The organism is Halomonas sp. PBN3, from assembly GCF_000475415.1.
Classification (GTDB): Bacteria; Pseudomonadota; Gammaproteobacteria; order Pseudomonadales; family Halomonadaceae; genus Halomonas; species Halomonas shengliensis.
The window spans coordinates 1-48,627 of record NZ_AXCA01000025.1; the positions used below are offsets into that span (position 1 = coordinate 1).

42 protein-coding genes are annotated in these 48,627 nt (G+C 69.7%); 32 read left to right on the forward strand and 10 right to left on the reverse strand.

Features of this window, described 5'->3' with window-relative positions; translation table 11 throughout:
* Positions 1–93: 93 nt before the first annotated feature.
* Together Q673_RS20995 and Q673_RS21000 are read left to right on the forward strand one after the other, a co-directional pair.
* Positions 94–1,302: a YeeE/YedE family protein gene (locus tag Q673_RS20995; RefSeq protein ID WP_023004594.1), complete on the forward strand. Its 1,209-nt coding sequence runs from the start codon at positions 94–96 to the stop codon at positions 1,300–1,302.
* Between the two features lie 142 nt (positions 1,303–1,444).
* Positions 1,445–3,124 carry an NAD-dependent malic enzyme gene (locus tag Q673_RS21000; RefSeq protein WP_023004595.1) on the forward strand — a complete coding sequence of 560 codons (1,680 nt, stop codon included), beginning with the start codon at positions 1,445–1,447 and terminating at the stop codon, positions 3,122–3,124.
* A 76-nt stretch (positions 3,125–3,200) separates the two neighbouring features.
* Here Q673_RS21000 and acnA read toward each other — a convergent pair whose 3' ends face one another.
* Positions 3,201–5,942 (reverse strand): aconitate hydratase AcnA, encoded by a 2,742-nt coding sequence (gene acnA, locus Q673_RS21005; protein ID WP_023004596.1) that lies wholly within the window; start codon positions 5,940–5,942, stop codon positions 3,201–3,203.
* Between the two features lie 204 nt (positions 5,943–6,146).
* Between acnA and Q673_RS21010 the strand changes: the two genes are divergently transcribed.
* Positions 6,147–6,356: a CPXCG motif-containing cysteine-rich protein gene (locus Q673_RS21010; RefSeq protein WP_023004597.1), complete on the forward strand. Its 210-nt coding sequence runs from the start codon at positions 6,147–6,149 to the stop codon at positions 6,354–6,356.
* A gap of 119 nt (positions 6,357–6,475) precedes the next feature.
* Positions 6,476–7,426 carry a thioredoxin-disulfide reductase gene (trxB, locus tag Q673_RS21015; protein ID WP_023004598.1) on the forward strand — a complete coding sequence of 317 codons (951 nt, stop codon included), beginning with the start codon at positions 6,476–6,478 and terminating at the stop codon, positions 7,424–7,426.
* 146 nt (positions 7,427–7,572) lie between these two features.
* On the opposite strand, the gene Q673_RS21020 is transcribed toward trxB, so the two are convergent.
* Positions 7,573–7,818 (reverse strand): SlyX family protein, encoded by a 246-nt coding sequence (locus Q673_RS21020; RefSeq protein ID WP_023004599.1) that lies wholly within the window; start codon positions 7,816–7,818, stop codon positions 7,573–7,575.
* Positions 7,819–7,913: 95 nt separating this feature from the next.
* Here Q673_RS21020 and Q673_RS37150 point away from each other — a divergent pair, with 95 nt between their 5' ends.
* Positions 7,914–8,378: a cold-shock protein gene (locus Q673_RS37150; protein ID WP_023004600.1), complete on the forward strand. Its 465-nt coding sequence runs from the start codon at positions 7,914–7,916 to the stop codon at positions 8,376–8,378.
* Positions 8,379–8,441: 63 nt separating this feature from the next.
* Here Q673_RS37150 and Q673_RS21030 read toward each other — a convergent pair whose 3' ends face one another.
* From Q673_RS21030 to map, 7 genes are all read right to left on the reverse strand, one after another.
* Positions 8,442–8,837: a hypothetical protein gene (locus tag Q673_RS21030; protein ID WP_023004601.1), complete on the reverse strand. Its 396-nt coding sequence runs from the start codon at positions 8,835–8,837 to the stop codon at positions 8,442–8,444.
* Positions 8,838–8,845: 8 nt separating this feature from the next.
* Positions 8,846–10,015, reverse strand: a complete 1,170-nt coding sequence (gene dapE, locus Q673_RS21035; RefSeq protein WP_023004602.1) for a succinyl-diaminopimelate desuccinylase — start codon at positions 10,013–10,015, stop codon at positions 8,846–8,848.
* On the reverse strand, positions 10,002–11,027 hold the full coding sequence (gene dapD, locus Q673_RS21040) for a 2,3,4,5-tetrahydropyridine-2,6-dicarboxylate N-succinyltransferase (protein WP_023004603.1): 1,026 nt from the start codon (positions 11,025–11,027) through the stop codon (positions 10,002–10,004). The genes dapE and dapD overlap by 14 nt, the downstream gene beginning before the upstream one ends.
* A gap of 50 nt (positions 11,028–11,077) precedes the next feature.
* Positions 11,078–11,422 carry an arsenate reductase gene (locus Q673_RS21045; protein WP_023004604.1) on the reverse strand — a complete coding sequence of 115 codons (345 nt, stop codon included), beginning with the start codon at positions 11,420–11,422 and terminating at the stop codon, positions 11,078–11,080.
* Positions 11,422–12,618: a succinyldiaminopimelate transaminase gene (dapC, locus tag Q673_RS21050; protein ID WP_023004605.1), complete on the reverse strand. Its 1,197-nt coding sequence runs from the start codon at positions 12,616–12,618 to the stop codon at positions 11,422–11,424. Before dapC ends, Q673_RS21045 begins: the two co-directional genes overlap by 1 nt.
* 106 nt (positions 12,619–12,724) lie before the next feature.
* Entirely contained in the window at positions 12,725–15,403 is a 2,679-nt protein-coding gene (locus Q673_RS21055) for a [protein-PII] uridylyltransferase (protein WP_023004606.1), read from the reverse strand.
* A 4-nt stretch (positions 15,404–15,407) separates the two neighbouring features.
* Positions 15,408–16,199, reverse strand: coding sequence for a type I methionyl aminopeptidase (gene map / locus Q673_RS21060; RefSeq protein ID WP_031217528.1), 792 nt, complete (start codon positions 16,197–16,199; stop codon positions 15,408–15,410).
* A 281-nt stretch (positions 16,200–16,480) separates the two neighbouring features.
* Here map and rpsB point away from each other — a divergent pair, with 281 nt between their 5' ends.
* The 18 genes from rpsB to tilS all read left to right on the forward strand — a co-directional run bounded on the left by rpsB (position 16,481) and on the right by tilS (position 37,446).
* On the forward strand, positions 16,481–17,227 hold the full coding sequence (rpsB, locus tag Q673_RS21065; protein ID WP_023004608.1) for a 30S ribosomal protein S2: 747 nt from the start codon (positions 16,481–16,483) through the stop codon (positions 17,225–17,227).
* A 144-nt stretch (positions 17,228–17,371) separates the two neighbouring features.
* On the forward strand, positions 17,372–18,241 hold the full coding sequence (tsf, locus tag Q673_RS21070) for a translation elongation factor Ts (protein ID WP_023004609.1): 870 nt from the start codon (positions 17,372–17,374) through the stop codon (positions 18,239–18,241).
* Positions 18,242–18,347: 106 nt separating this feature from the next.
* Complete coding sequence (gene pyrH / locus Q673_RS21075) at positions 18,348–19,109, forward strand: UMP kinase (protein WP_023004610.1); 762 nt, start codon at positions 18,348–18,350, stop codon at positions 19,107–19,109.
* Positions 19,110–19,113: 4 nt separating this feature from the next.
* A complete protein-coding gene (gene frr / locus Q673_RS21080; RefSeq protein WP_023004611.1) occupies positions 19,114–19,671 on the forward strand; it encodes a ribosome recycling factor in 558 nt (185 codons plus the stop codon).
* Positions 19,672–19,732: 61 nt separating this feature from the next.
* Positions 19,733–20,515, forward strand: a complete 783-nt coding sequence (uppS, locus tag Q673_RS21085; protein ID WP_023004612.1) for a polyprenyl diphosphate synthase — start codon at positions 19,733–19,735, stop codon at positions 20,513–20,515.
* Positions 20,508–21,308, forward strand: a complete 801-nt coding sequence (locus Q673_RS21090) for a phosphatidate cytidylyltransferase (RefSeq protein WP_031217529.1) — start codon at positions 20,508–20,510, stop codon at positions 21,306–21,308. The genes uppS and Q673_RS21090 overlap by 8 nt, the downstream gene beginning before the upstream one ends.
* Positions 21,309–22,508 (forward strand): 1-deoxy-D-xylulose-5-phosphate reductoisomerase, encoded by a 1,200-nt coding sequence (gene ispC, locus Q673_RS21095; protein WP_023004614.1) that lies wholly within the window; start codon positions 21,309–21,311, stop codon positions 22,506–22,508. It abuts the gene before it with no gap.
* A gap of 42 nt (positions 22,509–22,550) precedes the next feature.
* Positions 22,551–23,909, forward strand: coding sequence for an RIP metalloprotease RseP (gene rseP / locus Q673_RS21100; protein WP_023004615.1), 1,359 nt, complete (start codon positions 22,551–22,553; stop codon positions 23,907–23,909).
* A 139-nt stretch (positions 23,910–24,048) separates the two neighbouring features.
* Positions 24,049–26,391, forward strand: a complete 2,343-nt coding sequence (bamA, locus tag Q673_RS21105) for an outer membrane protein assembly factor BamA (RefSeq protein WP_023004616.1) — start codon at positions 24,049–24,051, stop codon at positions 26,389–26,391.
* A 64-nt stretch (positions 26,392–26,455) separates the two neighbouring features.
* Complete coding sequence (locus tag Q673_RS21110) at positions 26,456–26,938, forward strand: OmpH family outer membrane protein (RefSeq protein WP_023004617.1); 483 nt, start codon at positions 26,456–26,458, stop codon at positions 26,936–26,938.
* Between the two features lie 17 nt (positions 26,939–26,955).
* Positions 26,956–27,993, forward strand: coding sequence for a UDP-3-O-(3-hydroxymyristoyl)glucosamine N-acyltransferase (gene lpxD, locus Q673_RS21115; protein ID WP_023004618.1), 1,038 nt, complete (start codon positions 26,956–26,958; stop codon positions 27,991–27,993).
* Between the two features lie 98 nt (positions 27,994–28,091).
* A complete protein-coding gene (gene fabZ / locus Q673_RS21120; protein WP_031217530.1) occupies positions 28,092–28,535 on the forward strand; it encodes a 3-hydroxyacyl-ACP dehydratase FabZ in 444 nt (147 codons plus the stop codon).
* Complete coding sequence (gene lpxA, locus Q673_RS21125) at positions 28,532–29,299, forward strand: acyl-ACP--UDP-N-acetylglucosamine O-acyltransferase (protein WP_023004620.1); 768 nt, start codon at positions 28,532–28,534, stop codon at positions 29,297–29,299. Before fabZ ends, lpxA begins: the two co-directional genes overlap by 4 nt.
* An 8-nt stretch (positions 29,300–29,307) precedes the next feature.
* The gene (gene lpxB, locus Q673_RS21130; protein WP_023004621.1) at positions 29,308–30,498 is read left to right on the forward strand and encodes a lipid-A-disaccharide synthase; all 1,191 of its coding nucleotides are present in this window, start codon (positions 29,308–29,310) and stop codon (positions 30,496–30,498) included.
* Positions 30,495–31,115, forward strand: a complete 621-nt coding sequence (gene rnhB / locus Q673_RS21135; RefSeq protein ID WP_023004622.1) for a ribonuclease HII — start codon at positions 30,495–30,497, stop codon at positions 31,113–31,115. The genes lpxB and rnhB overlap by 4 nt, the downstream gene beginning before the upstream one ends.
* A gap of 202 nt (positions 31,116–31,317) precedes the next feature.
* Positions 31,318–34,830, forward strand: a complete 3,513-nt coding sequence (gene dnaE / locus Q673_RS21140; RefSeq protein WP_023004623.1) for a DNA polymerase III subunit alpha — start codon at positions 31,318–31,320, stop codon at positions 34,828–34,830.
* A 380-nt stretch (positions 34,831–35,210) separates the two neighbouring features.
* Entirely contained in the window at positions 35,211–36,164 is a 954-nt protein-coding gene (gene accA / locus Q673_RS21145) for an acetyl-CoA carboxylase carboxyl transferase subunit alpha (protein ID WP_023004624.1), read from the forward strand.
* A 4-nt stretch (positions 36,165–36,168) separates the two neighbouring features.
* Complete coding sequence (gene tilS / locus Q673_RS21150) at positions 36,169–37,446, forward strand: tRNA lysidine(34) synthetase TilS (protein ID WP_023004625.1); 1,278 nt, start codon at positions 36,169–36,171, stop codon at positions 37,444–37,446.
* Here tilS and ppx read toward each other — a convergent pair.
* Positions 37,435–38,964, reverse strand: coding sequence for an exopolyphosphatase (gene ppx, locus Q673_RS21155; RefSeq protein WP_023004626.1), 1,530 nt, complete (start codon positions 38,962–38,964; stop codon positions 37,435–37,437). The genes tilS and ppx overlap by 12 nt on opposite strands.
* 436 nt (positions 38,965–39,400) lie before the next feature.
* On the opposite strand from ppx, the gene rho reads away from it, so the two are divergent.
* The 9 genes from rho (at position 39,401) to Q673_RS21190 (ending at position 48,512) form a co-directional block, all read left to right on the forward strand.
* Positions 39,401–40,660: a transcription termination factor Rho gene (rho, locus tag Q673_RS21160; protein WP_023004627.1), complete on the forward strand. Its 1,260-nt coding sequence runs from the start codon at positions 39,401–39,403 to the stop codon at positions 40,658–40,660.
* A 186-nt stretch (positions 40,661–40,846) separates the two neighbouring features.
* On the forward strand, positions 40,847–42,334 hold the full coding sequence (ubiD, locus tag Q673_RS21165) for a 4-hydroxy-3-polyprenylbenzoate decarboxylase (protein ID WP_023004628.1): 1,488 nt from the start codon (positions 40,847–40,849) through the stop codon (positions 42,332–42,334).
* Positions 42,335–42,351: 17 nt separating this feature from the next.
* A complete protein-coding gene (locus Q673_RS21170; protein WP_023004629.1) occupies positions 42,352–43,131 on the forward strand; it encodes an NAD(P)H-flavin reductase in 780 nt (259 codons plus the stop codon).
* Positions 43,128–43,841 carry a dihydromonapterin reductase gene (gene folM / locus Q673_RS21175; RefSeq protein WP_023004630.1) on the forward strand — a complete coding sequence of 238 codons (714 nt, stop codon included), beginning with the start codon at positions 43,128–43,130 and terminating at the stop codon, positions 43,839–43,841. Before Q673_RS21170 ends, folM begins: the two co-directional genes overlap by 4 nt.
* A 100-nt stretch (positions 43,842–43,941) precedes the next feature.
* Entirely contained in the window at positions 43,942–44,070 is a 129-nt protein-coding gene (locus tag Q673_RS37060) for a hypothetical protein (protein WP_023004631.1), read from the forward strand.
* Between the two features lie 62 nt (positions 44,071–44,132).
* Positions 44,133–44,261: a hypothetical protein gene (locus tag Q673_RS37065; RefSeq protein WP_268744273.1), complete on the forward strand. Its 129-nt coding sequence runs from the start codon at positions 44,133–44,135 to the stop codon at positions 44,259–44,261.
* A 309-nt stretch (positions 44,262–44,570) separates the two neighbouring features.
* Entirely contained in the window at positions 44,571–45,653 is a 1,083-nt protein-coding gene (locus Q673_RS21180) for a 3-deoxy-7-phosphoheptulonate synthase (RefSeq protein WP_023004632.1), read from the forward strand.
* A 118-nt stretch (positions 45,654–45,771) separates the two neighbouring features.
* Positions 45,772–46,284, forward strand: coding sequence for a DUF3087 family protein (locus Q673_RS21185; protein WP_023004633.1), 513 nt, complete (start codon positions 45,772–45,774; stop codon positions 46,282–46,284).
* A 113-nt stretch (positions 46,285–46,397) separates the two neighbouring features.
* Entirely contained in the window at positions 46,398–48,512 is a 2,115-nt protein-coding gene (locus Q673_RS21190) for a PhoX family protein (protein WP_023004634.1), read from the forward strand.
* The last annotated feature ends 115 nt before the right edge of the window (positions 48,513–48,627 follow it).

Below are 48,627 nucleotides of genomic sequence, written 5' to 3' on the forward strand. Positions count from 1 at the left end.
TTGCCGGGGGATACTTACTTCTTTTTCATCTTGAGGCGAGGGCGATACCATGCCGGGTTACCCCTGACCCCGACGACTTCGTGGGAGCCTTCCATGAGTGAACTCGCCCTTTCCCGCCCCGCGCGGGTCTCCGTGCCGGCCATCGCCGCCGGCGCCCTGCTGCTGGGTGCCCTGGCCGTGGGCACCGCCTTCGGCGCGCGTCTCGGCGCCCTGATGGTGGTCGGTGGCCTGCTCGGCATGGTGCTCTACCATGCCGCCTTCGGGTTCACCGCCGCCTGGCGGGTGTTCATCACCGAGCGCCGCGGCCGCGGCCTGCGCGCCCAGATGGTGATGCTGACCATCGCCGTGCTGCTGTTCTTCCCGGCGCTGGGCGCCGGCAGCCTGTTCGGCCAGTCGGTCTATGGGTTCGTGTCGCCCATCGGCGTCTCGGTGATCGTCGGCGCCTTCCTCTTCGGCATCGGCATGCAGCTGGGCGGCGGCTGTGCCTCCGGCACCCTGTTCACCGCCGGCGGCGGCAACGCCCGCATGCTGATCACCCTGCTGTTCTTCATCGTCGGTTCGCTGATCGGTACCGCCCACTTCACCTGGTGGCAGAGCCTGCCCGCCTTCCAGCCGGTCTCCCTGGTGCGGGAGTTCGGCGTCGGCGGCGGCCTGGTGGTCAGCCTGGGACTCTTCGCCGCCATCGCCGCCTTCACCGTGGTCATGGAGAGGCGTCGCCACGGCGGCCTGGAGCGCGCCCCAGTGATCGATGCCGGCAACCGCCGCTGGCTCACCGGCCCCTGGCCGCTGCTGTTCGGCGCCGTGGCCCTGGCGCTGCTCAACTTCGCCACCCTGGCCCTGGCTGGCCGCCCCTGGGGCATCACCTCGGCCTTCGCCCTGTGGGGCGCCAAGGGCTTCGAGGCGCTCGGCGGCGACGTCAGCCAGTGGGGCTACTGGCAGGCCTCCTGGAACGCCGCGGCGCTGGAGGCGACGATCTGGCGCGACATCACCAGCGTGATGAATATCGGCATCCTGGTCGGCGCCCTGATCGCCGCCTCCCTGGCCGGCAAGTTCGCCCCCAGCTTCCGCATCCCGGCCCGGTCGATCGCGGCGGCGGTGATCGGCGGCCTGCTGCTCGGCTACGGCGCGCGCCTGGCCTTCGGCTGCAACATCGGTGCCTACTTCAGCGGCATCGCCTCCGGCAGCCTGCATGGCTGGGTGTGGCTGGTGGCGGCCTTCGCCGGCAACCTGATCGGCGTGCGCCTGCGGCCGTTGTTCTTCACCGGCGAGGCGGCGCGCAAGCCCGCTGCCAAGGGCTGCTGATCGCCGTCGGCGTAGCGTGACCCCCGCCTGCCCCGCGCCCGGCCCTGCCGGGGCGTGGTGATTTCGGGCGTGGTAGAGTGTTCCGAAAAGGCGCCGGCAGAGCGCCCGCGGCCCGTTCCTGTCCACCCGACCGAGAGCAGAGATGACCACCGAGACCAAGCGCCCCCTGTATATTCCCTACGCCGGCCCGCCGCTGCTGGAGATGCCGCTGCTCAACAAGGGCAGTGCCTTCAGCCAAGAGGAGCGCATCGAGTTCAATCTGATCGGCCTGCTGCCCCAATGCGTCGAGACTATCGAGGAGCAGGTGGAGCGGGCCTATCGCCAGTATCAGCAGTGCCAGACCGACCTGGACAAGCACATCTACCTGCGTGCCATCCAGGACGACAACGAGACCCTCTACTACCGGCTGGTCTCGGAACATCTCGAGGAGATGCTGCCGATCATCTACACCCCCACGGTGGGCAAGGCGTGCCAGGAGTTCTCCAACATCTACCGCAACCATCGCGGGCTGTTCATCAACTACGGCGACCGCGACCGCATGGATGACATCCTGCGTTCCTCCACTAAGGACAAGGTGAAGGTGATCGTGGTCACCGACGGCGAGCGCATCCTGGGGCTTGGCGACCAGGGCATCGGCGGCATGGGGATCCCCATCGGCAAGCTCTCCCTCTACACCGCCTGTGGCGGCATCAGTCCCGCCTACACCCAGCCGATCATGCTGGACGTGGGCACCAACAACCAGGCGCTGCTGGACGACCCCATGTACATGGGCTGGCGGCATCCGCGCATCTCCCAGGAGGAGTACGACGCCTTCCTCGCGGAGTTCATCGCCGCGGTGAAGCGCCGCTGGCCCGGCGTGCTGCTGCAGTTCGAGGACTTCGCCCAGGCCAACGCGGTGCCGCTGCTGTCGCGTTACCGCAACGAGCTGTGCTGCTTCAACGACGACGTTCAGGGCACCGCCGCGGTGGTGGTGGGCACCCTGATGGCGGCCTGCCAGGCCCGTGGCGAGGGCATCGCCCAGCAGCGGGTGGTGTTCGTGGGGGCGGGCTCCGCCGGCTGCGGCATCGCCGAGATGGTGGTGGTGGCCATGCAGGCCGAGGGGCTCTCGGAGCAGGAGGCCCGCGCGCGCATCTACATGGTCGACCGCGAGGGCCTGGTCACCGATGACCAGGACTGGCTGCGTGACTTCCAGCGTCGCCTGGCCCACGAGGCCGCGTCGACCGACGGCTGGGACGGCCAGGAGCTGGTGGAGACGATCCGCCAGGTCAAGCCCACGGTGCTGATCGGGGTGTGCGGGCGACCGGGGATCTTCACCGAGGAGGTGGTGCGCACCATGCATGCCGGCTGCGAGATGCCGGTGATCATGCCGCTCTCCAACCCCACCTCCCAGGCCGAGGCGCTGCCCGCGGACGTGATCCGCTGGACCGATGGGGCCGCCCTGGTGGCCACCGGCAGCCCCTTCCCGCCGGTGGAGCACGAGGGACGCTCGATCCCCATCGCCCAGTGCAACAACGCCTACATCTTCCCGGGCATCGGCCTCGGGGTGGTGGCCTCGGGGGCCAGCCGGGTGACCGACGACATGCTGATGGCGGCCTCCCGGGCGCTGGCCCGCGAGGCGCCCATCGTCAAGGAGGGAAAGGGGGCGCTGCTGCCGCCGCTCTCCTGGATCCGCGAGCTCTCCAAGGCGATTGCCTTCGATGTCGCCGGCCAGGCCCAGGGGGAGGGCGTGGCGCTGAAGACCAACGGCATCAAGCTGCGCGAGGCGATCGAGCGCAACAGCTGGACGCCGGAGTATCGGCGCTATCGTCGACGGTCGTTCTGACCCCTACCAAGCTCCGACAAGAAGGCCCTGCCGGGTAACCCGGCAGGGCCTTTTGCTGCGGTACCGAGCGCGGGGCTTAGGCGGCGCCGATCATCTTGCGCAGCACGTAGTGCAGGATGCCGCCGTGGCGGTAGTAGGCTAGCTCGTTGGCGGTGTCGATGCGGCACAGCGCCTCGATCCGCTTCTCGCCCTTGTCGCTCTTGATGGTCACGGTGACCTTGCCGCCCGGGGTGAGCTCGGACAGCCCCTCGATGGAGATCGTCTCGTCACCGGTCAGGCCCAGGGTCTGGCGGCTCTCGCCCTCCGGGAACTGCAGCGGCACCACGCCCATGCCGATCAGGTTGGAGCGGTGGATGCGCTCGTAGGACTCGGCCAGCACCGCGCGCACGCCGAGCAGCCGGGTGCCCTTGGCGGCCCAGTCGCGGGAGGAGCCGGTGCCGTACTCCTTGCCGGCCACCACCACCAGCGGCGTCCCCTCCTGCTGGTAGCGCATGGCGGCGTCGTAGATCGCCATCTGCTCGCCCGAGGGCACGTGGCGGGTCTCGCCGCCGACCACGCCGTCTAGCATCTCGTTCTTGATGCGCACGTTGGCGAAGGTGCCGCGCATCATGATCTCGTGGTTGCCGCGCCGCGAGCCGTAGGAGTTGAAGTCCACCGGCTTGACGCCGTGCTCCTGCAGGTAGCGCCCGGCGGGGCTGTCGGGCTTGATGGCGCCGGCGGGCGAGATATGGTCGGTGGTCACCGAGTCGCCCAGCATGGCCAGGATGCGGGCCTCCTTGACGTCCTCGATGGCGTCGGGCTCGCGGCCCATCCCCTCGAAGAAGGGCGGGTGCTGGATGTAGGTGGACTCGGGCCACTCGTAGACCTGGCTCTCGGGCACCTTGATGGCCTTCCACACCTCGTCGCCGTCGAACACCTCGGCGTACTCCTTGGAGAACATCGCGGTGTTGACCTGGGCCACCGCCTCGGCGATCTCCGCCTGGCTGGGCCAGATGTCCTTGAGGTAGACCGGCTCGCCGTCGCTGCCGGTACCGAGGGGATCCCGGGTCAGGTCGCAGCGCACGTTGCCGGCCAGGGCGTAGGCCACCACCAGGGGCGGTGAGGCCAGCCAGTTGGTCTTGACCAGCGGGTGCACCCGGCCCTCGAAGTTGCGGTTGCCGGAGAGCACCGAGGCCACGGTGAGGTCGCCCTCGTCGATGGCCCTCTCGATGGCCTCGGGGAGCGGGCCGGAGTTGCCGATGCAGGTGGTGCAGCCGTAGCCCACCAGGTTGAAGCCCAGCGCGTCCAGGTCCTCGTTGAAGCCGCCGGCGGCCAGGTAGTCGGTCACCACCTTGGAGCCGGGGGCCAGCGAGGTCTTGACCCAGGGCCGGGTGGCGAGCCCCTTCTCACGGGCCTTGCGGGCCAGCAGGCCGGCGGCCATCATCACGCTGGGGTTGGAGGTGTTGGTGCAGGAGGTGATGGCGGCGATCACCACATCGCCCGGGTCGAGCTTGAAGCGCTCGCCGTCGAGGTCGACGTCCTGGCTGTCGGCGTGCTCATAGCTGCGCTCGACGCCCACCGCGGTCTGGCCGCCCTCGGACATCAGCTTGCCCTCCTCGGTGGAGGAGAGCGGCTTGCCGTCGTCCTCCATCACCTTCTCGAAGGCGGTCTGCATGTCCTTCAGCGCGACGCGGTCCTGGGGCCGCTTGGGGCCGGCCAGGCTGGCTTCCACCTCGCCCATGTCCAGCGCCAGGGTGTCGCTGAAGACCGGCTCGTCGCCGGGCTCGCGCCACAGCCCCTGGGCCTTGCTGTAGGCCTCCACCAGGGCGATCTGGGCGTCGTCGCGGCCGGTCAGACGCAGGTAGTTGAGGGTCTCGTCATCGACCGGGAAGAAGCCGCAGGTGGCGCCGTACTCGGGGGCCATGTTGGCGATGGTGGCACGGTCGGCCAGCGGCAGGTCCTTGAGGCCGTCGCCGTAGAACTCCACGAACTTGCCCACCACGCCACGCTTGCGCAGCATCTCGGTGACGGTGAGCACCAGGTCGGTGGCGGTGATGCCTTCACGCAGCTTGCCGGTGAGCTTGAAGCCCACCACCTCGGGGATCAGCATGGAGACCGGCTGGCCGAGCATGGCGGCCTCGGCCTCGATGCCGCCCACGCCCCAGCCGAGCACGCCCAGGCCGTTGATCATGGTGGTGTGGGAGTCGGTGCCCACCAGGGTGTCGGGGTAGGCGAGGGTCCTGCCGTCCTCCTCCTTGGTCCACACCGTCTTGCCCAGGTACTCCAGGTTGACCTGGTGGCAGATGCCGGTGCCCGGCGGCACCACGCGGAAGTTGTCGAACGCCTGCTGACCCCAGCGCAGGAACTCGTAGCGCTCGCGGTTGCGCTCCATCTCCAGGGCGACGTTGTCCTTGAAGGCGGTGGGGGTGCCGAACTTGTCCACCATCACCGAGTGGTCGATGACCAGGTCCACCGGCGAGAGGGGGTTGATGCGGGCCGGGTCCTCGCCCAGGCGCTGCACGGCGGCGCGCATGGAGGCCAGGTCGACCACCCCGGGCACCCCGGTGAAGTCCTGCATCAGCACCCGCGCCGGGCGGTAGCCGATCTCGCGGTCGGAACGCCCCTCGCGCTGCCAGTCGACCAGCGCCTGCATGTCCTCGCGGGCGACGCTCTCGTCATCGGCGAAGCGCAGCTGGTTCTCCAGCAGGATCTTCAGGGTCTTGGGCAGCCGCTCGATGTTGCCCAGCGCCTCGGCGGCCTTGCCCAGGCTGTGGTAGTGGTAGGTGTGGCCACCGGCCTCGAGGGTCTGCAGGGTATCGGGGGTGGAGTCGGTACTCATCGAAGTCCTCCTCATCGCGGAGTGTGAACGAACCTTCCTGGTCGTGTGAGTGTATATGGTCATGATAGGCGCCCTTTTCAATGGTTGCCTGACCCTGGCGACCACTCCGGCAGGCAGTGCTTGAAACCTCGGGCACCCGCCGCCATGTCACCGAGTCAGTGTCCACCCATTCGATGACGGGCCGACGACGCCCGGGGAGCCAGGATGCATGAGCAGGAACTGATCCCGCGGCGGGTGCGCTGCCCCTACTGCGACGCCCCCTTCGACCTGCTGCTGGACCCCTCCCAGGGCAGCCAGCTGACCTGGGAGGATTGCCATGTGTGCTGCGCGCCGATCCAGGTGCGCATCGAGGCCGACCCTGCCGATCCCGAGGCGCTGGCGGTCAGCCTGGGCCGCGACGACGAGGTGCTGTAGAGCGTCCTGCTGGCGCGTGACGACGCCTCACGCCTGACGGGCCGCGGGGGCCGCGGGGGCCACCTGCGGCTGCTACAATGGCGCCACTTTCCAGAATGCGACAGTCACGAGGATTCTCCATGAGCGATGCGCGTCACGAACGCCTGATCATTCTCGGCTCCGGCCCGGCGGGCTACACCGCCGCGGTCTACGCCGCCCGTGCCAACCTCAAGCCGCTGCTGATCACCGGCATGCAGGCCGGCGGCCAGCTCACCACCACCACCGATGTGGACAACTGGCCCGGCGACGACACCGGTGTCCAGGGGCCGGAGCTGATGGAGCGCATGAAGCGCCATGCCGAGCGCTTCGATACCGAGGTGCTCTTCGACCATATCCATGAGGTCGAGCTGCGCAGCCGGCCCTTCACCCTCAAGGGCGACGCCGGAACCTACACCTGCGACGCCCTGGTCATCGCCACCGGGGCGAGCGCCCGCTACCTGGGGCTGCCGTCGGAGCAGCAGTTCATGGGGCAGGGGGTCTCGGCCTGCGCCACCTGTGACGGTTTCTTCTACCGCAACCAGGAGGTGGTCGTGGTGGGCGGCGGCAATACCGCCGTGGAGGAGGCGCTCTATCTCGCCAACATCGCCTCGAAGGTGACCCTGGTGCACCGTCGCGACAGCCTGCGGGCCGAGAAGATCCTCCAGGACAAGCTCTTCCAGAAGGCGGAGGAGGGCAAGGTGGTACTGGAGTGGAACCATACCCTGGATGAGGTGCTGGGCGACAACACCGGGGTGACCGGCGTGCGCCTGAAGTCCACCGACACCGGCGAGACCAAGGAGCTCCAGGTGCCGGGCGTGTTCATCGCCATCGGCCACAGCCCCAACACCGGCATCTTCGAGGGGCAACTTGATATGGCCGGCGGCTATATCAAGGTGAAGTCCGGCCTCGACGGCAATGCCACCGCCACCAGCGTGCCGGGCGTGTTCGCCGCCGGCGACGTCATGGACCATGTCTACCGCCAGGCCATCACCTCCGCCGGCAGCGGCTGCATGGCCGCCCTGGACGCCGAGCGCTACCTGGACGAGCTGTAAGCGCCCAGTGACGAGCGACAAGCACCAAGCCGCTCAGTGACGGGCGGCCGGTGTCGAGGCAACAGACAAGAAACCCCGCCGGGTAGTCGATTCGGCGGGGTTTCTTGTTGTCGCCGGCCACGACGGGGGCACCATCTCGCTCGGCGCTAGTAATGCGGCGGCAGCTCGTCCTCGGGGCGAGGTTGTGCCGCATCTCCCTCCTGCAGCGCCTGCTGCTGCTCGCGGAGCTTCTGCTGCATCAGGTCGTTGATGCGCTCCAGCCGGGCGAGCCGCCGTTCCTGGGTGGCGACGGCCTCGTCAAGGGTGTCGAGCCAGTGCTCCTGGTAGGCGATCCGGCTCTCCAGAGCCTCCAGGCGTGCCTCCAGCGCCTCGGGCGCCGTCGCCGTGCTCATGCTAGAATCCTGCCGCTGCGTGTCACCGTTCACCGTGGCACCTTCCCGTGATTGCTGTTGTCGTTCATCACCCAACAAGAGAGTCATTCGAGTCCATGAATCGCAAGGTCATGTTTCGTTGCACCCTGGTCAGCCTGCTGCTCGCCGCCCCGGCGCCGCTGCTGATCGCCCTGTTCATCCACCTGGCCGGCGGCGCCCTCTCCGAGGCACTGTTCGAGAGCCTCGCCATCGGCGGCGTCGCCGTGGTCTATGCCGCCGCAGCCGTGGCGGTCTTCCTGCTGCTGCTGCTCGGCACCCTGGCGGTCAATGTCCTCACCCCGCAGCTGGTCAACCTGGCCGAGGTCGAGAGCGACGACCGTGAGTTCGGCGAGGTGAAGTGGTTCAACGTCAATAAGGGCTACGGCTTCATCACCCGCGACAGCGGGGAAGATGTCTTCGTCCACTTCCGTGCCATCCGCGGGCGCGGCCATCGCACCCTGGCCGAGGGGCAGAAGGTGCGCTACCACATCATCGAGAACGAGCGGGGGCTGCAGGCCGACGATGTCACGGTGATCACCTGACGTTCGCCAGCTCCTGCCGTCCCTGACCAGCGCCCCGCCTCGTGCGGGGCGCTGTCGTTGTGGCTACCGGCCGGAGTCGGGCCAGTCGATCTCTGCCTCGCTGCCGTCCGGCAGCACCCGCAGGAAGCGGTCGGGGTCGTCGCCGGGCTGCCAGCCGCCCAGCGAGCAGCGCACCTCGCAGGCCAGCCGGGCCGCCGCGGCCCGGGCACAGGCGGCGTCGCTCTCCCAGGGGGTGTGGGGGCTGTCGAACCACAGGCTGGCGTAGCCGTCGGCGGCGCGCTCCACCAGCAGCACCGGGATCTCGTGGTCGCCCAGGCGGCCGCGGGTACGCCACTTGCCCTTGCCGGCAGGCGCCAGGGGGGCGGCGGCGAGGGTGTCGCCGAGCCAGTCGTTAAGCGCGTCCTGCGGCGCCTGGGCCAGGTAGACCTCGATGTCGGGATAGCGGGCTTCGCTTGCCATGGGGCTCCTCAGGGGCGGGCGCCGTCGATGAACAGGTGCGTCATGATCGCCTCGTAGACCCGGCTCAGGGTGTCGAGGTCGGCGGCAGGCACGCGCTCGTTGACCTGGTGGATGGTGGCGTTGAGGGGGCCCAGCTCCACCACCTGGCTGCCCAGGGTGGCGATGAAGCGGCCGTCCGAGGTGCCGCCCGAGGTGGAGAGCTCCGGGGTGTGGCCGGTGACCTGCTCGACCCCGCGCAGCGCCGCCTCCACCAGCTCGCCCTCGGCGGTGAGGAAGGGCTCGCCGTTGAGCGTCCAGTCCAGCTCGTAGTCCAGGCCGTGGGCGTCGAGGATCGCCTCGGTGCGCGAGCGGAGCTCCTCGTCGGTCACCTCGGTGGAGAAGCGGAAGTTGAACACCACCTCCACCTCACCGGGGATGACGTTGGTGGCGCCGGTGCCGGCACGCACGTTGGAGACCTGGAAGCTGGTGGCCGGGAAGAAGGCGTTGCCAGCGTCCCAGTGCTCCCGCGCCAGGGCGTCGAGCGCCGGCAGCGCCTGGTGGATGGGGTTGCGCGCCAGGTGGGGGTAGGCCACGTGGCCCTGGATGCCGCGGATGTGCAGTACCCCGCCCAGGGAGCCGCGCCGGCCGTTCTTGATCACGTCGCCGAGGCGCGCGGTGGAGGAGGGCTCGCCGACGATGCAGTAGTCGAGCCGCTCATGGCGCTCGCGCAGCTGCTCGACCACGGCGCGGGTGCCGTCCACCGCGGGGCCCTCCTCGTCGGAGGTGATCAGGAAGCCGAGCCGCCCGTGGTGGTCGGGGTGGGCGGCGAGGAAGCGCTCCACCGCCGTGATCATGGCCGCCAGGCTGCCCTTCATGTCGGCGGCGCCGCGGCCGCGCAGCATGCCCTCGTCGTCGATGCAGGGCGCGAAGGGCGGGAAGTCCCAGCGGGTGTGGGGGCCGCTCGGCACCACGTCGGTGTGCCCGGCGAAGGCCAGCAGCGGGCCGTGGTGGCCGCGGGTGGCCCAGAAGTTCTCGACGTCGCCGAAGGGCAGGCGCTCGACGTGGAAGCCGAGCGCCTCGAGGCGCTCGATCATCAAGGCCTGGCAGCCCAGGTCGTCCGGCGTCACCGAGGGGCGTGCCAGCAGGTCGAAGGCGAGCCGCAGGGTGGGCGAGAGGTCGCCGGGATCAGTTGTGGGCATGCAGCGCCTCGTTGAGCGCGATGGCGCTCTTGTTGGTGAGGCACTCGATGCGGCCGTTCTGGGAGTTGCGGCGCAGCAGCAGGTCGTCCTGGTTGGCCAGCTCGCGGGCGGCCACGGTCTTGACCTCCTGGCCCTGGTCGTCGAGCAGGGTGACCTTGGCGCCGGCGGTGATATAGAGGCCCGCCTCCACGGTGCAGCGGTCGCCCAGCGGGATGCCGATGCCGGCGTTGGCGCCGATCAGGCAGCCCTCACCCACCTTGATCACGATGTTGCCGCCGCCGGAGAGGGTGCCCATGGTGGAGCAGCCGCCGCCGAGGTCCGAGCCCTTGCCCACCATCACGCCGGCGGAGATGCGGCCCTCGATCATGCCGGGGCCCTCGGTGCCGGCGTTGAAGTTGACGAAGCCCTCATGCATCACCGTGGTGCCCTCGCCCAGGTAGGCGCCCAGGCGCACCCGGGCGGTGTCGCCGATGCGTACGCCGCCAGGCACCACGTAGTCGGTCATCTTGGGGAACTTGTCGACGCAGTCCACCGAGAGGTGGCGGCCGGCCAGGCGCGCCTTGAGGCGGCGGGCGGGCAGCTCCTGGACATCGATGGCGCCCTCGTTGGTCCAGGCGACGTTGCGCAGCAGGCCGAACATGCCGGTGAGGTCGAGGCCATGGGGCTTGACCAGGCGGTGGGAAAGCAGGTGCAGCTTGAGGTAGACCTCGGGCGCGCTCTGCGGCGGCAGGTCCTCGGCCAGGAACATCGCCACCAGCGGGCGCTGGGCACCGGCGAAGGCCTCGGCCAGCTCGGCCTGTTCGGCGTGGCCCGCGGCCTTCAGCGCCCCGGCCAATTCGGCGCACTGCTCGGGCAGGAAGCTTACCGCGGCGTTGCCTTCGGGCACGTCCAGCACCTGCTTGACCGCCGCGATCAGGCCGTCGTCGGGGTTAAGCAGCGGTGCCGGGTAGTAGATCTCCAGCCAGTCGCCCTGGGTGTTCTGGGTGCCGGTTCCGAGTGCAAAGCTCAGCATGTCGAGGGTCCTCGTGCGTCGAGTGGGAAGAGGGGGAGTCGGGAAGGGCGTCAGCCCTTGATGTCGTCGTAGTCGCCGTCGCGGAAGCCCACGCGGATCTCGTCACCGGTGTCCAGCAGCGGGCGCTTGAGCAGGGTGGGGTGGGCCAGCAGCAGCTCGCGGGCCCGGTTGGCGTCCATCGCCTGCTTCTCCTCCTCGGGGAGGTTGCGCCAGGTGGTGCTGCGCTTGTTGAGCGCGGTGAGCACCGGCACCTTCTCCAGGATGTGCTCGAGCAGTGCCGCGGAGAGGCCATCCTCGCGCAGGTCGTGGTACTGGTAGGGGATGCCGGAGTGGTCCAGCGCCTTGCGGGCGCGGCGACAGGTGTCGCAGTTCTTGATGCCGTACAGGGTGATCATCACAGCCTCCTCTCGATGACGTCGCGGATGCGGCGGGCCGCCTCGACGGTGGCCTCGACCTCGGCCACCAGCGCCAGGCGCACCCGGCCGCGGCCGGGGTTGGCGCCGCTGGCGGCTCGGCCCATGTAGCTGCCAGGGAGCACGCTGACATGGGCCTGGGTGAAGAGCTCGCGGGCGAAGGCCTCGTCGTCGCCCCCCGGGACCGCCGGCCACAGGTAGAAGCTCGCCTCGGGGGTGGGGAAGTCCAGCACCGGGGCGAGGATCTCGGTCACCGCGGCGAACTTCGCGCGGTAGGCCTCGCGGTTGGTACGCACGTGGGCCTCGTCGTTCCAGGCGGCGATGGCGGCGTGCTGTACGGGGAGCGCCATGGCACAGCCGTGGTAGGTGCGGTAGCGCCGGAAGGGGGCGATCAGCGCGGCGTCGCCGGCCACGAAACCGGAGCGCAGCCCCGGCAGGTTGGAGCGCTTGGAGAGCGAGTGGAACACCAGGCAGCGGCGGTAGTCGTGGCGGCCGAGCGCCGCGCAGGCCTGAAGCAGCCCCGGCGGCGGGGCGGCCTCGTCCAGGTAGAGCTCCGAGTAGCACTCGTCCGAGGCGATGATGAAGTCATGCTCATCCGCCAGGGCGATGAGTCGCTTGAAGTCATCGAGCGGCGTCACCGCGCCGGTGGGGTTGCCCGGCGAGCAGAGGAACAGGACCTGCACCTCGCGCCAGGTGGCGGCGGGCACGGCGTCGAGGTCGGGACGGAAGCCGTTCTCGGCTCGGCAGTCCAGGAAGAGCGGCTCGCCGCCGGCCAGCAGGGTGGCGCCCTCGTAGATCTGGTAGAAGGGGTTGGGCATCGCCACCTGGGCCGGGCGCGTGCGGTCCAGCGCCGCCTGCACGAAGGCGAAGATCGCCTCGCGGGTGCCGTTGACCGGCAGCACCTGGGTCTCGGGATCCAGCCCGGCGAGCCCGAAGCGCCGCGTGGCCCAGCCACCGATCGCCTCGCGCAGCGCGGGAAGCCCGGCGGTGGCCGGGTAGCGGGCGAAGTCGGTCTGGTGGGCGTGCAGCGCCTCGAGCGCCGCGGGGTAGGGCGCGTGCTGCGGCTCGCCGATGGTCAGCGGGATGTGCGCGAGCCCCGCGGGGGGCGTGAGGCCCGCCTTGAGGGCGGCGAGCCGCTCGAAGGGGTAGGGCTTGAGGGCGTCGAGGTCGGGATTCATGGGCGTCCAGGCGCGCCGCGTCGGCCGTGGCCTCGGGCGTCGTCGTTATCAGGGTGGTGAGCCGTTGTCGGAAGGGGCTCGATTATAGGGAAGCCCGGGAGAGGCCTCAAACGTCGAGCTCCTCCACCAGGCGCTTGCGCAGGCGCGCCTGGCGCTCGGGGTCGGTGAGAGGGTGGCCGGCCTTGTCGGTGATGAAGAAGACGTCCTCCACCTTCTCGCCGAGGGTGGCGATCTTGGCCGCGGAGAGGGCGATGTCCTGCTCCATGAAGATGCGTCCGACCCGGGCCAGCAGGCCGGGGCGGTCCGGGGCGATCAGTTCCAGCAGGGTGCGCTCGTTGGCCGGGTCCTGCTCGATGATCACCTCGGTGGGCACCTTGAAGTGCCTGAGCTGGCGCGGCGTGTGGCGGGTGACGATCTGCGGGTAGTCGTCGGGGTCGTCGAGCTCCTCCACCAGGTGGGCGCGGATCTCCTCCAGGCGCTCGGGGTCGCGGATGGCGCGGCCCTGGTCGTCGAGCACGATGAAGGTGTTGAGCGTCCAGTCGTTGCTGGAGGTGGCGATGCGGGCGTCGTGGATGGAGAGGCCGAGCTGGTCCAGGGCGGCGGCGGTGGCGGCGAAGAGGTCATCCACCGAGCGGGTGTGGATGAACACCTTGGTACCGCCTTCGGCCATGTCCTCGGCCGGGGCGCCGAGCAGGATCAGCGGCAGCTGGCTGTCGCCATGGGCGAGGATGCCCTGGGTCTGCCAGGCGATCTCGCTGGGGGCGTACTGCAGGAAGTAGTCCTCGCCCAGCGACTCCCACAGCTGCTGGACCCGGGACATCTCGGCGCCCACCGCGGCGAGCAGAGAGAGCGCCTCGTCACGGGTCTCGTTGACCCAGTCGTTGCGCTCCAGCGGGTTCTCCAGGCCACGGCGCAGGGCGCGCTTGGTCTCGGCGTGCAGCTGGCGCAGCAGCGAGGCGCGCCAGCCGTTCCACAGCGTTGGGTTGGTGGCGTTGATGTCGGCTACGGTGAGCACGTAGAGGTAGTCCAGCCGCGTCTCGTCCCCCACCAGGCGGGCGAACTCGGCGATCACGTCGGGGTCGGTGATGTCGCGCTTCTGGGCCACCATGGACATGGTCAGGTGGTGCTCCACCAGCCAGCTCACCAGGCGGGTGTCCCGGGGCGAGAGGCCGTGACGCTCGGCGAAGGCCTCGACGTCCCGGGCGCCGAGCAGCGAGTGGTCGCCGCCGCGCCCCTTGCCGATGTCATGGTAGAGGCCGGCGATCCACAGCAGCTCGAGCTTGGGCAGCTGGTGGATGACGTTGGCGGCCACCGGGAAGGTCTCCCGGGCCTCGGGCTTGCGGAAGCCGTGGATGAACTTCAGCAGGTGCAGGGTGTGGGCGTCCACCGTGTAGATGTGGAAGAGGTCGTGCTGCATCAGCCCCACGGCGCGGCCGAACTCGGGCAGGTACTTGCCCAGCACTCCGTAGCGGTTCATGCGCCGCAGCTGGCGGGCCACGTTGCCGCCGGAGCGCAGCAGCTCCATGAACAGGCTCTGGTGGCGCACGTCGTCGCGGTAGAGGTCGTCGATCAGGTGGCGGTGGTCGCGGATCAAGCGGATGGTGTCGGCGCGCACCCCCTCGATCTCCGGGTGCTCGGCCATCAGCAGGAAGAGCTCCAGCAGCGCCGAGGGACGGTCGCGGAAGACGGTGCGCGAGCGCGCCTGGATATAGCCGTCCTTGATCTCGAAGCGCTCGTTGAGGGGCGCCACCGGCAGGGTCTCGCCGGCGTGGAGGATCGCCTCATCGAAGTGCTGCAGCAGCATGTCGTTGAGTCCCGCCAGCGCCGTGACGTGGCGGTAGTAGCGCTTCATGAACTGCTCGACAGCGAGGCGCTCGGGGGTGTCGCGGAAGCCGAACAGCTCGGCGATGGTGCGCTGGTGGTCGAACAGCAGGCGGTCCTCGGCGCGGCCGGTGAGCATGTGCAGGGCGTAGCGCACCTGCCACAGGAAGGCCTGGCCCTGGCTGAGGATGCGCAGCTCCGGGTCGTTCATGAAGCCGGCGGCCACTAGGTCTTCGTAGCGCTCGCTGCCGAAGTGGCGTTTGGCCACCCAGCCGATCATCTGGATGTCACGCAGCCCGCCGGGGGCGCTCTTGATGTTGGGCTCGAGGAGGTACTCGGAGTTGTTGTGGCGATAGTGGCGGCTGATCTGCTCCTGCCACTTGGCCTCGAAGAAGCGGTCGGCGGGCCACAGCCGCTCCGGCGCCAGGCGCGCCTTCATCGCCTCGCGCAGCCGCTCGGGACCCGCCACGGTGCGGCTCTCCAGCAGATTGGTGATCACCGTGACGTCGGCCTCGGCCTCGCGCTCGCAGTCGGCCAGCGAGCGCACGCTGTGGCCGATCTCCAGGCCGATGTCCCACAGGAAGGTGATGAAGGCGGTCAGCGACTCCCGGTAGGGGGCGTCGTCGTCCTCCTCGAGCAGCAGCAGCAGGTCGACGTCGGAGTGGGGGTGCAGCTCGCCGCGGCCGTAGCCGCCCACGGCGAGCAGGGCGAGGCCGTCGCCTTCGGGCCAGGCCTGCTGCTCCCAGGCCACCGCCAGCAGCCGGTCGAGGCACCAGGCGCGCCCGTGGACCAGGTCGCGGATGTCGGCGCCGTCGCGGAAGCGCGCGTCGAGCCTGGCCTGGAGCTCGCCCAGTGCCGCCTTGAAGGGGGCGATGGGCGAGCGGCTGCCGGCGAGCTCCTCGCGGAAGGCCGCCACGTCGAACAGCGTCTCGTCCGGCGTGAAGCGGTAGTGGTGGAGCAGCATGGGCTCAGCGCTCGAGGAAGGAGAGGTCTTCGTCGCGGCGGGCGGTCAGCACCTCGACCCCCGTCTCGGTGACCAGCAGGGTGTGTTCCCACTGGGCGGAGAGGCTGCGGTCGCGGGTCACCGCGGTCCAGCCGTCGCGCAGCACCTTGGTGCGATAGCCGCCGACGTTGATCATCGGCTCGATGGTCAGGCACATGCCCGGGGCGAGCGCGATATCGGCCTCGGGGGCGTAGCCATCGTAGTGCAGCACCTGCGGGTCCTCGTGGAAGCTGGCGCCGATCCCGTGGCCGCAGAAGTCGCGTACCACCGAGTAGCCGCTGGCCTCGGCGTGCTGCTGGATGACGCGGGCCAGTTCCGAGAGGTGAACCCCCGGGCGCACCAGGGCGATGCTCTTGTAGAGACACTCCTGGGTGACGCGGCACAGGCGCTCGCCCTGGATGGTCTCGCCGATCACGAACATCACGCTGGAGTCGCCGTGGTAGCCGTCGGCGGTCTTCACGGTGATGTCCAGGTTCATGATGTCGCCGTTCTTGAGCTTCTTGGCATCATCCGGGATGCCGTGGCACACCACGTGGTTGATGGAGGTGCACACCGACTTGGGGAAGCCGTGGTAGTCCAGCGGGGCGGGGGTGGAGCCCAGCTCGTCGACGATGTAGGCGTGGCAGAGGCGGTCGATCTCGCCGGTGGTGATGCCGGCCGTCACATGGGGGGTGATCATCTCGATCACGCTGGCGGCCTGACGGCCCGCCTCGCGCATCTTCTCGATCTCGTCGGGCGTCTTGATGGGTACGTTCATGGAGTCTCTGAGTCGGGGGTGGGGCAGCCCGCGCCGGGTGGGGAAGGGGGCGGGCGACTTCATCTCGGCGTCATTCCATGGTATAAAGCCGCGCGCCTTCCTGCAATCGCCGAGCCCGCTACCTTAGCGAGCCGGCGTTCACGATGGCGTCAATCAATGTAACGCCTTGAAAACACACATGCACCGGCACATGGTCCCGGGTGCTGTCGCGTTTCTCGCGAGCGTGGCGGTCGGATCCATGGGGTGCATGGAGGCCTAACCCGATTTTCCAGGAGTCATCCATGGCACACGTCAACATGCGTGACCTGCTCAAGGCAGGTGCTCACTTCGGTCACCAGACCAAGTACTGGAACCCGAAGATGAGCAAGTTCATCTTCGGCGCCCGCAACAAGATCCACATCATCAACCTCGAGTACACCCTGCCGGCCCTCAACGAGGCGATCGACGTGGTCGAGAAGATGGCGGCGGCCAACAACAAGATCCTGTTCGTCGGCACCAAGCGCAGCGCGAGCAAGATCATCAAGGAAGAAGCGACCCGCGTCGGTCAGCCGTTCGTCAACCATCGCTGGCTCGGCGGCATGCTGACCAACTACAAGACCATCCGCGTTTCCATCAAGCGCCTGGGTGAGCTCGAGGCGATGCATCAGGACGGCACCTTCGAGAAGCTGACCAAGAAGGAAGTGCTGATGGCGACCCGCGAGCAGGCCAAGCTCGAGCGGTCCGTGGGCGGCATCAAGGAGATGGGCGGTCTGCCCGACGCCCTGTTCGTGATCGATGTCGACCATGAGCGCATCGCCATCAACGAGGCGAACAAGCTGGGCATTCCGGTCATCGGCGTGGTGGACACCAACTCCGACCCGGACGGCGTCGACTACGTGATCCCCGGCAACGATGACTCCATCCGCGCCATCCAGATCTACGTCAAGGCTATCGCCGATGCCTGTGCGCGCGCCAAGGAAGGTCGTCCCGACGAGTTCGTCGAGGTGACCGAAGAGCCCGCCCAGGAAGGCGACGCCGCCGCCGAGTGATCGCGGCCCGGGGCCGGCGCTCGCCCGTCGGACGGTGCCGGTCGGCAGGAAGGGGGCCCAGGCCCCCTTTCGTCTCCGAATTCACCGGATCCTCTTCAGCGAGGGTCCGGGCCCACTTCCCGAGTTAAGTCAGAGGTAACACCCATGGCAGCTATAAGCGCCTCCCAGGTCAAGGAACTGCGCGAGCGTACCGGGCTCGGCATGATGGAGTGCAAGAAGGCCCTCACCGAGGCCGGCGGCGACATCGAGGTCGCCATCGAGAACCTGCGCAAGAACTCCGGCCTCAAGGCCGCCAAGAAGGCCGGTCGTACCGCCGCCGAGGGCACCGTCGTGACCCGTGTGGCCGAGGACGGCAGCGTCGGCGTGATGGTCGAGATCAACTCCGAGACCGACTTCGTCGCCCGTGACGATAACTTCAAGGCCTTCGCCGACAAGGTGGCCGACGCCTTCTTCGCCGCCAAGAGCGAGGACGTGGCCGCCGTGATGGAAGGCGATCTGGAAGCCGCCCGCGAGCAGCTGGTCCAGAAGATCGGCGAGAACATCGGCGTGCGTCGTAGCGTGGTGGTCGAGGCCGGCGACGGCAACCTGGTGGGCGAGTACGTCCACGGTGGCCGCATCGGCGTGCTGACCGTCCTCAAGGGCGGCACCGAGCAGGCCGCGCGCGACGTCGCCATGCACGTGGCCGCCATCAACCCGGCGGTGGCGCGTCCCGAGGACATGCCCCAGGACAAGCTGGACGCCGAGAAGGCGATCATCCTGGCCCAGCCCGACATGGCCGGCAAGCCCGAGAACATCGCCGAGAAGATGGTCCAGGGCCGCCTCAAGAAGTACCTGGCCGAGAACAGCCTGACCGAGCAGCCCTTCGTCAAGAACCCGGACCAGACCGTCGCCGAGTTCGTCAAGGACGCCGGCGGCGAGGTGGTCGGCTTCACTCGCTTCGAGGTGGGCGAGGGCATTGAGAAGGAAGAGGTCGACTTCGCCAAGGAAGTGATGGAACAGGCCAAGCGCAGCTGAGGTCGCAAGTTCCGCTAAGATGATGGCGTGCGCGCGAGCGCACGCCTTCGCGTATCCGGCCGGCCGATCCGGCCGCCATGCCACCGCCGATGCAGGAGATGATGCCATGTCCACGAGCGACCCCGTCGAGACCCCCGCCAAGCCCCGCTCCCAGAAGTCGAAGTACAAGCGGATCCTGCTCAAGCTCTCCGGCGAGGCGCTGACCGGCGACGCCGAGTTCGGCATCGACCCCAAGGTGCTGGATCGCATGGCGCTGGAGATCGGGCAGTTGGTGGGGATCGGGGTGCAGGTGGGCATCGTGGTCGGCGGCGGCAACCTGTTCCGGGGGGCGGCCCTGCACGAGGCCGGCATGGAGCGGGTCACTGGCGATCACATGGGGATGCTGGCCACGGTGATGAACGCCCTGGCCATGCGCGATGCACTCGAGCGCTCCAACATCCGCTCCCGGGTGATGTCGGCGATCCCCATGAGCGGCGTGGTGGAGCACTATGACCGCCGCACCGCCATCCGCTACCTCACCTCCGGCGACGTGGTGCTGTTCTCGGCCGGCACCGGCAACCCCTTCTTCACCACCGACTCCGCGGCCTGCCTGCGCGGCATCGAGATCGACGCCGACGTGGTGGTCAAGGCCACCAAGGTGGACGGGGTCTACGACAAGGACCCGGTCAAGCACCCGGATGCGGTGAAGTATGACCAGCTCAGCTACGACGACGCGCTGGACCAGAAGCTCGGCGTCATGGATTTGACCGCCATCTGCCTGGTGCGGGACCATGACATGCCGGTTCGCGTCTTCAACATGAACAAGCCCGGCGCCCTGCTCAACCTGGTGGTGGGCGGCGAGGAAGGCACGCTGATAGACAGAGGCTGATATCGTGATCAATGACATCAAGAAGGACGCAGAGAGCCGCATGAAGAAGAGCGTCGAGGCGCTCCACGGCAACCTGAACAAGATTCGTACCGGGCGGGCCCACTCCAGCATCCTGGACTCGGTCACCGTCGAGTACTACGGCAGCCAGGTCCCGCTGAACCAGGTGGCCAACATCAACGTCGAGGATGCCCGCACCCTCTCGATCGTGCCCTGGGAGCAGAGCATGGTGCCCAAGATCGAGAAGGCGATCATGACCTCCGACCTGGGGCTCAACCCCTCCACGGCCGGCAACAACATCCGTGTGCCGATGCCGATGCTCACCGAGGAGACCCGCAAGGGCTACATCAAGCAGGCGCGCCACGAGGCGGAGAACGCCCGGGTGGCGGTGCGCAATGTGCGCCGCGACGCCAACGGTGACATCAAGTCCCTGCTCAAGGAGAAGGAGATCACCGAGGACGAGCAGCGCCAGGGCGAGGAGGCGATCCAGAAGCTGACCGACACCTACATCGCCGAGATCGACAAGACCCTGGAGTCCAAGGAACGCGATCTGATGCAGATCTGAGGACCCTCGCCCGGCCCGCTCGCGGCCGGGCGGCGGCGAACCACCCCCGAAGCGAGACCCCATGACGTCACCGCTCCCCTCCGGCGCCGACAGCGGCGCCTCCGCCGCCGCCGCGGCCGGCCTGCCACGTCACGTGGCGATCATCATGGATGGCAACAACCGCTGGGCGAAGGCGCGGGGCCTCTCCGGCGTGCGTGGCCACCATGCCGGCGTCGAGGCGGTGCGCGCCACCATCCGCCGGGCCGCCGAACGCGGCATCCAGACCCTGACCTTGTTCGCCTTCTCCAGCGAGAACTGGAAGCGCCCACGGGCCGAGGTGAGCGCCCTGATGGAGCTGTTCCTGCTGGCGCTCAAGCGCGAGGTGAACAAGCTCCACGCCAACGGCATCCGCCTCACGGTGATCGGCGACCGCAGCGCCTTCTCCGAGGCGATCCAGGGCCATATCGCCCGGGCCGAGGCGAAGACCCGCGACAACACCCGCCTGCACCTGGTGGTCGCCGCCAACTACGGCGGCCAGTGGGACCTGGCCAGGGCGGCGCGCCGCCTGGGCGAGCGGGTCGCCGCCGGCGAGCTCGCCCCCGCGGCGATCGACGAGGCGGCGCTGGGCGGCGAGCTGAGCCTGGCCGGCGTGGCCCCGGTGGACCTGTGCATCCGCACCAGCGGGGAGCAGCGCATCTCCAACTTCGTGCTCTGGGAGCTGGCCTACGCCGAGCTCCACTTCACCCAGTGCCAGTGGCCCGACTTCGACGCCGACGCCTTCGATGCCGCCCTCGAGGACTTCCGGCGTCGCAAGCGGCGCTTCGGCATGACCGATGACCAGATCGACGAGGCCCAGGGTGCTTAGACAACGCATTATCACCGCAGCCTGGCTGGCCCCACTGATGCTGGCCGGCCTGTTCGGCCTCGACGGCGGCGCCTTCGCCCTGTTCACCGCGGTCGTCGTGCTGCTGGGCGGCTGGGAGTGGACCAACCTGGCCGGCATCGAGGGGCGTGGTCGACGCCTGGTGCTGGTCGCAGTGCTGGCCCTGGCCATGGCGCTGCTATGGGCCTCCGGCGCCGCCCTGGCCGCCTGGCCGCTGTGGCTGGGCCTGGCCGGGTGGGCGCTCAACCTCACCTGGGTCACCCACTATCCCGCCCGCACCGTGCAGTGGGCCGCCCCCGCCCGGCGCCTGGCCATGGGCCTGTGGGTGCTGCTGCCCGCCTGGGTCGGCCTCAACGTGCTGCGCGAGCTCGGCGGCCTGTGGCTGCTCTTCGTGCTGCTGCTGGTGTGGAGCGCCGACATCGGCGCCTACTTTGCCGGCCGCGCCTTCGGCCGTCACAAGCTGGCGCCGGCGGTGAGCCCCGGCAAGAGCTGGGAGGGGGTGGCCGGCGGCCTGGCCGCGACTCTGCTGCTGGCGCTGGTGGTGGCCGTGGCCCAGGGGCTGGGTGGCCGCGACGGCGCCCTGCTGGTGCTGACCACCCTGGCGGTGACCCTGGTCTCGGTGCTCGGCGACCTGCTCGAGAGCATGCTCAAGCGCCATCGCGGCATCAAGGACTCCAGCAACCTGCTGCCGGGCCACGGCGGGGTGCTCGATCGCATCGACAGCCTCACCGCGGCGCTACCGCTGTTCGCCCTGCTCGTGCCGGGGGTGCTCTAGATGCGTCAGGTTGATGCCGCGCGTCGCCAGGGGGTCACGGTGCTGGGGGCCACCGGCTCCATCGGTGGCAGCACCCTGGACGTGATCGCGCGTCACCCGGAGCGCTACCGGGTGCATGCCCTCACCGCCCACCGCTCCCGCGAGGCGCTGCTGGCGCTGTGCCACCGCCATCGCCCGGCGGTGGCGGTGCTCGAGCGCGAGGCCGATGCCGTCTGGCTACGCGAGCGGCTTGGCGAGGCCAACCTTCCCACCGAGGTGCGCACGGGCCCCGAGGCGCTGGTGGAGGTGGCCGAGGCCGCCGAGGCCGAGGTGGTGATGTCGGCCATCGTCGGCGCTGCCGGCCTGCTGCCGACGCTCGCCGCGGTGCGCGCCGGCAAGCGGGTGCTGCTGGCCAACAAGGAGGCCCTGGTGATGTCCGGGGCGCTGTTCATGGAGGCGGTGAGGCGCCACGGCGCCACCCTGCTGCCCATCGACTCCGAACATAATGCCATCTACCAGTGTCTACCCGTGGAGCATCGCGGCGGCCTGGCCCGCCACGGCGTGACCCAGCTGCTGCTGACCGCCTCCGGTGGCCCCTTCCGTGGCTGGTCCGCCGAGGCCCTGAGCGGCGTGACACCGACCCAGGCCTGCGCCCATCCCAACTGGAGCATGGGCCAGAAGATCTCGGTGGACAGCGCCACCCTGATGAACAAGGGGCTTGAGCTGATCGAGGCGTGCTGGCTGTTCGACGCCCGCCCCGACCAGGTCGAGGTGGTGGTGCACCCGCAGAGCGTGATCCACTCCATGGCCGCCTACAGCGACGGCTCGGTGATCGCCCAGCTCGGCAATCCCGACATGCGCACCCCCATCGCCTACGGGCTGGCGTGGCCCGAGCGGATCGAGGCGGGGGTCCAGGCGCTGGACCTCTTCCAGGTCGCCCGACTCGACTTCGAGCCACCCGACGAGGTTGCCTTCCCCTGCCTGCGCCTGGCCCGGGAGGCCATGGCGGCCGGGGGCACGGCGCCGGCGGTGCTCAATGCCGCCAACGAGGTGGCGGTGGCGGCCTTCCTGGCGGGGCGCCTGCCCTTCACCGGCATCGCCGAGCTGGTGGCGCGGGTGCGTGACGCCGAGCCGGTCGCCCCCGCCGACGAACTCGAGGCGATCCTCGAGGCGGATGCCCGGGCGCGGCGCGCCGCCGAGGCGTGCCTGGCGCGCCGCTGAGGCGCCGTCCCACCCCCAACCCTGAAGGCGGAGGAGAACACCGTGGGCCTGATCCAGAACATCCTGGCCGTGATCGTGGTGCTGGGCCTGTTGATCACCTTTCATGAGTTCGGCCACTTCTGGGTGGCGCGGCGCTGCGGGGTGAAGGTGCTGCGCTTCTCGGTGGGTTTCGGCACGCCGATCTGGTCGCGGGTGGACCGTCACGGCACCGAGTTCGCCATCGCCGCCATCCCCCTGGGCGGCTACGTCAAGATGCTCGACGAGCGCGAGGGCAGGGTGCCTGCCGACCAGCTCGATCACGCCTTCAACCGCAAGGGGGTGTGGCAGCGCATCGCCATCGTCGCCGCCGGTCCCGTGGCCAACTTCCTGCTCGCCCTGGTGGCATACTGGGCGCTGTTCGTGGCCGGCACCACCACGGTGGCGCCGGTGATCGGCGAGGTCGCCCCTGACTCCCCGGCCGCGCGCGGCGGCCTCGAGGCAGGCCACGAGATCACCGCGGTGCAGGGCGAGCGGGTGCGCTCCTGGGACGAGATCAACCTCAAGCTGGTGGCGGCCATCGGCGAGCAGCAGGCGCTCTCCATCGCCACCCGCGAGGACGCCGCCGCCGCGTCCCGCGAGCACCGGGTGCCGGTGACCGACTGGCTGGTGCGCCAGGAGCCGCCCCAGCCCCTGGCCACCCTGGGCGTGACTCCCTGGCGGCCGCCGATGCCGGCGGTGCTGGGGCAGGTGGCCCAGGGCGAGCCCGCCGCCGCCGCGGGGCTGGCCGCCGGCGACGAGATCCTCGCCGTGGACGGCGAGCCGGTGGCGGACTGGCGCCACTTCGTCGAGATCGTGCGCGCAAGCCCGGGCGAGACGCTGAGCCTCGAGGTGCGTCGCGCCGGCGAGACGCTCGGCCTCGAGGTGACGCCCCGTGAGAACACCCTCGAGGCGGGCGAGACCATCGGCTACATCGGCGCCGGCGTGGCCCCGGTGGCGTGGCCGGAGGAGCACCTCCGCGAGATCCGCTACGGCCCGGTGGCCGCGGTGGGCGAGGCGGTGTCGCGTACCGGCGAGATGATCGTGCTGACCCTCGACGCCGTGCGCAAGATGCTGGTGGGCCTGATCGCCCCCTCCAACCTCTCCGGACCGATCACCATCGCCCAGATCTCCGGCGACTCCGCCCGGGCGGGGCTGGAGAGCTTCGTCAGCTTCCTGGCCTACCTGTCGATCAGCCTCGGGGTGCTCAACCTGTTGCCGATCCCGGTCCTCGACGGTGGCCACCTGCTCTACTATGCCATGGAGGTGGTGCGCGGGCGCCCGGTCTCGGAGCGCACCCAGGCCATCGGGCTGCGCATCGGCCTGGCGCTGGTGGGGTCCCTGATGTTGATGGCGATCTACTTCGATCTGATGCGGCTCTGGTAGGGCAGGGCCCGGCCCCCCGAGCGACCGGCCATCTGTGAGAGCCCGGGCCTCGAGGGCCTCGCCTTGTCAGTTGGCCGTGCAAATGTATAAGGTGCCTGTCTGGACAGGTTTGGCAGATCAACGCGAGCGAATCGACTGCATGAAAATCAAGACCATCGGACTGGCGGCGCTGCTGCTTGCCGGGGCCGCGACGGCCCAGGCGGAACCTTTCGACGTTGCCGACATTCGCGTGGAGGGCCTGCAGCGCATCTCCCCCGCCTCCGTCTTCAACGCCTTTCCTGTCAGCGCCCGCGACCGCGTCGATGAGCGCGAGCTCGCCGAGGCCGCCCGCGAGCTCTTCGCCACCGGCCTGTTCGAGGATATCCGGCTGGCCCGCGAAGGCGATGTGCTGATCATCCAGGTGGTCGAACGCCCCACCATCACGCGCCTCAACATCACCGGCAACCAGCAGCTCGAAGGCGAGCAGCTGCGCCAGGGCCTGCGCGAGGCCGGCCTCGAGGAGGGCCAGGTGCTCGAGCTCTCCACCCTGGAGGAGATCGAGCGCGAGCTCGAGGGGGTCTACCAGTCCCAGGGGCGCTACAGCGCCAGCATCGACACCAGCGTGCGCGAGATCGACGAGGGGCGCGTCCAGGTCGATATCGACATCAACGAGGGCGCGGTCGCCAAGATCCGCCAGATCAACATCGTCGGTAACCGTGCCTTCGACGACGAGACCCTGCGCGAGGTGTTCGAGCTCAACGACCGTCCCGGACGGATCTTCGGCTGGTTCTCCCGCGACGAGTACTCCCGCGAGGCGCTGGCCGGCGACCTGGAACGGCTGCGCACCTTCTATCTCGACCGCGGCTACGTCAACTTCAACGTCGAGTCGACCCAGGTCTCCATCAGCCCCGACAAGTCTGAGATCTTCATCACCATCAACGTCGATGAGGGCACCGAGTATCGTCTCGGCGAGGTGCGCTTCGTCGGCGACCTGCCCATCGCCGAGCGCGAGGCGCGCGAGCTGCTCGAGGTCACCCCCGGCGAGACCTTCTCGCGCAGCGACGTCACCGCCTCCGCCGAGGCGCTTCGCTCGCGCCTGGGGGCCGACGGCTTCGCCTTCGCCAGCGTCGACGGCATCCCCGAACCGGCCGGCGGCGACACCGTCGACCTGGTGTTCCGGGTCGACCCCGGCCAGCGTGCCTATGTGCGGCGCATCGAGTTCGTCGGCAATACCACCACCATGGACGAGGTGCTGCGCCGCGAGATGACCCAGATGGAGGGCGCCCCGGCCTCCACCGAGGCGATCCGCCAGTCCCAGCAGCGCCTCGAGCGGCTGGGCTTCTTCAGCCAGGTCGAGGTGGAGACCCAGCCGGTGGCGGGGGCACCCGACCAGCTCGACGTCACCTACCGCGTCGAGGAGCAGCCCTCCGGCTCCATCTCCGCGAGCATCGGCTTCTCCCAGAGCGCCGGGGTGATCTACGGCGTGGGCCTCTCCCAGAGCAACTTCCTGGGCACCGGCAACCGCGTCAACATCGGCGCCCAGCGCAGCGACACCTTCACCAGCCTCAATTTCGGCTTCACCGATCCCTACTGGACCATGGACGGGATCTCCCGGGGCTATAACCTCTACTATCGCGAGTCCGACTACGAGGACTCCGACATCTCCACCTACTCCACCGACGCCTATGGCGCGGGGATCAACTTCGGCTACCCGATCAACGAGATCACCCGCCTCAATTTCGGCACCGCGGTGGAGGACCTCTCGATCAAGACCTACAACGACACCGCCCGGGAGATCACCCAGTACGTGGCCGACCAGGGCAGTGACGCCCAGTCGTTGAAGCTGACCGCCAGCTGGACCCGCAACAACCTCAACCGCGGCATCATGCCCACCGCCGGCAGCTACCAGCGTCTGTCGCTGGAGACCGCGGTGCCCGGCAGCGACGCCGAATACGCCAAGCTGCGCGCCCAGGCCCGCCAGCTCTTCCCGCTGGACGACAACCACGACTGGGCGCTGAAATTCGCCGGCGAGGTGGGCTATGCCGACACCCTGGGCGGCAGCGACCCCTATCCGTTCTACGAGAACTTCTACGCCGGGGGCCTTGGTTCGGTGCGCGGTTTCACCGGCAATACCCTGGGCCAGCCCACCACCCCGCCGGACGGTGTGACCCGCGACCGTACCCTGGGCGGCAACATCCTGGTGCAGGGCAGCGCCGAGCTGCTCTTCCCAACCCCCTTCATCGAGGACCAGCGCTCGGTGCAGACCGCGCTGTTCCTGGATGGCGGCAACACCTTCCTCTCCGACTGCTACGCCGTGCCGGAGGGCGTGACCTCCAACTGCAGCTCCGGGGTGGACTTCGGCGACCTGCGCTACAGCGTCGGCCTGGGACTCTCCTGGCTGACCCCGGTGGGGCCGCTGACCTTCAGCGTCGCCGAGCCGCTCAACGACGAGAGCGGCGACGATACCCAGTTCTTCCAGTTCTCCCTCGGCCAGACCTTCTGACCGGGGCCGGATTCCCACTCGCCATCCCGGGCCGCCGCGCGCGGCCCGCCACAGGAGTTCCGACATGCGCAAGCCGATCGCCGCCCTCTCCCTGCTTCTCCTCCTCGCCGCCGCCCTGCCGGCCATGGCCGACGAGGTCGCGGTGCTGGACTGGCGCCGTGCCCTGCTCGAGACCGATGCCGCCCAGCGCTCCATGAGCGACCTGGAGAGCCAGGTGGGCAGCCAGCAGCAGCAGGCCCAGGCCCTGGAGCAGGAGCTCAATGCGCTCCAGCAGCGGGCCGACAGCCTCTCCGAGAGCGAGCGCCAGGAGGCCAACCGCAAGGTGGCCGAGCTCAACCGCCTGATGGGCGAGATCATGCAGCAGCGCCAGTCCTCCGAGCAGGCCTTCCTGCAGCGCGCCGAGCCCAAGCTGCAGCAGGCCGTGGAGCAGATCATCGCCCGCCACAGCATCCAGGTGCTGGTGGAGCCCCAGGGCGTGCTGCATGCCGAGCGCGACCTGCAGAACGTCACCGCCGAGGTGACCGAGATCCTCAACTCCATGCTGTGAACGGGCAGGGTCCAGTGATGACGCGAAGCGCCTTACCCACCCTGACCCTCGGCGAGCTGGCCCGGCGCCTGGGGGCGCGCCTGGTCGGCGACGCCGAGCGCCCGGTGCGCGGCCTGGCGACCCTGCGCGAGGCCGGCCCCGACCAGGTCGCCTTCCTGGCCAATCGTGCCTATCTCAAGGAGCTGCCCGGCACCCGCGCCGCGGCGGTGCTGCTGCACCCCCAGCATGGCGAGGCGTGCCCGGTGGATCGCCTCGAGCTCGACAACCCCTACCTGGGCTATGCGGCGGCCTCGCGACTCTTCGACCCCCTGGCAGGGCGCGAGCCGGCCGGCATCCACCCCTCGGCGGTGGTCGACCCCTCCGCTACCCTGGGCGAGCGGGTCGAGGTGGGCGCCAACGCGGTGATCGAGGCGGGGGTTTCCCTGGGCGACGATGTGGTGGTCGGGCCCGGCTCGGTGGTCGGGGCCGACACCGTCATCGGGGAGGGCACGCGGCTGCACGCCAACGTCACCCTCTATCACGCGGTGGTGATCGGGGCGCGCTGCATCCTGCACAGCGGCTGCGTGATCGGCGCCGACGGCTTCGGCTTCGCCCATGACGGCAGCCGCTGGCACAAGATCGCCCAGCTCGGCGGGGTGGTGCTGGGCGACGACGTCGAGGTGGGCAGCGGCTCCAGCATCGACCGCGGTGCCCTGGGCGACACCCTGATCGGCGACGACGTCAAGATCGACAGCCAGGTGCAGATCGCCCATAACGTCCAGGTCGGCGACCACAGCGCCCTGGCGGGCTGCGTGGGCATCGCCGGCTCCACCCAGGTGGGGCGCCACTGCCTGCTGGGCGGCGGCGTGGGGCTGGCCGGCCACCTGACGATCTGCGACAGGGTGCAGGTCACCGGCATGAGCCTGGTGACCAACTCGATCCACGAGCCCGGGGTCTACTCCTCGGGCACCGGGGCCATGGCCAACGCCCAGTGGCGCAAGAATGCGGTGCGCTTCAAGCAGCTCGACGACATCGCCAAGCGCCTCGCCCGGCTCGAGAAGGGGCGTGACGCTTGAGGGCCCCGCGGGGGACGCTATAATCCCCCGCCTGACCGGCGCGGCCGGCTCGCGCCTGCCGATAGGGCGGGCATCCTGACTTTTCAGAGGTTGTGACGATGGTAATGGACATCAACGAGATCCGTGAGTATCTGCCCCACCGGTATCCCTTCCTGCTGGTGGACCGGGTCACCGAGCTTGCCCTCGGCGAGTCCATCGTCGCCTACAAGAATGTCAGCATCAACGAGCCCTTCTTCAATGGCCACTTTCCCCACCATCCCATCATGCCCGGGGTGCTGGTGATCGAGGCGCTGGCCCAGGCCTGCGGCATCCTCGGCTTCAAGACCGTCAACAAGCTGCCCGCCGACGGCTACGTCTACTACCTGGTGGGCAGCGACAACGTGCGCTTCAAGCGCCCCGTGATGCCCGGCGACCAGCTGCAGCTGCGCGCCGACGTGGTGCGCGAGAAGCGCGGCATCTGGAAGTTCGCCTGCAAGGCCAGCGTGGCCGGTGAGGTGGCCTGCGAGGCCGAGATCATCTGTGCCGAGAGGAAGGTCGCTTGATTCATCCCACCGCCCTCATCGACTCCGCCGCACGGCTGGCCGACGACGTCGAGGTCGGCCCCTTCACGGTGATCGGGCCCGACGTCGAGATCGGGCCCGGCTCACGCATCGGTCCCCATGTGGTGATCAAGGGGCCCACGGTGCTGGGGGCACGCACGCGCATCTTCCAGTTCGCCTCGGTGGGCGAGGACTGCCAGGACAAGAAGTACGGCGGCGAGCCGACTCGCCTGGTGATGGGCGACGACAACGTGGTGCGCGAGGGGGTCACCCTGCACCGCGGCACCGTCCAGGACCGCGGCGAGACCACCATCGGTTCGCGCAACCTCTTCATGGCCTATGTCCACGTCGGCCATGACTGCGTGATCGGCGATGACTGCATCCTGGCCAACCAGGTGACCCTGGCCGGCCATGTACGCCTGGGCGACTTCGCCATCCTCGGCGGGCTCTCCGCGGTGCACCAGTTCTGCCACTTCGGTACCCACGCCATGGCCGGCGGCGGCTCGATCATCACCAAGGACACTCCCGCCTACGTGATGATCAACGGCAACCCCGCCCAGGTGCACGGCCTGAACCTGGTGGGCCTCAAGCGTCGCGGCTTCTCCCGGGAGGCGCTCGGCGCCCTGGGCGAGGCCTACAAGCTGGTCTACCGCCAGGGGCTGACCACCGAACAGGCCCTGACCGAGATCCGTCGTCGCTTCTCGCTGGCCGAGACGGAGACCTTCGCCGCCTCCATCGAAGCCTCGACCCGCGGCATCATCCGCTGAGGCTACGCATGCGGCGCGTCTACCTGGTGGCCGGCGAGCTCTCCGGTGATCTCCTCGGCGCCGGCCTGATGCGCGCGCTCAAGGCGCGCCATCCCGGGGTCGAGTTCCGCGGCATCGGCGGTCCGCGCATGGTCCAGGAGGGCATCGACAGCCGCTTCCCCCTGGAGACCCTCTCGGTGATGGGCCTGGTGGAGGTGCTCCGCCACCTGCCGCGGCTGATTGGCGTGCGCCGCGCGCTCAAGCGCGACGCCCTGGCCTGGCGACCCGATATCGTCATCGGCATCGACGCCCCCGACTTCAACCTCGGCCTCGAGCGGCAGCTGCGCGAGGCGGGGCTGACCACCGCCCACTACGTCAGCCCCTCCGTGTGGGCCTGGCGCCAGGGGCGGGTCAAGGGCATCGCGCGGGCCGTGGATGCCATGCTCACCTTCCTGCCCTTCGAGGCGGCCTTCTACGCCCGCCACCGCGTGCCGGTGGCCTTCGTTGGCCACCCCCTGGCGGACGAGCTGCCCCTCGACAACGACCGTCGCGGCACCCGCGCCGCCCTGGGCCTGGCCGAGGACGCGCCGGTGCTCGCCGTGCTGCCCGGCTCCCGGGCCAGTGAGATCCGCTTCCTGGGTGAGACCTTCCTGGCTGCCGCGGAGCGGCTGTGCGCCGAGCGTCCCGGCCTCTCGGTCGTGATCCCTGCGGCCACCCCGGCACGGCGCGCCGAGCTCGAGGCGCTGCTCGCCGAGCGCCCCGGCCTGGCCGAACGTGTCACCCTGCTGGATGGCCAGGCCCGCGAGGCGATGGTGGCCTCCGATGCCGTGCTGCTCGCCTCCGGCACCGCGGCGCTGGAGGCGATGCTCTGCCACCGCGCCATGCTGGTGGCCTACCGCATGGCGCCGGCCACCCACTGGCTGGCCAGGCGACTGGTGAAGACCGAGTGGATCTCGCTGCCCAACCTGATCGCCCGGGAGACCCTGGTGCCGGAGCTGATCCAGGAGGCGGCGAGTCCCGCGGCGATCGCCCAGGGCCTCGGCGAGCTGCTCGACGACGGCGCGGGCCGGGCGGCCCTGGAGGCGCGCTTCGCCCGCATGCACGCGGGGTTGCAGCGCGACGCCAGCCGCCGGGCGGCGGAGGCCATCGAGGCCCTGGTTGCGGGGCGCCCGCTGCCGGCGAGCGTCGCCCCGGAGCGGGCCGAGGAGGGTGCGCCATGAGCCGGCGGCCGGCCCCGGCGCTGCCGCCGCTTACCATCGACTACGCCGGCGAGCGCCTGGCCGGGGTCGACGAGGTCGGCCGCGGCCCGCTGGTCGGCGCGGTGGTGGCCGCGGCGGTGATCCTCGACCCGGCGCGTCCCATCGCCGGGCTCACCGACTCCAAGGCGCTCACCGCCCGGCGCCGTGAGGCGCTGGACGCCGAGATCCGTCGCGACGCCCTGGCCTTCGCCGTGGCCGAGGCCTCCCCCGCCGAGGTGGACGAGCTCAACATCTACCACGCCACGCACCTGGCCATGCGCCGCGCCATCGATGCCCTCTCCCCGGCGGCCGAGTACCTGCTGGTGGACGGCAATCGCCTGCCCGGGCATCATGTGCCCGGCCAGGCGGTGGTCAAGGGCGACGCCCGCCACCCGGCCATCGCCGCGGCCTCGATACTCGCCAAGGTGGCCCGGGATGCCCAGATGCTGGCCCTCGACGCCCGCCATCCCGACTACGGCTTCGCCCGCCACAAGGGCTATCCGACCCGCGAGCACCTGGCCGCCCTGGCGCGCCTGGGGCCGCTGCCGGAGCACCGCCGCTCCTTCGGCCCGGTCAGGCGCCAGCTGGCGCTGTTCTGACGTTTCGCACCCCTCAGTCACGAGAGGCGCCGGGAGCAGGTCGCAGAGGAGGTCCTATGCCAGGGATGGCATCGGTAGCGCCCAGGGAGGGGTTCACAGCGCCTCCTCGTAGGCCTGCTCCCGGCAAAGCCTCGAGTTGACTGAATCGGAAATCACGGCCTGTTTCTTTGCCGACCATTTATCGCCAAGCCTCGAGCTCTCTATGACCACGCCCTTCGTCCATCTGCGCGTCCATACCGAATACTCCCTGGTCGATGGCCTGCTGCGCCTCAAGCCGCTGGTCAAGCAGGCGTCGGGGCTGGGCATGCCGGCGCTGGCCGTGACCGACGAGGCCAACCTCTTCGGCCTGGTCAAGTTCTACAAGGCGGCCCAGGGGGCCGGCCTCAAGCCGATCATCGGTGCCGACCTGTGGCTGACCAACCCCCACGACGAGGAGCACCCCTACCGGCTGACCCTGCTGGCCATGAACGAGACCGGCTATCGCCACCTCACCGAGCTGATCTCGCGTGGCTGGATGGAGGGGCAGCACCAGGGCCAGGCGTTGCTGGCGCGTGACTGGGTGCTGGCCAAGAGCGAGGGGCTGATCGCTCTCTCCGGCGGGCGCGAGGGCGAGGTCGGCCGCCACCTGCTGAGCGACCACCCCGACGAGGCACGCGCCCTGCTCGAGGAGTGGAACGCGGCCTTCCCGGGGCGCTTCTACCTAGAGCTGACCCGCACCGGCCGTGCCCAGGAGGAGGAGTGCCTGCACCTCTCGGTGGCCCTGGCCGCCGAGAGCGGCACCCCGGTGGTCGCCACCAACGACGTGCGCTTCCTCGAGAAGGAGGACTTCTGGGCCCACGAGACCCGGGTCGCCATCGGCGAGGGCAAGGCGCTGGACGACCCGCGCCGGGAGAAGCGCTACAGCGAGGAGCAGTACCTCAAGAGTCCCGAGGAGATGGCCGAGCTGTTCGCCGATGTGCCCGAGGCGCTCGAGAACAGCGTGATGATCGCCGCGCGCTGCTCGGTCGATGTGCGCCTGGGCGAGATCTTCCTGCCCGAGTTCGAGATCCCCGAGGGGATGACCCAGGACGAGTACTTCCGCAAGGTCTCCCACGACGGCCTCACCGAGCGCCTCGACTTCCTCTACCCAGCCGAGCAGTACCCCCGAGACGGCGCCGAGTATGCCGAGATCGACGCCCGCTACCGCAAGCGCCTGGACTTCGAGCTCGACATCATCATCCAGATGGGCTTCCCGGGCTACTTCCTGATCGTGATGGACTTCATCCAGTGGGCCAAGGACAACGACGTCCCGGTGGGTCCCGGACGCGGTTCCGGTGCCGGCTCCCTGGTGGCCTACGCCCAGAAGATCACCGACCTCGACCCCATTGGCTACGACCTGCTGTTCGAGCGCTTCCTCAACCCCGAGCGGGTCTCGATGCCCGACTTCGACGTCGACTTCTGCATGGAGAAGCGCGACCGGGTGATCGACTACGTGGCCGACCGTTACGGCCGCGACGCCGTCTCCCAGATCGTTACCTTCGGCACCATGGCCGCCAAGGCGGTGGTGCGCGACGTCGCCCGCGCCCAGGGTAAGCCCTACTCGCTGGGCGACAAGCTCTCCAAGCTGATCCCCTTCGAGGTGGGCATGACCCTCGGGAAGGCGCTGGAGGCCGAGCCGCAGCTGGCCGACTTCCTGGAGGCCGACGAGGAGGCCGCCGAGATCTGGGAGATGGCGGTCAAGCTCGAGGGCATCACACGGGGGACCGGCAAGCACGCCGGCGGCGTGGTGATCGCGCCGACCCGGCTCACCGACTTTTCGCCGCTGCTCTGCGACGAGGACGGCTCGGGGCTGGTGGTGCAGTTCGACAAGAACGACATCGAGGACGCCGGGCTGGTCAAGTTCGACTTCCTCGGCCTGCGCACCCTGACCATCATCGACTGGGCACTGGAGATGGTCGACAAGGTGCGCGCCGCCGGTGGCGAGGGGCCGCTGGACATCGACAGCATCCCGCTGGACGACGCGCCCACCTTCGAGATGCTCAAGCGCGCCGAGACCACCGCGGTGTTCCAGCTCGAGTCCCGGGGCATGAAGGAGCTGATCAAGCGCCTGCTGCCCGACTCGCTGGAGGACATGATCGCCCTGGTGGCGCTGTTCCGCCCGGGCCCCCTGCAGTCGGGCATGGTCGACGACTTCATCAACCGCAAGCACGGTCGCGCCGAGGTCTCCTACCCCCACCCGGACTACCAGCACGAGCTGCTGAAACCGGTGCTTTCGCCCACCTACGGCATCATCCTCTACCAGGAGCAGGTGATGCAGATCGCCCAGGTGATGGCCGGCTACAGCCTGGGCCAGGCCGACCTGCTGCGCCGCGCCATGGGCAAGAAGAAGCCCGAGGAGATGGCCAAGCAGCGCGCCGGCTTCCTGGAGGGCTGCGCGGCCAACGGCATCGATGCCGACCTCGCCGGCAACATCTTCGACCTGGTGGAGAAGTTCGCCGGCTACGGCTTCAACAAGTCGCACTCGGCGGCCTATGCCCTGGTCTCCTACCAGACCGCCTGGCTCAAGGCCCATTACCCGGGCCCCTTCATGGCGGCGGTGATGTCCACCGAGATGGACAACCTCGACAAGGTGGTGCCGCTGATCGAGGAGTGCCGCAACCTCGGGCTGACCGTGACCCCGCCGGACGTCAACGTCGGCGGCTACAAGTTCAGCGTCGACGACGAGGGGCGCGTGATCTACGGCCTGGGGGCGATCCGCGGCGTCGGCGAGGGGCCCATCGGCGCCATCGTCGAGGCGCGCCAGGCGGAGGGGCCCTTCGCCGACCTGTTCGACTTCTGCCGCCGCGTCGACCCCAAGCGCATGAACAAGCGCACCCTGGAGGCGCTGATCCGTTCCGGGGCCCTGGACACCCTGGGCCCTAACCGGGCGGTGCTCACCGCCGCCCTGGACGATGCCCTCAAGGCCGCCGCCCAGAGCCAGACCAACCAGAACCTGGGCATGATGGACATGTTCGGCGAGGCCTTCGTCGCCCCGGAGGAGGGAGCCGGCGACGCCGACGCCTATGCCGACTACCGCCGGGTGCGGGAGTGGAGCGACAAGGAGCGCCTGGCCGGCGAGAAGGAGACCCTGGGCCTCTACCTCACCGGCCACCCCATCGACGAGTACGAGAAGGAGCTTGAGCGCTTCGTCTCCACCCGCATCGGCGACCTCAAGCCCTCCCGCGAGCCCCAGCGGGTCGCCGGCCTGGTGGTGGGGATGCGCACCATGAAGTCCAAGCGCGGCGACACCATGGCCTTCCTGACCCTGGACGACCGCACCGGGCGCATCGAGGCGTCGCTGTTCGGCGAGCTCTTCGACCAGATGCGCGGCCAGCTGGAGGCCGACCAGGTGCTGATCGTCGAAGGCGAGGTCTCCACCGACGACTACTCCGGCGGGCTGCGTCTGCGCGGCAAGGAGGTCACCCCCATGGTGGCGGCGCGCACCCGCTACGGCCAGGCGGTGGAGCTCTCCCTGGACGGCGCCGCGGTCAACGGCCGTCTGGTGGACTCGCTGCGCGCGAGCCTCGGCCCGCACCGCGACGCCCAGGGCCTGCCGGTACGCCTGCGCTACCGCAACGCCGAGGCCACCGGCTGGCTGGAGCTGGCCGAGGAGTGGCGGGTGGCGCCCACCGACGAGCTGCTGACCGGGCTGCGCGAGGTGCAGGGCCAGGACGGGGTACGGCTGAAGTACCGCTGAGCAGGACCCCATGCAAGTGGCAATATCGCTCAAGGCTTACCCGGGGACAGGCCTGTTCGGGGGCGCTGTGAACCCCTCCCTGGGCGCTACCGACGCCCTGCTTCGCTCTCGCGTCCTGCTACGCTTGCAGGGCCGGTGCTGGCCATCCATGGCCAGCCCGTTCGGAGGAATCCTCCTCACCCCTGGCGTAGGACCCCCTCCAGGCCTGTCCCCGGCGCCTTTCGCTGACGTCGTGCAGCGGGCGGGGATTGCCCCGTAGCACCAGGTGCGCCGCCTTGCGTGGCGCGTTGAGGGTGCGATAATGCGAGCCACTTTCCCTTTTCGACGCGCCGGCCGCATCCCCAGCGGTGGCCGGTGGAACACCACAAGGCACCCGGCCAATGAATCCCAACTATCTCGACTTCGAACAGCCCATCGCCGAGCTCCAGGCCAAGATCGAGGAGCTGCGCCTGGTCGGCAACGACAGCCAGGTCAACCTCAGCGAGGAGATCGAGCGCCTCGAGGAGAAGAGCCGCAAGCTTACCGAGTCGATCTTCAAGGACCTCTCGCCCTGGCAGGTCTCGCAGCTCTCGCGCCACCCCCAGCGTCCCTACACCCTGGACTACCTGGCGCATGTCTTCACCGATTTCGACGAGTTCCACGGCGACCGTCGCTTCGCCGATGACGCCGCCATCGTCGGCGGCGTGGCACGCCTCGACGACCGCCCGGTGATGGTGATCGGCCACCAGAAGGGGCGCGACGTGCACGAGAAGGTGCGGCGCAACTTCGGCATGCCGCGTCCCGAGGGCTACCGCAAGGCGTGCCGCCTGATGGAGATGGCCGAGCGCTTCCGCATGCCGGTGCTCACCTTCATCGACACCCCGGGGGCCTATCCCGGCATCGATGCCGAGGAGCGCGGCCAGTCCGAGGCGATCGCCTGGAACCTCGGCGTGATGTCACGGCTGCGCACCCCGATCATCGCCACCGTGGTGGGTGAGGGCGGCTCCGGCGGGGCCCTGGCGATCGGCGTGTGCGATGAGCTCGCCATGCTGCAGTACTCCACCTACTCGGTGATCTCGCCGGAGGGCTGCGCCTCCATCCTCTGGAAGAGCGCCGAGAAGGCCGCCGACGCCGCCCAGGCCATGGGCATCACCGCCGAGCGCCTCAAGGAGCTGGGGCTGGTCGATACCCTGATCCCCGAGCCGCTGGGCGGGGCCCACCGTCAGCCGGTACAGACCGCCGAGCGGGTCAAGGGCGCCCTGCTGGCCAGCCTCGACCGCCTCGACGTGATGGACACCGAGGCGCTGCTGGAGCGTCGCTACCAGAAGCTGATGAGCTACGGCGCCCCTGCCTGACGGGATGGCGCTCCCCCTCCAGTCCCTGATCGACGACGCCCTGGCACAGACCCCGCCGGGGCGTCGCGTCTGGGTCGCCCTCTCCGGCGGCCTCGACTCCTGCCTGCTGCTGACCCTGGCCGCCGCGGCGGCCCGTCGCCACCCTCGCCCGCTGCGGGCCCTCCACGTGCACCATGGCCTCCAGGAGGCCGCCGACGGCTTCGAGCGCCACTGCCGCGCCCTCTGTGAGCGACTGGGTGTGGGGCTCGACGTCGAGCGCGTGCGGGTCGATGCTGCCAGCGGCCAGGGGCTGGAGGGCGCCGCCCGTGAGGCCCGCTACGCCGCCTTCGCGCGGCGGGTGGGGGAGGGCGAGACCCTGTGGCTGGCCCAGCACCGCGACGATCAGGCCGAGACCTTCCTGCTCGCCGCCCTGCGCGGCAGCGGTCCGCGGGGGCTCGGCGCCATGCCGCCGCGGCGCCTCTGGCGGGGGCGGCGCCTCGAGCGACCGCTGCTGGACCGTTCCCGGGCCGAGCTGGCCGCGGCCGCGCGCTGCCTCGGCGTCGCCTGGGTGGAGGATCCCACCAACGCCGCGCCCGACCCGGATCGCAACTACCTGCGCCATGCCGTGCTGCCGCGCCTCGGCGAGCGCTGGCCCCATGCCGCCGCGTCGCTGGCGCGCAGCGCGACGCTCGCCGCCGAGGCGGACGGGCTGCTGGCGGAGCTCGCCGAGCTCGATCTGGCGCGCCTCGGCGGTGATCCGGCGCGCCTGCCCCTGGCCGGGCTGGCGGAGCTCTCTCCCGCCCGGCGGCGGCTGCTGGTGCGCCACGCCTGCGCGGTCCTGGGCCTGCCGTTGCCGCCGGCACGGCGCCTCGAGAGCCTGCTGGCCCAGCAGGCGGCGCGCCCCGACGCCGCTCCGCGGGTGGCCTGGCCCGGGGCCGAGGGGCGGCGCTGGCGGGGGCATCTCTACCTGATGGCGCCGCCCCCGGCGCTGCCATCCGCCTGGGCCTGCGACTGGGACGGCCGTACGCCGCTCGCCACGCCGCTGGGGCGCTGCGCGGTGGCACTCGGGGGGGCGGCGGCAGGGGAGGCGCCGCTGCGGGTGGTACCACGCCGCGGCGGCGAGCGGCTGCGCCTGGCCGGGCGCGGCGGTCGCGACCTCAGGCGGCTGCTGCAGGAGCTCGCGGTGCCGCCCTGGGTCCGCGAGCGGCTGGTGGTGGTGTGGGCTAGCGAGGCGCCGGTGGCCGTGCTCGATCCCCTGGCTGGCCGCTGGCTGCTGCTCGCCGAGGGCTGGTCAGCGGCGTGACAGGATGAGATCGAACCCGGCGGCCTTCAGGTAGGCGGCCTCCTGCTCCAGGTCGTTGAGCAGCAGGGCGGGGTCCTCGCCCTCGCCGAGGTCCAGGGTGAGGGTGTCGCCCGCGGCGGAGAGGCGTGGGGCCGCGGGCGGCTGTTCGGGGCGCGAGTGGTTGAGGATCACCGCCAGGCGCAGCAGGCGAGCCAGCCGGGCGTGGGAGACGCGGTCGGGGGTGGGCAGCGCCTGCCACTCCTTGAGCGGGAACTTGCGGCGGTGGGCGCGTACCAGGAAGGCCAGCAGGCGCTGCTCGGGGCGCGAGAAGCCCGGCAGGTCGGAGTGCTCCAGCAGGTAGGCGCCGTGGCGATGGAACTGGCTGTGGGAGATGGCCAGGCCAATCTCGTGCAGCCGCGCCGCCCAGCCCAGGAAGCGCACCTGGGTCTCGTTGAGGCCCCACGCCTCGCGGACCTGGGCGGCCAGCGCCAGCGCCGTGGCGGCGACGTTGTCGGCCTGGCGCGGGTCCACCTGGTAGCCGCGGCTGAGGTTCTCCAGGGTCTTGAGGCGGCTGTCCTCGGCGCCGTTGCGCCCCACCAGGTCGTAGAGCACCCCCTCGCGCAGGGCGCCGTCGGCGTAGCGCATGCGCTCCAGGTCGAAGGCCTCGAAGATGGCGCCGAGGATCGCCATGCCGGCGGGGAACACCCGCGCTCGGTCGGGCTTGAGCCCCTCCATCGCGACCTTGTCCAGCTTCTTGCACTTGATCAGCCGGCGGCGCAGCTCGGCCAGCCCCTCGCGGGTGATCACCCCCTCCGGGGCGTCGCCGCTGGCGGCCAGCACCGCCGCGGCGGCCTTGATGGTGCCGCTGGAACCCACCGGGTCGCGCCAGCCAAGTTCCCGATAGGGGCGGCGGATGTTGGCCAGCTCCGAGAGAGCGGCGAGCTCGGCCCGGCGCATGCGCTTCTCGCTGATCTCGCCGTCCGCGAAGAAGCGCCGGCTGAAGGAGACGCAACCCATGCGCAGGCTCTCCAGCGCCAGGGGTTCGAAGCGTTCGCCGATGATGAACTCGGTGGAGCCGCCGCCGATGTCGACGATCAGCCGCCGTCCCTGCTCGGCCAGGGCGTGGGCCGCCCCCAGGTAGATCAGGCGCGCCTCCTCGCGGCCGGCGATGATCTCGATGCGGTGGCCCAGCTCCGCCTCGGCGCGCTCGATGAAGGCCTCGCTGTTGGCCGCCTCGCGCAGGGCGTTGGTACCCACCACCCGCAGGTGGTCGGGGGTGACGCCCTCGAGGAAGGGGGCGAAGCGCGCCAGGCAGCCCAGCGCACGCTCCATGGTGGCGTCGTCCAGGCAACCCTCGTCGTCGAGGCCGGCGGCGAGCTGCACCTTCTCGCCCAGGCGGGCGACCACCTGCAGGCGGTCCTCCTGGTAGTTGGCCACCAGCAGGTGGAAGCTGTTGGAGCCAAGGTCGATGGCGGCGAGGCGGCGCGGGTCGCTGGCGCCCTCCTGGCGGGGGATGGCCGGGTCCGGTGGCGGGGTCATGGGGCTTCCTTCGGCGAGTCTGGAAAAAGGGTGCGGGCAAGGCGCGGCGCTGTCAATCGCCGGTCGCGCCGGGGCTTGCGTTCCCAGGCGCGCTTGTCTAGTATCGAGGCGTTCGCCTTTTCCTGATTTCCCCGACCGATCCGGCGATCCCGTCTCGGTCAACTCCAAGTCGTCAGACAGCCCACTGCATCAGCCCGCGTTCCCGGCCTTGCGGCTCCGAACCGCTGATCAGGCGAATCGAACCTGCTTCCTCGCTCACGCCATCGGCCCGGCCACCCCTCGTGCGGTCGCCCGCCCATGGCCACACGCCGCGCCACGACGAGGCTAGCCTGTCTGGGCTCTGAACGCATCACAGGGCGTCATCGTCTCGCCTCCTGTCGCTTTCCTCATGGCGCACCGCCGCCCGGCTTCCCAAGAGCAACGTCTGAACACACCGATGAACCTTACCGAACTCAAGCAAAAGCCCGTGCCGGACCTGCTGGAGATCGCCCGCGAGATGGGCATCGACAACCTGGCCCGTTCGCGCAAGCAGGACATCATCTTCGCCATCCTCAAGAAGCACGCCAAGAGCGGTGAGCCGATCTACGGCGACGGCGTGCTGGAGATCCTGCAGGACGGCTTCGGCTTCCTGCGCAGTGCCGACAGTTCCTACCTGGCCGGGCCCGACGACATCTACGTCTCGCCGTCCCAGATCCGGCGCTTCAACCTGCGCAAGGGCGACTCCATCTCCGGCAAGATCCGCCCCCCCAAGGAGGGCGAGCGCTACTTCGCGCTGCTCAAGGTCAGCCAGATCAACTTCGATCGGCCGGAGAACGCCAAGAGCAAGATCCTGTTCGAGAACCTCACGCCGCTGTTCCCCCAGGAGCGGCTGCGCATGGAGATCGGCAATGGCTCCACCGAGGACCTGACGGCGCGGATCATCGACCTGGTGGCGCCCATCGGCAAGGGCCAGCGCGGCCTGCTGGTCTCCCCGCCCAAGGCGGGCAAGACCCTGATGCTGCAGAACATCGCCACCTCGATCACCCGCAACAACCCCGAGTGCCACCTGATCGTGCTGCTGATCGACGAGCGCCCCGAGGAGGTGACCGAGATGTCACGCACGGTGCGCGGCGAGGTGGTGGCCTCGACCTTCGACGAGCCGCCGGCCCGCCACGTGCAGGTCGCCGAGATGGTGATCGAGAAGGCCAAGCGCCTGGTCGAGCACAAGAAGGACGTGGTGATCCTGCTCGACTCCATCACCCGCCTGGCGCGCGCCTACAACACCGTGGTGCCGAGCTCCGGCAAGGTGCTCACCGGTGGCGTCGATGCCCACGCCCTGGAGAAGCCCAAGCGTTTCTTCGGTGCGGCGCGCAACATCGAGGAGGGCGGCAGCCTGACCATCATCGCCACGGCGCTGGTGGACACCGGCTCCAAGATGGACGAGGTGATCTTCGAGGAGTTCAAGGGCACCGGCAACATGGAGGCGCACCTCGACCGCAAGCTGGCCGAGCGCCGCGTCTACCCGGCGATCAACATCCGCCGCTCCGGCACCCGCCGCGAGGACCTGATCGCCTCCGAGGACGAGATGCAGCGCATGTGGATCCTGCGCAAGCTGCTCAACCCCATGGAGGACACCGCGGCCACCGAGTTCCTGATCGACCGCCTCAAGGATACCAAGACGAATATCGAGTTCTTCGAGGCCATGAAACGGCGTTGATCCTGGCCTGCTTCGCTTGTATCACCTTCGCTCGTGACGGCCAGCCTTCAACGCCTTCGCCTTGAAAGGTTTGTCTAGGGAGCCTGGGGGCAGCCGAGCGCAGAAAACTGTGCAAACGTTGTACGAAGGCCCAGGGGGTAGCATGCTATGCTGCCCCTTTCGTCATTCCGGAACCGGGAAATCCGAATGAAGTACAAGGACCTGCGCGACTTCATCGCCGCCCTGGAGGCCCAGGGCGAGCTCAGGCGCATCACCGCCGAGGTGGACCCCTACCTCGAGATCACCGAGATCTGCGACCGCACCCTGCGCGCCGGCGGCCCGGCGCTGCTGTTCGAGAACGTCAAGGGCCACGACATGCCGCTGCTCGGCAACCTGTTCGGCACGCCGAAGCGGGTGGCCATGGGCATGGGGCAGGACTCCGTGGCCGCCCTGCGCGAGGTGGGGGAGCTGCTGGCCTTCCTCAAGGAGCCGGAGCCGCCCAAGGGCTTCCGCGACGCCTGGGACAAGCTGCCAATCTTCAAGCAGGTGATGAGCATGGGGCCGAAGACGGTGCGCTCGGCGCCGGTGCAGGCGCTCGTCTATGAGGCCGACGAGGTCGACCTCGACCGCCTGCCGATCCAGCACTGCTGGCCCGGCGATGCCGCGCCGCTGGTCACCTGGCCGCTGGTGATCACCCGTGGACCCCACAAGAAGCGCCAGAACCTCGGCATCTATCGCCAGCAGAAGCTCGGCAGGAATCGCCTGATCATGCGCTGGCTCTCCCACCGTGGCGGGGCCCTGGACTTCCAGGAGTTCCAGCAGGCCCACCCCGGCGAGCCCTTCCCGGTGGCGGTGGCGCTGGGCGCCGACCCGGCCACCATCCTCGGCGCGGTGACCCCGGTGCCGGACGCGCTCTCCGAGTATGCCTTCGCCGGGCTCTTGAGAGGCTCGCGCACCGAACTGGTCAAGTGCGGCCATGCCGATCTGGAAGTCCCTGCATCGGCGGAGATCATCCTGGAGGGCTTCATCTACCCGGACGACATGGCACCCGAGGGGCCCTACGGCGACCATACCGGCTACTACAACGAGGTGGACAGCTTCCCGGTGTTCATGGTGACGCGCATGACCATGCGCGAGAACGCCATCTACCACTCCACCTACACCGGCCGCCCCCCCGACGAGCCGGCGATCCTGGGGCTGGCGCTGAACGAGGTGTTCGTGCCGATTCTGCGCCGCCAGTTCCCGGAGATCGTCGACTTCTACCTGCCACCGGAGGGCTGCTCCTACCGCATGGCGGTGGTGACCATGAAGAAGCAGTACCCGGGCCACGCCAAGCGGGTGATGATGGGGGTGTGGAGCTTCCTGCGCCAGTTCATGTACACCAAGTTCGTGGTGGTGCTCGACGACGACGTCGACGCCCGGGACTGGAAGGACGTGATCTGGGCGATCACCACCCGCATGGACCCGGCCCGGGACACCGTGATGGTGGAGAACACCCCCATCGACTACCTGGACTTCGCCTCGCCGGTCTCGGGGCTCGGCTCCAAGATGGGCCTGGACGCCACCACCAAGTGGCCCGGCGAGACCGATCGCGAGTGGGGCGTGCCCATCGTCATGGACGAGGCCGTCAAGGCCCGCGTCAGCGAGCGCTGGGACGAGCTGGGCATCGACCTCCCCGACACCACGACCCCCTGACAAGCCACGAGGCATACATGACGCCAAGGACCCTGACCTGCCCGGTCACCGAGGTCGAGGACCTCAGCCCCGACGTCTTCCGTGTCCGGCTCGACGGCCGCGCCGAGGCGGCCGCCCACGACCCCGGCCAGTACCTGGAGCTCAAGCTCGACGAGGGCATCTGGGTGCCGTTCTCCATCGCCAACGCCTGGCGCGGCGATGGCCAGATCGAGCTGCATATCCAGCACTGGCCGGAGCGCGAGAACTCCGCGCGGCTGCGTGAGCTCCTGCAGGTGGCCAACCGCCTGACCCTGCGCCTGCCCGGTGGCGACTGCGTGCTGGACCCCGAGAGCCGGCGGCCGCTGCTGCTGGTCGCCGCCGGCACCGGCTTCGCCCAGATGAAGGCGCTGGTCGAGGGGGCGCTCGCCGCCGACCCGCAGCGCGAGATCGCCCTGTGGTGGGCCGCGCGGGAGGAGCGCGACCTCTACCTGGAGCGCCTGCCCCGGGAGTGGGCCGAGGCCCACGCCGGCTTCACCTTCCATCCGGTGACCGAGGTCGCCCCGGAGCTCCCCTGGGCCGGCGAACGGGTGGTGGGTCATCGTGGGCGCATCGACCAGGCCCTGGCCGCCTCGCTCGAGGACGTCTCCGGCCACGACGTCTACCTCTCCGGCTCGCCGGGCATGGTCTACGCCTGCGTCGACGTGCTCGCCTCCCTGGGCCTGTCGTCCTCGCGGGTCTTCTCGGATGTCTTCGCCTATGCCCCGCGCGATCCCATCGTGCCCACCGCCGGCAGCCTGCGTCGGGAGGCGGGCTCATGAGCGCCTCGCCGATCCTGATCACCGGCGGTGCCCAGCGCCTGGGGCGCCACTGCGCCGAGCGCCTGGTGGACGACGGTCATCCGGTGATCATCAGCTACCGTCGCGAGCGGCCCGAGCTCGAGGCGCTGCGCGGCCGCGGCATCGTCACCCTGCCGGCCGACTTCTCGAGCGAAACCGGCATCCTCGATTTCATCGACAGGCTCAAGGGCGAGACCGCCTCGCTGCGGGCCATCGTCCACAACGCCAGCGACTGGGCGCCGGATTCCACCGGGCCCGAGGCGGGGGCGACCTTCGAGCGGCTGTTCCGGATCCATATGCTGGCGCCCTACCTGATCAACCTGCACGCCCGCGAGCTGCTCGAGGCGTGCCGCGAGCCCCAGCGCGACATCGTGCACATGACCGACTACGTGGTGCAGAAGGGCTCCCGGAAGCACGCCGCCTATGCCGCCAGCAAAGCCGGGCTCGATAATCTGACGCTGTCGTTCGCCGCCATGTACGCCCCCAACATCCAGGTCAACGCCATCGCCCCGGCGCTGATCATGCTCAACGAGGGCGACGACGAGGCCTACGCCGAGAAGGCTCGCGCCAAGTCGGCGATGCAGATGGTGCCCGGCCCCGGGGTGATCTATCAAACGCTGCGCTACCTGCTCGACAACCGCTACGTGACCGGCGCGACCCTGCCGGTGGACGGCGGACGCCACCTGCGATAGCCCAGCCTGCGACCATCGGTGCCGTGCCGAGGCCCGCCAACTTCGCTAGAATGGCTGCCACCCCGGAACCCCAACCCTGACGCAATCGGAGGAGTGACACATGGCGGGACACGACGAGAACTTCCGCGACAGCAGCGGCCTGCTCTCCATCATCATGGGCCTGATCGTGCTGGTGGCCATGAGCTGCCTGCCGGCCACCATCGGCTGGTATCAGCTGTTCGCCGGCTGAACGACGCCCTTGTCAGCCATGCCGCGATGCGGCAGGATGAAGCGACAGTTCAGGAGAATCCCATGACCGCATCCATCGCCCACCGTCCTCCTTGCCACGCCGCCTGCGGCCGTGGGGAGTGGTCGTGCGTGGCCGTAGGCGGTTTCTGGTATGGCTATTTTATGACCGGTGTGCCGGCGGCCATGTCCTGAGCGCAAGACGCGACATCGCCGGAGGCACACCCGTCAGGGCCGCCTCCGACAGAACCCCCGGACGGCAGCCCCGCCCGGGGGTTCTGCGTTTCGGGCAGCGTGATACGAGAGCGTGAACCACCAGATGACATCGAGGAGAGAGACCATGACCGCAGCCATCGCCATTCGCCAGACCCGTGGTTTTTCCGGCTATTACGGCTACTGGCGATTTAGCGAGCTGCGGTCGGCTCCCTCCGCCACGCCCGGCCGTAGCGTACTCGGTGGCACCCGATCCACACGATGTATGACCGCTGACCGGAGTTGAGCCTCATGAACGCGACCCTCGCCGCCGCCACCCTGAACGACGCCGCCCCCACCGTGGCCCCTGACGCCTCGCCGATGCGCCCGCTGCCCACCCCGGGAGAGCTGCGACGCAGCCTGCCCCTCTCGCCGGCCCTGTCTCGCCGGGTCGAGGCCCAGCGCCGCGCCGTGCATGACATCCTCGCCGGCCGCGACGACCGCCTGCTGGTGGTGGTGGGCCCCTGCTCCATCCACGACCCCGAGGCGGCGCTGGAATATGCCCGGCGCCTCGCCGAGCTGGCGCCGCGCCTCTCCGACCGCCTGCTGCCGGTGATGCGGGTCTATGTGGAGAAGCCGCGCACCACCGTGGGCTGGAAGGGGCTCGCCTACGACCCCGACCTCGACGGCACGGGCGACATGGCCCGTGGCCTCGAGGTCTCGCGGCGGTTGATGCGCGACGTGGCCGCACTGGGGCTGCCGGTGGCCACCGAGCTGCTGCAGCCGATGCTGGCCCCCTATCTGGAGGACCTGCTCGCCTGGGTCGCCATCGGGGCGCGCACCACCGAGTCACAGCTGCACCGCGAGCTGGCCAGTGGCCTCTCGGCCGCGGTGGGCTTCAAGAACGCCACCGGCGGCGACATCGGTGTGGCCCTGGACGCCATGCGCGCCGCCGCCCACTCCCACAGCCATTTCGCCATGGACCCCGAGGGGCGCCCGGCGATCCGCGATACCGCCGGCAACCCGCATACCCAGCTGGTGTTGCGCGGCGGCCACGGCGAGCCCAACTACCAGGCCCACCACGTCCAGGCGGCGCGCCGCGCCCTGGAGGAGGCCGGCCTCTCGCCGCGGCTGATGGTGGACTGCAGCCACGCCAATGCCCGCAAGGACCACCGTCGCCAGAGCGAGGTGCTGCTCGATGTGCTGGCCCAGCGCGAGGCCGGAGAGACGGCGATCGCCGGCCTGATGCTGGAGAGTCACCTCCACGAGGGCAAGCAGCCGCTCGCCCCCGGCCGCCTGCGCCACGGGGTCTCGGTCACCGATGCCTGCATCGGCTGGGAGACCACCGTACACCTGCTGCTCACCGCCGCCGAGCGGCTGCGCCAAGGCCCATAGCGAGGTGCGCCCTTGCCCGGGGTAGCCCGAGCGATTTCGGTGATAGCGTCTGCTGTACCGTGGTGAAAGATCCCGGGATAATGGCCCCGATTGCCGATTCGCCAACCAGGAGCCCAGCATGCCCTTCCAGTTCGAGGAGCACGATCCCGAGACTTACCGCCGCAAGGGGCGCCTCATCAGCCTGGCCATGGCCGGCCAACTGATCGTCTTCGGGCTGCTCTTCGTGCAGCTGCTGCAGGCCGCCTTCGACGGCGGCTTCTGGCTCAACGTGCTGGGCGTGGTGCTGGGCCTGGTGGCCACCAGCCTGGTGTTCGCGGTGCTGCGCGAGCGTCCCTGGATGGACGAGGTGCGCTATGCCTGGCAGCTCAAGCACCACCTCTCCCGGGTCAGCGGCTACCTGCCGGCGCTGCGCCGCGGCATGGCGGAGGGCAACGGCACCGCCCTGGACCTGCTCGCCTTCTATCACCAGGGCATGGCCCAGCTCGCCGAGCTCAACGGCCGCACCCTGGACGACGACGCCGAGCTGCTCGCCGAGCGCGAGGTGGTGCGGATGGCACGCCGCGAGCAGGGCCTGGCCGAGCGCGTCGAGGGCTTCGATCCCCACGACCTGGCCGCCTTCCGCAGGGGGTAGGCCGCCGCGTTCTGGCACCGCTTGTCGCTTCATCGGACTGTCACCTTGCTCGCCTAGCCTGTCCTCGTCCTGGAGGCGCCCCATGCCTCCATCTACCCGACGAGGAGTCCCCCATGAGCAAGGAAATCGAGGACCATCGCGTCCTGAACCCCGGCACCAATGAGCCCTTCGCCTCCGTTCTCGATCGCCATGTCTCCCGGCGCAGCGTGATGCGCGGTGGCCTGGGGCTGGCGGCCGCCTCGATGCTGGGCTTCGGGGGGGCCGCCCAGGCACTGGCCTCGAGCTCCCGGCACGAGAAGACGCCGCTGCGCCTGGCCTTCGAATCGATCGCCGGCTCGCGCAGTGACGCCGTGGTGGTGCCACCGGGCTATACCGCCCAGGTGCTGGTCCCCTGGGGCACGCCGCTGACGGGCGAGGCATCGGAGTGGAGCGATGCGCTGGCCATGACCGCCGAGCGCCAGGCGCAAAGCGTGGGCATGCACCATGACGGCATGCACGGCTTCCCGCTGGACGAGGAGAGCGCCTCGCGCCGCTTCGTGCTGGCGCTCAACAACGAGTACATCGACCAGCAGGCACTGTGGGCGCCCCAGGGCGGTCCCACCAATGCCGAGGAGGGCGCGCGCCCCGCCGAGGAGTCGCGTACCGAGATCAATGCCCACGGCGTGACCCTGGTGGAGGTGGTGAAGGAAGGCGACGGTCGCTGGTCCCATGTGCCGGGCTCCCCCTACAACCGCCGCTTCACCAGTGCCACGGAGATGGAGCTGGCCGGTCCGGTCGCCGGCAGCGCCTACGTCAGGACCAAGTTCTCGCCGGAGGGGCGTCTCACCCGGGGCACCAACAACAACTGCGGCAACGGCTATACCCCCTGGGGTACCTACCTGGCCTGCGAGGAGAACTGGCCCAACATCTTCGTCAACACCGGCGAGCGCTTCGCCGACGACGCCCGCATCGGGATTCCCACCCAGCGTGGCCGCTACGGCTGGGAGACCTCGGCGGGGGATCCCAGTGAGGCGAACGACGAGTTCGCTCGCTTCGATATCACCCCGCGTGGCGCCGATGCCCGCGAGGATTACCGCAACGAGGCGCGTACCTTCGGCTACCAGGTGGAGATCGACCCCTACGACGGCAGCCGCCGTACCGTGAAGCGCACCGCCCTGGGACGCTTCCGCCACGAGGGGTGCTGGCTCGGCAAGCTCGAGCCCGGCAAGCCGGTGGTGTTCTACTCCGGCCACGATGCCCGCAACGAGTACATCTACAAGTATGTCTCCGCCGCCGCCTGGGACCCGGCGGATGCCAACCGCCCCGGTGCGGCCTATGATCGCCTGGCGATCGGCGCCAAGTACCTGGACGATGGCGTGCTCTACGTGGCGCGCTTCGCTGCCGACGGCAGTGGTGAGTGGCTGCCGCTGACGCTGCAGGCGAAGAGCCGTGATGGTCGCCCGCTTCACGAGGCCCTGGGGCTGGCCGCCGATGACCAGGCCGGCATCATCATCCATACCTGCGATGCCGCCGACCTGATGGGCGCCACCCCCATGGATCGCCCCGAGTGGGCCAGCGTCGACCCCGCCTCCGGTGAGGTCTATATCACCCTGACCAACAACAGCCAGCGCACCGAGGCGGGCAGCGAGGCGACCTACACCAATGCGGGCGGTGCCACCGACGAGCCCGGCGTGGGCTTCGCCACGGCGCCGGTCAACGCCGCCAACCCGCGCCCCGACAACGGCGCCGGGCATATCCTGCGCTGGCGGGAAGCCGATGATGGTACCCGCTTCGCCTGGGAGGTTTTCGTCTTCGGCGCCGCCGCCTCCGACGCAGATAACCTCTCCGGCCTGACCGAGCTCAACCAGTTCGCCAGCCCCGACGGCCTCTGGTACGACGATCGCGGCAACGGTGACGGCATCCTGTGGATCCAGACCGACAACGGCTACGATGGCGTCGCCGACTACACCAACGACCAGGTGCTGGCGGTGGTGCCGGGAGCCCTGGAGGGCGGGGTGGTCACGCCCGAGAACCAGCAACACCTCAAGCGCTTCGCGGTGGGCCCCAACGGCTGTGAGGTCACCGGGATCTTCGCTACCCCCGACAGGACCGCGCTGTTCATCAACATCCAGCACCCGGGCAACTGGCCGGCCTCCGAGGATGCCACCGCGGTCACCCAGGGGGAGGTGCGCCCGCGCGCCTCTACTGTGGTGATCCAGAAGCAGGATGGTGGTCCCATCGCCGTCTGACCCGGCTTCGCCGGGGCTGTAAGCCGTAAGCCTGAAGCTGGAAGAAGAATCGCCCCCATGGTCTTGCCATGGGGGCGATTCAGTTTAGGCTGCTTTCCAGCTTCCAGCTTCCAGC

Coding starts and splice junctions, on each gene's coding strand:
- Q673_RS21010 (WP_023004597.1), top strand. CDS start 6,147: ATGCATGAGCAGGAACTGATCCCGCGGCGGGTGCGCTGCCCCTACTGC.
- dnaE (WP_023004623.1), top strand. CDS start 31,318: ATGACCACGCCCTTCGTCCATCTGCGCGTCCATACCGAATACTCCCTG.
- map (WP_031217528.1), bottom strand. CDS start 16,199: ATGAACGTACCCATCAAGACGCCCGACGAGATCGAGAAGATGCGCGAG.
- trxB (WP_023004598.1), top strand. CDS start 6,476: ATGAGCGATGCGCGTCACGAACGCCTGATCATTCTCGGCTCCGGCCCG.
- pyrH (WP_023004610.1), top strand. CDS start 18,348: ATGTCCACGAGCGACCCCGTCGAGACCCCCGCCAAGCCCCGCTCCCAG.
- Q673_RS21170 (WP_023004629.1), top strand. CDS start 42,352: ATGACGCCAAGGACCCTGACCTGCCCGGTCACCGAGGTCGAGGACCTC.
- tilS (WP_023004625.1), top strand. CDS start 36,169: ATGGCGCTCCCCCTCCAGTCCCTGATCGACGACGCCCTGGCACAGACC.
- uppS (WP_023004612.1), top strand. CDS start 19,733: ATGACGTCACCGCTCCCCTCCGGCGCCGACAGCGGCGCCTCCGCCGCC.
- lpxD (WP_023004618.1), top strand. CDS start 26,956: ATGACGCGAAGCGCCTTACCCACCCTGACCCTCGGCGAGCTGGCCCGG.
- folM (WP_023004630.1), top strand. CDS start 43,128: ATGAGCGCCTCGCCGATCCTGATCACCGGCGGTGCCCAGCGCCTGGGG.
- tsf (WP_023004609.1), top strand. CDS start 17,372: ATGGCAGCTATAAGCGCCTCCCAGGTCAAGGAACTGCGCGAGCGTACC.
- dapD (WP_023004603.1), bottom strand. CDS start 11,027: ATGCTGAGCTTTGCACTCGGAACCGGCACCCAGAACACCCAGGGCGAC.
- fabZ (WP_031217530.1), top strand. CDS start 28,092: ATGGTAATGGACATCAACGAGATCCGTGAGTATCTGCCCCACCGGTAT.
- Q673_RS21110 (WP_023004617.1), top strand. CDS start 26,456: ATGCGCAAGCCGATCGCCGCCCTCTCCCTGCTTCTCCTCCTCGCCGCC.
- acnA (WP_023004596.1), bottom strand. CDS start 5,942: ATGAGTACCGACTCCACCCCCGATACCCTGCAGACCCTCGAGGCCGGT.
- lpxB (WP_023004621.1), top strand. CDS start 29,308: ATGCGGCGCGTCTACCTGGTGGCCGGCGAGCTCTCCGGTGATCTCCTC.
- Q673_RS20995 (WP_023004594.1), top strand. CDS start 94: ATGAGTGAACTCGCCCTTTCCCGCCCCGCGCGGGTCTCCGTGCCGGCC.
- Q673_RS21030 (WP_023004601.1), bottom strand. CDS start 8,837: ATGGCAAGCGAAGCCCGCTATCCCGACATCGAGGTCTACCTGGCCCAG.
- Q673_RS21000 (WP_023004595.1), top strand. CDS start 1,445: ATGACCACCGAGACCAAGCGCCCCCTGTATATTCCCTACGCCGGCCCG.
- Q673_RS37150 (WP_023004600.1), top strand. CDS start 7,914: ATGAATCGCAAGGTCATGTTTCGTTGCACCCTGGTCAGCCTGCTGCTC.
- ubiD (WP_023004628.1), top strand. CDS start 40,847: ATGAAGTACAAGGACCTGCGCGACTTCATCGCCGCCCTGGAGGCCCAG.
- Q673_RS21190 (WP_023004634.1), top strand. CDS start 46,398: ATGAGCAAGGAAATCGAGGACCATCGCGTCCTGAACCCCGGCACCAAT.
- rho (WP_023004627.1), top strand. CDS start 39,401: ATGAACCTTACCGAACTCAAGCAAAAGCCCGTGCCGGACCTGCTGGAG.
- rpsB (WP_023004608.1), top strand. CDS start 16,481: ATGGCACACGTCAACATGCGTGACCTGCTCAAGGCAGGTGCTCACTTC.
- rnhB (WP_023004622.1), top strand. CDS start 30,495: ATGAGCCGGCGGCCGGCCCCGGCGCTGCCGCCGCTTACCATCGACTAC.
- accA (WP_023004624.1), top strand. CDS start 35,211: ATGAATCCCAACTATCTCGACTTCGAACAGCCCATCGCCGAGCTCCAG.
- Q673_RS21185 (WP_023004633.1), top strand. CDS start 45,772: ATGCCCTTCCAGTTCGAGGAGCACGATCCCGAGACTTACCGCCGCAAG.
- dapC (WP_023004605.1), bottom strand. CDS start 12,618: ATGAATCCCGACCTCGACGCCCTCAAGCCCTACCCCTTCGAGCGGCTC.
- Q673_RS37060 (WP_023004631.1), top strand. CDS start 43,942: ATGGCGGGACACGACGAGAACTTCCGCGACAGCAGCGGCCTGCTCTCC.
- Q673_RS21045 (WP_023004604.1), bottom strand. CDS start 11,422: ATGATCACCCTGTACGGCATCAAGAACTGCGACACCTGTCGCCGCGCC.
- Q673_RS21020 (WP_023004599.1), bottom strand. CDS start 7,818: ATGAGCACGGCGACGGCGCCCGAGGCGCTGGAGGCACGCCTGGAGGCT.
- ispC (WP_023004614.1), top strand. CDS start 21,309: ATGCGTCAGGTTGATGCCGCGCGTCGCCAGGGGGTCACGGTGCTGGGG.
- dapE (WP_023004602.1), bottom strand. CDS start 10,015: ATGCCCACAACTGATCCCGGCGACCTCTCGCCCACCCTGCGGCTCGCC.
- Q673_RS21055 (WP_023004606.1), bottom strand. CDS start 15,403: ATGCTGCTCCACCACTACCGCTTCACGCCGGACGAGACGCTGTTCGAC.
- bamA (WP_023004616.1), top strand. CDS start 24,049: ATGAAAATCAAGACCATCGGACTGGCGGCGCTGCTGCTTGCCGGGGCC.
- Q673_RS21180 (WP_023004632.1), top strand. CDS start 44,571: ATGAACGCGACCCTCGCCGCCGCCACCCTGAACGACGCCGCCCCCACC.
- Q673_RS37065 (WP_268744273.1), top strand. CDS start 44,133: ATGACCGCATCCATCGCCCACCGTCCTCCTTGCCACGCCGCCTGCGGC.
- ppx (WP_023004626.1), bottom strand. CDS start 38,964: ATGACCCCGCCACCGGACCCGGCCATCCCCCGCCAGGAGGGCGCCAGC.